Origin of the sequence: Rathayibacter sp. VKM Ac-2926 (assembly GCF_022815565.1) — a bacterium.
In the GTDB taxonomy this organism is placed as follows: domain Bacteria; phylum Actinomycetota; class Actinomycetes; order Actinomycetales; family Microbacteriaceae; genus Rathayibacter; species Rathayibacter festucae.
Genome location: NZ_JALGRS010000004.1, coordinates 1 through 56321, shown reverse-complemented (window position 1 = coordinate 56321; position 56321 = coordinate 1). Strand labels below are relative to the sequence as shown.

Genomic DNA, 56321 nt, shown 5'->3' with positions numbered 1-56321 from the left:
CCACCGCCCGAGGAGCAGCCGGTCAGGGCGAGGGCGACGGTGGCGACCGCGGCGGCCGCGGTCAGGATTCTTCTTCTCACGGGGGAGTCCTCTTCATCGGGGAGTCGCGGTGATGCCCGCGCGCGGGCGGGAGAACGATCTCTAGCTCGACGCTATCCCGCGCCTGGTCCCATACGCAACAACTGTCGATCTCGGTGAGAGTTCGATCTCCCGTCGACGGCGGGTCCGTGCATGCTGGTCGAGTAGCCCCGCAGGGGCGTATCGAGACCCCACGTCCTCTGCAGGGCGGTCTGCAGACTCGGCTTCCGACGCCGGTGGATCTCGATACGCCCGCTGCGCGGGCTACTCGATCAGCATGGCTCGGTCCGCTGCGCGGGCCGCCCGACCGGCACGACGACGAAGGCGGGCGGAGGGACGCGTGTGCGTCCGCTCCGCCCGCCTCCGGGTGGGGTGGTGCCGGTCAGCCCAGGTGGCGCAGGAAGAGCGCGCCGAGCGGGGGCAGGATCAGCTCGGCCGAGGCGGGGCGGCCCGCCCAGGGCTCGTCGCGGGCCTCGACCGCGCCGAAGTTGCCGACTCCGGAGCCGCCGTAGATCTCGGCGTCCGTGTTGAGCAGCTCCTCCCAGCGGCCGGCCTCGGGGAGGCCGACGCGGTAGCCGTGCACCGGCGAGCCGGAGAAGTTGACGATGACCGCGACCGCGCGGCCGGCCTTGTCCTTGCGGAGGAAGGAGATCACGTTCGGCGCCGCGGCACCGCCGTCGATCCACTCGAAGCCGGCCTGGTCGTTGTCGAGCTCGTTCAGCGACGGGACCTCGCGGTAGAGCCGGTTCAGCTCGCCGACGAGGCTCCACAGCCCGCGGTGGCTCGGCTGGTCGAGGATCCACCAGTCCAGCCCGCGCTCCTCGGACCACTCCGAGTACTGCCCGAACTCCTGGCCCATGAAGAGCAGCTGCTTGCCCGGGTGCGCCCACATGAACGCCAGGTAGGCGCGCACGTTCGCCAGCTGCTGCCAGTGGTCGCCCGGCATCTTCTGGATCAGCGAGCCCTTGCCGTGCACGACCTCGTCGTGGCTGATCGGCAGCACGAACTGCTCGCTGAACGCGTAGACGAAGGAGAAGGTGATCTCACCCAGGTGGTACTGGCGCCACAGCGGGTCGTTCGCCATGTAGCGCAGCGAGTCGTTCATCCAGCCCATGTTCCACTTGAGCCCGAAGCCGAGCCCGCCGGAGACGGTGGGCTGGGTGACGCCGGGCCAGCTGGTCGACTCCTCGGCGATCATCATGATGCCGGGGTAGAGCTTGTAGGCGGTGGCGTTCACCTCCTGCAGGAAGCTGATCGCCTCGAGGTTCTCGCGGCCGCCGAACTGGTTCGGCAGCCACTCGCCCTCCTTGCGGGAGTAGTCGAGGTAGAGCATCGACGCCACGGCGTCGACCCGCAGGCCGTCGACGTGGAACTCCTCGAGCCAGAACAGCGCGTTGGCCACGAGGAAGTTGCGGACCTGGGTGTGCCCGAAGTCGAAGACGTAGGTGCCCCAGTCCATCTGCTCGCCGCGGCGCCAGTCCGGGTGCTCGTAGAGCGGCTCGCCGTCGAAGCGGGCGAGCGCGAAGTCGTCCTTCGGGAAGTGCCCGGGCACCCAGTCGACGAGCACGCCGATGCCGGCCTGGTGCAGCCGGTCGATCAGGTACTTGAGGTCGTCGGCGGTGCCGAAGCGGCTCGACGCGGCGTAGTAGCCGGTGACCTGGTATCCCCAGGAGCCGCCGAAGGGGTGCTCGGCGAGCGGCATGAACTCGACGTGGGTGAAGCCCAGCGTGGTGACGTACTCGATCAGCGGATCGGCGAGGTCGCGGTAGCCGAGACCGGGCTTCCAGGAGCCGAGGTGCATCTCGTAGACGCTGATCGGCTGGGTGTGCGGGTCGACGCTCGCGCGCTGCTCCATCCAGCCGGAGTCGCTCCACTGGTGGTGCGAGACGGGGACGCGCGAGGCGGTCGCCGGCGGCACCTCCGTCGCGCGGGCCATCGGGTCGGCCTTGCGGACCCAGCGGCCGTCCCGCGAGAGCAGGTCGAACTTGTAGGAGGCGCCGGGCTCGATGCCGGGGACGAAGATCTCCCAGACGCCGTTGACGCCGAGGTTGCGCAGGGCGTGGCCCTCGCCGCTCCAGTCGTTGAAGTCGCCGACGACGCGGGCGGCCTGGGCGTGCGGCGCCCAGACGGCGAACGAGGTGCCCCAGACACCCTCGTGCTCGCGGTGCCGCGCGCCGAGCGCCTCCCAGAGCCGCTCGTGACGGCCCTCGCCGATCAGGTAGAGGTCGAAGTCGCCGACCGTCTTCGAGAAGCGGTACGGGTCCTCGGCGGTCCAGGAGGAGCCGTCGCCGTAGTGCGCCTCGACGGTGTACGCCTGCGGGTCCTCGTCGTGGACGCCCTGCCAGAGGCCGTCGTGCAGGTGCTCGAGCTCGACGCGGACGCCGCCGGCCAGGACGGCCGTGACGGCGTCGGCGAGCGGCCGGCGGACGCGGACGACCGCGCCGCCGCCGGGGAGCGGGTGCTGCCCGAGGACGTCGTGGGGAAGCGCGTTGCTGCCGGTCGCCAGCTGCTGGAGGACCCACTCGGGGAACTCGGGGAGCGCGTCGACCTCGGCGTCCGGCGCCGGGGCGGGGTCGGAGTCGCTCGTCTCCGCGATCGGTGCGCCGGCCGCGGCGGTCGGCTCAGGCGGCGTCAGCGGCTCGAGGGTCGCGGACGGAGCGGTCGGCTCCGGCGGCGTGAGCGGCGCGGGGGTCGCGGACGCCGTGGCCGGCTCGGGCGGCAGCAGCCGCTCGGGCGGCGCGACGGGCTCGGGCGGGGTGAGCCGCTCGGGCGCTGCGGACGGCTCCTCGGCCGCAGGCTCCGCGACGTGCGCGCCCGTGGTCGTCGCCGAGCTCGTGCCGGTCGTCACGACCGTCTCCACGCGCGGCTCGACGCCCGCCGCGTCGGCGGGGCTGCCGGCCTCGGCGGGGACGACGTTCTGCGCCGGCCCCGTCCCGCGCCTGCTCTCGTCCGTGCTCTCGTCCGTGCTCTCGGCCGGGCTCGTGCCCTTGTCCTCGGGAACCGTCATCGTCCGTCCGCCTTCACGCTCAGGATGTGCACGGGCTCGACGAAGGAGTCGAGCCGCACGTAGTTGTCGCTGCCCCAGGTCCACACGGCCCCGGTGATCAGGTCCTCGACCTCGTAGGTCGCGCTCCAGTCCAGGCCGAGGGCCGGCAGGTCGATGTGCACCGTCGTCTCGCGCGCCGAGTGCGGGTCGGTGTTGACGACGACCAGGAGGGTGTCGTCGCTCCCGGTGCCGGTGAACGCGCGGTCCAGGTGCTTGGAGTAGACGAGGATCGCGTCGTCGTCGCTGCCGTGCACCTGCAGGTTGCGGCGCTGGGCGAGCGCGGGGTGCGCCCGGCGGATCTCGTTGAGCCGGGTGATGTACGGGGCGATCGTGGTCCCGGCGGCATCGGCCGCGGCCCAGTCGCGCGTCTTGTACTCGAACTTCTCGTTGTCGATGTTCTCCTCGGCGCCCGGGCGCGCGACGTTCTCGATCAGCTCGTAGCCGGCGTAGACACCCCAGAGCGGCGAGGCCGTCGCGGCGAGCGCGGCGCGGACCTTGTAGGCCGAGCGGCCGCCGTACTGCAGGTACTCGGTGAGGATGTCGGGCGTGTTCACGAAGAGGTTCGGCCGCATGTAGTCGGCCGTCTCGTGCGAGATGCTCGTGAAGAACTCCTCGAGCTCCTCCTTGGTGTTGCGCCAGGTGAAGTACGAGTACGACTGCTGGAAGCCGACCTTGCCGAGCGCCCGCATGATCGCCGGGCGGGTGAACGCCTCCGCGAGGAAGACGACCTCGGGGTTCTCGGCGTTGACCTCGTGGATGATCCACTCCCAGAAGTCGAGCGGCTTCGTGTGCGGGTTGTCGACACGGAAGATCTTCACGCCGAGCGAGATCCAGTAGCGCAGGACGCGGAGCGCCTCCTGGCGGATGCCCTGGGGGTCGTTGTCGAAGTTGATCGGATAGATGTCCTGGTACTTCTTCGGCGGGTTCTCGGCGTAGGCGATCGAGCCGTCCGGCAGCGTCGTGAACCACTCCGGGTGGCTGGTCACCCAGGGGTGATCGGGCGAGGCCTGCAGCGCGAAATCGAGCGCGAGCTCGAGGCCCGCGGCGGTGACGGCGTCGTGGAAGGCGGTGAAGTCCTCGACCGTGCCGAGGTCCGGGTGGATCGCGTCGTGCCCGCCCTCGGGGGCGCCGATCGCCCACGGCGAGCCGGGGTCGCCCGGGCCGGCGTTCAGCGTGTTGTTCGGGCCCTTGCGGAAGTTGCGGCCGATCGGGTGGATCGGCGGCAGGTAGAGCACGTCGAAGCCCATCGCCGCGACGGCGGGGAGGCGGTCGATCGCGGTGCGGAAGGAGCCGGAGGTGACGGTGCCGTCCTCGTTCCGGACCGCGCCCTCGGAGCGGGGGAAGAACTCGTACCAGGCGCCGACGCCGGCGCGGGTGCGCTCGACGTGCACGGTGCGCGGCTCGGAGACGCTCGCGAGGCTCATCACGGGGCGCGCGGTGAAGGCGCCGTGGACGGCGGGATCCTCGGCCGCGGCGAGGCGCGCCTCGGGGGAGAGCGACTCGTCCGCCACGGTGGCGGCGGCATCGGAGAGCAGGGAGCGCTCGGCCTCGGAGCGGGAGTCGTCGCCCGCCGCGGTGCGGAGGAGGCTCTCGCCGATCGCGAAGGTGACGGCGATGTCCAGGCCGGCCGGGATCTTGACCTCGGCGGTGTGCAGCCAGGTCGCCCAATCGTCGGCGAAAGCGCGGATGCGGTACGTCCAGTCGCCCTCGTCGTCGAGGAGGACGAGGCGCCCGTAGCGGTCGGTCCCGGTGGCGATCAGCGCCATCCGGTGCTCCGACTCGGTGCCGGCGGGGGAGGTGAGCAGCAGGTCGACGCCGATCAGGTCGTGCCCCTCGCGGAACGCGGTCGCCGCGAACGGGACGACCTCGCCGACGAAGGCCTTCGCCGGCCAGCGGTCGTCCTCGAGCCGCGGCTGCGGGTCGATGATCGGGATGCGCTCGGCGCGCACCCGGTACCCGGAGCCGGTCGGAGGGGACTGCTCCGCGGTCTCCGCCGCAGCCTCGGGAGCCGGCGCCGTGTCGGCCGTCCCCGGTGCCACGGGCGCCTGCGCCTGCGCGGCCGGAGCCGGTGCCGTGCGATCCTGCGCATCCGGTGCCGCCGCCTCGGGCGACGGGGGTGTCTGCGCGGCGGGAGTCTCCTCCCGGGCCGCACCTCCCCGAGCCGCTCGTCGTGCGTCCTTGCCGTGCGAAGCCTTGCCGAAAGGTGTCTGAGCCACGTCACGACAGTAGCGACCGGCGATGCCTTTGGCACGCCGGTTGCGAACGCGCGCGCCGCTGTGCAAAAGGGCCTGCGCCACGGCCGACGGCGCCTGCGGGCTCTCCGCTACAGTGTGCGAGCGCGACCGCCCCGGCCGTCCGCAGGGGGTGCTCGCCGGGGTCCGCAGTCGCCGCGATCAGCCGGTCGTCGCACCGGCAGAGAGTCGAGGAGTGCCGTGAAGGCCATCCGCCGCTTCACCGTCCGGTCGGTCCTGCCGCCCGAGCTGTCCGCGCTCGGCGAGCTGGCGGGCAATCTGCGCTGGGCCTGGCACGAGCCGACCCGGCGCCTGTTCGAGCGGGCGGACGCCGAGCTGTGGCAGCGCAGCGGCGGCGACCCGACCGCGCTCCTCGGCGCGATCGCGCCCGAGCGCCTCGCCGAGCTGGCCCGCGACCAGGGCTTCGTCGACGACGCCTGGCGCCTCCGCGACGACCTCGAGCGCTACCGCACCGAGCCGCGCTGGTACCAGTCGCTGCCGGAGTCGGCGCCGCGCTCGATCGCCTACTTCTCGCCCGAGTTCGGCATCGCCGCGGCGCTCCCGCAGTACTCCGGCGGCCTGGGCATCCTCGCGGGCGACCATCTCAAGGCGTCCTCGGACCTCGGCGTGCCGCTGACGGGCGTCGGCCTCTTCTACCGCTCGGGCTACTTCTCCCAGGGCCTCTCCGCCGACGGCTGGCAGCTCGAGTCCTACCCCTCGCTCGACCCCGACGGCCTGCCGCTGCGGATCGTGCGGCTGGCCGACGGCTCGGCGGCGCGGATCGTGCTGGCCCTCCCGGACGGACGCGCGCTCTACGCCCGGGTCTGGCGGGCCGAGGTGGGCCGGGTGACGCTGCTGCTGCTCGACACCGACGTCCGCGAGAACGAGGACGCTCTGCGGACGGTCACCGACCGGCTCTACGGCGGCGGCGGCGAGCACCGCCTCCTGCAGGAGCTGCTGCTGGGCATCGGCGGCGTGCGCGCCCTCGAGCTGTGGGCCGAGGTCTCGGGCACGCCGCTCCCGGAGGTGTTCCACACCAACGAGGGGCACGCGGGCTTCCAGGGGCTCGAGCGCATCTCCGGCCTGATCGGCTCGGGTCTCGACTTCGACCAGGCGCTGCAGGTCGTCCGGGCGAGCACCGTCTTCACCACGCACACGCCGGTGCCCGCGGGCATCGACCGCTTCGACCGCGGGATGATCGAGCAGTACTTCACCACCGAGCTGCTGCCGGGCGTGCAGATCGAGGACGTGCTGGCGCTGGGCTCCGAGTCGACCACGGGCGGCGCGAGCGACGTCTTCAACATGGCGTTCATGGGGCTCCGCCTGGCGCAGCGCTCCAACGGCGTCTCGAAGCTGCACGGCGAGGTCAGCCGCTCGATGTTCTCCGGTCTCTGGCCGGGCTTCGACACGGCGGAGGTGCCGATCGGCTCGGTCACCAACGGCGTGCACGCGGCGACCTGGACCGATCCGATCCTCCGGGGTCTCGCCCGCGACCGGCTCGGCACCGACGACACCACCCGCGCCGACTGGGCGTCCGGCGCCCTGAGCGACGGCGAGCTCTGGCAGGCGCGGCGCTCGATGCGCGAGCAGCTGGTGCGCGACGCCCGGGCGCGCGCCGCCCGCTCCTGGCGCGAGCAGAACCCCGGCGGCCTCACTCCGGCCTGGCTCGACGAGCTGCTCGACCCGGACGTGCTCACCATCGGCTTCGCCCGGCGAGTGCCCACCTACAAGCGGCTGACGCTGATGCTGCACGACCCGGAGCGGCTGCGCGCGCTGCTGACGCACCCGGAGCACCCGATCCAGATCGTGATCGCCGGCAAGTCGCACCCCGCCGACGAGGAGGGCAAGCGGCTGATCCAGAAGCTGGTCCGCTTCGCGCAGGAGCCGGACGTGCGCCGGCGGATCGTCTTCCTGCCCGACTACGACATCGCGATGGCGCAGCTGCTCTACCCGGGCACCGACGTCTGGCTGAACAACCCGCTGCGTCCGCTCGAGGCGTGCGGCACCTCCGGGATGAAGGCGGCGCTGAACGGCTCGCTGAACCTGTCGATCCTCGACGGCTGGTGGAACGAGTACTTCGACGGCGAGAACGGCTGGGCTATCCCGTCCTCCGACCGCGACCTCGACCCGGAGTCGCGCGACACGCTCGAGGCGGATGCGCTCTACGAGCTGCTCGAGAGCGAGGTCGTGCCGCGCTACTACGAGCGCGACCACGACGGAGTGCCGCGCCGCTGGGTGCGCTCGATCCGCCACACGCTGGCGACGCTCTCGCCGGAGCTGTCGGCCGAGCGGATGGTGCGCCAGTACGTCGAGGCGCTCTACCAGCCCGCCGCGGAGGCCGGGCGCGAGATCGCGGCCGACCACTTCGAGCCGGCCAAGGAGCTGTCGGCGTGGAAGCAGCGGGTGCGCGCGGGCTGGCCGGGAGTGGCGGTCGCCTCCGTGGAGTCCGGCGGCATCGACGCGGTGCCCCAGCGCGGCGACCGGCTCGCCCTGCGCGCGGGGGTGCGCCTCGGCGAGCTCTCGCCGGAGGACGTCACCGTGCAGGTCGTCTCCGGCACGACCGCGGCGGACGGCTCGCTCGTCGACGTGCGCCTGCACGAGCTCGAGGTGGCGGAGGAGTCGGGCGCGGTCGTGCCCGCCGACGCGGTCGGCCGCGTGCCCTACGCCGGCGAGATCGTCCTCGACCGCAGCGGCTCCTTCGGCTACACCGTCCGCGTCGTGCCGCGGCACCCGCTGCTCGCCCGCTCGGCCGAGCTCGGCCTGGTCGCGGCGGCCGGCTGACGCGCCCCCCATGCCGGTCGGGTAGCCGCGCAGCGGCGTCTCGAGCGGGGAAGCCGCTTCGCGTCTCAGCGATGAGCGAAAGGACGCGGCTGCGCCGCGACATGCTGGTCGAGTAGCCCCGCAGGGGCGTATCGAGACCCGACGTCACCAGCAGGGCTGGTCTGCAGACTCAGGTTCTGACGGTGGTGGATCTCGATACGCCCGCTCCGCGGGCTGCTCGATCAGCAGGGAAGCCCGCTGCGCGGGCTGCTCGATCAGCATTGACGTGGCCTCAGTGCATGCCGGTGGAGCTGCCGCGAAGCGTCCTCTCAGATGCATGCTGGTCGAGTAGCCGCGCAGCGGCGTATCGAGACCCGCCCCGCTCAGCGCGCGATGTCCGCCAGGGTCGCGCCCGTCGCGTCGACGAGGTCCGCCGGCGCGAGCTCGATGTCGAAGCCGCGCCGCCCGCCGGAGACGAGCACGGTGTCGTACAGCTCCGCCGTCTCGTCGAGCACCGTGCGGTGCCGCGTCTTCTGCCCGATCGGCGAGATGCCGCCGAGCACGTAGCCGGTGCGCCGCTGCGCGAGCGCGGGGTCGGCCATCGTCGCCCGCTTGCCGCCGACCGCCGCCGCGAGCTCCTTGAGCCCCAGCTGCCCGGTCACCGGCACGATGCCGACGACCAGCTCGCCGTCGACATCGACCAGCAGGGTCTTGAACACCCGCTCCGGCTCCACCCCGAGCGCCTCGGCCGCCTCGCCGCCGTAGCTCGCCGCCCCGGGATCGTGCCGGTACTCACGCGGCACGAAGGCGATCCCCGCGGCGGTCAGCGCGAGCGTCGCCGGAGTCCCCGGTCCGCCCTTCATCAGCTCGCGGCGGCCGGACGCGGGCCGTGCGCGGCGAAGAGCTGCATCGAGGTGCCGGCGACGCGGACGACCTGCCCCGGCTCGAACGACTCGCCGTGCTCGAGCGGCACCGCCTCCTCGCTGCTCCACAGCCGGGTGTACCCGGTGACGCCCTCGCTCTCGGCGAGGACCACCGAGGTGTCCGACTCGACGCCGTGCACGATCAGCAGGACGCGGTCGAACTCCTCCGTCTCTGGAGTGGACGCGGCCAGGTACTGCAGCGTGCGGTTCTCCGCCGAGGTCCAGTCGTGCTCGGACATCGTCCGCCCGTGCGCGTCGAACCACTGCATGCTCGTCGCTCCCGGCGTCACCGCACCGCCGCGCCCGTAGCGCGAGGGCCGCAGCGCCGGGTGCTCGCGGCGCAGGCGGATCAGCGTCCGTGCGTGCTCCCGCAGCTCGAGCTGCCAGTCGCTGCGCCCGTCCCAGCGCAGCCAGGTGAGGTCGGAGTCCTGGCAGTAGGCGTTGTTGTTGCCGCGCTGACTGCGGCCGAACTCGTCGCCGGCCGTGATCATCGGGACGCCGGCCGAGAGCAGCAGCGTCCCGAGCAGGTTCCGCATCGCCTTCCGCCGGCCACGGTTGACGGCGTCGTCGGCGGTCGGGCCCTCGAAGCCGTGGTTGAAGGAGCGGTTGGTGTCGGCGCCGTCGCGGTTCGACTCGCCGTTGCCGATGTTGTGCTTGACGTTGTAGGAGACCAGATCGGCGAGCGTGAAGCCGTCGTGCGCCGTGACGAAGTTGACGGAGGCGAGCGGCCCGCGCTCGAGCGAGAACGTGTTCGACGAGCCGGAGAGCCGGGTCGCGAAGCCGCCGATGCCGACCGGCGCCGTTCCCGCTCGCCGGGCGTAGTCGATGTCCGAGAGCCAGAAGTTGCGGGCGCGGTCGCGGTAGCGGTCGTTCCACTCCGACCAGCCGTCCGGGAAGTTGCCGGTCTGCCAGCCGCCCATGCCGACGTCCCACGGCTCGGCGATCATCTTCACGTCGGCGAGCGTCGGGTCCTCGACGGCCGCGCGCAGCAGCGGGTGGTCGCGCTGGAAGTGCGCGATCTCGTCCCGCCCGAGGGTCGCGGCCAGATCGAGTCGGAAGCCGTCGACCCCGACCTCGTCGGACCAGTAGCGGAGCGAGTCGAGCACCAGGCGCTGCGCGACCGGCCGGCCGAAGTCGATCGTGTTGCCGCAGCCGGTGACGTCGATGTAGTGGCCCTCGCCGGTCTGGCGGTAGTACGCCTGGTCGTCGATCCCGCGCAGACTCGAGCGCGGACCCTGCGGCCCCTCCTCGGCGGTGTGGTTGTAGACCACGTCGAGGATCACCTCGAGCCCGGCCTCGTGCAGCAGCTTGACCATGCCCTTGAACTCGCGCAGCACCGCGGTCGGGCCGCCGCGCTGCGCGGCGGGGGAGGCGTAGGCGGCGTGCGGGCTGAAGAAGTTGAGGGTGTTGTAGCCCCAGTAGTTGGTGAGCCCCTGGCGCAGCAGGCGCTGCTCCGAGACGAAGGCGTGCACGGGGAGGAGCTCGACGGCGGTGACCCCGAGGTCGAGGAGCGACGAGACGGTGGACTCGTGCGCGAGGCCGGCGTAGCTGCCGCGCAGCTCGACGGGCAGCGCCGGGTTGAGCTTGGTCAGGCCCTTCACGTGCGCCTCGTAGATCACGGTGCGATCCAGCGGCGTGCGCGGCTTCTCGGAGGAGCCCCAGTCGAAGGAGTCGTCCACGACGACGGAGCGCCACTCGTTCTCGGCGACCCGGTGCAGCCCGCGGGAGTAGGGCTCGAGCAGGGGGACCCGCGGATCGAAGCGGCCGGGGACGCCCGAGGGCCCGTCCACCTTGATCGCATAGCGCCGGCCGACCGTGAGCTGCGCCGCCCGGGCGGACCAGACGGCGTCGTCGCCGCGCACCAGCGGGACGGTGCGGGTGACCCAGCTGGGGTCCTTCTCGTCGTAGAGCAGCAGATCGATGGCGGTCGCGTGCTCCGACCAGACCCGCAGCTCACCGCCGTCCGCGTCCACGGCGACTCCGAGGCGGGCCAGGGAGTCGCGTGTCTGCATGCGATCTACAGTAGTGAGGGGCCGGAGACCTGCTCCGCACCCCGGACGCGGGACGGAGGGCGCCATGATCTATCTCGATCACGCGGCGACCACCCCGCTCCGGGCGTCGGCGCTCGCCGCCTTCGCCGAGGCGTCCACTCAGCCCGGCAACCCCTCGTCGGTGCACGGCTCGGGCCAGGAGGCGCGCCGCCGGCTCGAGGACGCCCGCTCCGCCATCGCCGTCGCGCTCGGCTGCGAGCCGATCGAGGTGATCCTCACCGCGGGCGGCACCGAGGCGATCAACCTGGCGCTGAAAGGCCTCTACTGGCAGCGCGTCGCGGAGTCCCCGGCGCGCACGCGCATCCTCGTGCCCGGCGGCGAGCACCACGCCACGATCGACACGGTGGAGTGGCTCGCGGCCCACGAGGGAGCCCGGATCGAGTGGCTCGCGCTCGACGCGGAGGGGACGCTGCGGCCCGAGACGCTCGAGGCGGCGCTCGCCGCGGATCCCGGCTCCGTCGCGCTGGTCTCCGCGCTCTGGGTGAACAACGAGATCGGCACGATCGCGCCGGTCGCCGAGCTGGCCGCGGTCTGCGCCCGCGCCGGCGTGCCGCTGCACCTCGACGCCGTCGCGGCGCTCGGCCACGTCCCGCTCGAGATCGCGGCGGTGCGGCGCGCCTCCGGCTCCCGCGACGGCGCGGGTCTCGTCGCGGTCAGCGTCTCGGGGCACAAGGTCGGCGGGCCGATCGCGACCGGCGCCCTCGTTCTGGCGCGCGATGCCCGGGTCGTGCCGGTGCTGCACGGCGGTGGCCAGCAGCGCGGGGTCCGCTCGGGCACCCAGGACGTCCCCGGGGCGGCGGCGTTCGCGGCGGCCGTGACGGAGGCGGTCGCGGAGCTGCCCGGCGAGGCGCTGCGGCTGGCGGCCCTGCGCGACCGGCTCGTCGCCGGGATCCTCGCGGCCGTCCCCGGTGCGACGCTGACCGGGCCGGCCGTCGACTCCGGCCGGCGGGTCGCGAGCAACGCGCACGTCGCCTTCCCCGGCGCGCAGGGCGACTCGCTCCTCTTCCTCCTCGACATGGCGGGCGTCTCGGTGTCGACCGGGTCGGCCTGCACGGCCGGCATCCCCGAGCCCTCGCACGTGGTGCTGGCGCTCGGCCGCAGCGAGGACGAGGCGCGCGGCGTGCTCCGGATGACGCTGGGCTGGACCACGACGGACGCCGACGTCGACGCGCTGCTCGCGGCGCTGCCGGGCGCGTACGCGCGGGCGGCCCGCGCCGGGTTGTCCAGCCGCGCCGTGCTCCCCGCCTGACGCCGCCTCCGCGCGCCCGCCCGCCCGGTCCGTTCTGCAGGTGTCCGGCGCGAGTCGCCCGATCCTCCGTGCAGGTCTGCGCCGAACGCGCGCGATCGCCTGCAGATCGGACGCGACGGGGGACGGACCGCCGCGAATCGCGCACACCGCACGCCCGCCGCCCGCTCGTAGACTCGGACGATGAAGGTTCTTGCGGCGATGAGCGGTGGAGTGGACTCGGCGGTGGCCGCGGCCCGCGCGGTGGAGGCGGGGCACGAGGTGGTCGGCGTGCATCTCGCGCTGAGCAGGATGCCCGGCACGCTGCGCACCGGCAGCCGCGGCTGCTGCACGATCGAGGACTCGATGGACGCTCAGCGCGCTGCGAACGTCCTCGGCATCCCCTACTACGTGTGGGACTTCTCCGAGCGGTTCAAGCTCGACGTGGTCGACGACTTCGTGGCCGAGTACGCCGCCGGCCGCACGCCCAACCCCTGCATGCGCTGCAACGAGCGGATCAAGTTCGCGGCCCTGCTCGAGAAGGCGCTCGACCTCGGCTTCGACGCCGTCTGCACCGGCCACTACGCCTCCCTCGAGACGGCGGCCGACGGCAGCCCCGAGCTGCACCGCGCGAGCGACGAGGCGAAGGACCAGTCCTACGTCCTCGGCGTGCTCACCACCGCGCAGCTCGAGCACTCGATGTTCCCGCTCGGCTCGACGCCGTCGAAGGCGGTCGTCCGGGCGGAGGCGGCGCGTCGCGGCCTGAGCGTCGCGAACAAGCCGGACAGCTACGACATCTGCTTCATCCCCGACGGCGACACCCGCGGCTGGCTCTCGGAGCGCGTCGCCCCCGAGACCGGCGCGATCGTCGACCGCGACGGCGCGGTGGTCGGCGCCCACGAGGGAGCGCACGGCTACACCGTCGGCCAGCGCCGGGGCCTGCATCTCGGCGTGCCCGCGCCGGACGGCCGCCCGCGCTTCGTCCTCGAGGTGCGGCCGAAGACCAACGAGGTCGTCGTCGGTCCGCGGGAGGCGCTGCGCATCGGCGAGATCGCCGGCTCGCGCTTCACCTGGGCCGGCGCCGCGCCGGAGGACGCGTCGACGCCGTTCCGCTGCGACGTGCAGATCCGCGCGCACGCCGACCCGGTCCCGGCGACCGCCGTCGTGTCGGAGGTCGATGGAAAGGTGGAGCTCGTGATCACTCCCGACTCGCCGCTCGACGGCGTCGCCCCCGGCCAGACGGCCGTCGTCTACCTCGGCACCCGCGTGCTCGGCCAGTGCACGATCGACCGCACGGTCGCGGCCGATCTCGTCGGTGCCTCCGCGAGCGGGGCGGTGCTCTGATGGCCGCGACGTCCGAGGCGGGCGCGACGTCGGCGGCGGGCCTCGATCCGGCGCAGCGCGTCGATGAGCTGCGCGCGCGGATCCGCTCGGCGAGCGAGGACTACTACGCGGCCGACGCCTCGCCGCTCGCCGACGCCGAGTACGACGCGCTGGTCCGCGAGCTCGCCGAGCTCGAGACGGCGCACCCCGAGCTGGCCAGCGAGGACTCGCCGACGCAGACCGTCGGGGGAGTGGTCGCCGCCGGTCTCGACCCGATCGATCACGCCGAGCGGATGCTCTCGCTCGACAACGTCTTCTCGGCCGAGGAGCTGCGCGAGTGGTGCGACAAGACCGTCGCCTCCGCCGCCCGCCCGGTCGCCTGGCTGACCGAGCTCAAGATCGACGGCCTTGCGATCTCGCTGCACTACGAGAACGGCCGCCTCGTCACCGCGGCCACCCGCGGCGACGGGCGGACCGGCGAGGACGTCACCGTCAACGCTCTGCGCGTGGCCGGCATCCCGCAGCAGCTGGCAGGCGAGGGGCACCCTGCGCTGGTCGAGGTCCGCGGCGAGGTCTTCATCCCCGTGCGCGAGTTCGCGGCACTGAACGCCCTGCAGGAGACCCTGCGGGACGAGGCCGTCGAGGAGGCGCGCGAGCGCTGGTCGGCCCGGCCGAGCGCCACCCGCAAGCCCTTCGACGAGGAGCGGGTCCGCGACAGCGCCCTGCGCCGCTTCCCCACCTTCGCCAACCCGCGGAACGCCGCGAGCGGCGGGCTCCGCCAGCAGCTCGACAAGAAGTCCGGCCTCGACCTCCGCGCCGGCGAGGCGCGGGTCGGCTCGCTCGCGCTCTACGTGCACGGCATCGGCGCCTGGCCGGACCCGCCGGTGCAGAGCCAGTCCGAGGTCTACGGGCTGCTCGCCTCCTGGGGCCTGCCGGTGAGCGCGCACAACCGGGTGTCGGAGTCGGTGGACGAGGTCCTCGCCTTCGTCGAGCAGTACGGCCGCGAGCGCCACTCGGTCGAGCACGAGATCGACGGCGTCGTCGTCAAGGTCGACGAGCTGGAGCTGCACGACGAGCTCGGCGCCACCAGCCGCGCCCCGCGCTGGGCCATCGCCTACAAGTACCCGCCCGAGGAGGTGCACACCAAGCTCCTCGACATCGTCGTCAGCGTCGGCCGGACCGGCCGGGCCACCCCGTTCGCGCAGATGGAGAAGGTGAAGGTCGCCGGCTCCGAGGTGCGCCAGGCCACGCTGCACAACGCCGACGTCGTGAAGGCCAAGGGCGTGCTGATCGGCGACACCGTCGTCCTGCGCAAGGCCGGCGACGTCATCCCCGAGGTGCTCGGGCCGGTGATCGAGCTGCGCGACGGCAGCGAGCGCGAGTTCGTGATGCCGACGCAGTGCCCCGAGTGCGGCACGACGCTCGCTCCCGCCAAGGAGGGCGACGTCGATCTGCGCTGCCCGAACGCCCGCTCCTGCCCCGCGCAGGTGCGCGGCCGCGTCGAGCACATCGGCAGCCGCGGCGCGCTCGACATCGAGGTGCTCGGCGAGGTCACCGCCGCGGCGCTGACCCAGCCGTTCGTGCCCGCGGAGCCGCCCCTGGTCACCGAGGCCGGCCTGTTCGAGTTGCGGATCGAGGACGTCTTCCCGATCGAGGTCGTCGTCCGCGACAGCGAGACCGGGCTGCAGAAGCTCGACGACCGGGGCGAGGCGAAGGTCGTCGGCCCGTTCAAGCGCAAGCGGCAGAAGCGCGACGGCCCGTTCGACCCGGAGGCGGAGGTGTTCGGCGGCGACGCCGAGTACGTGCCGTCGACGACCGGTCTCGCGCTGATCGCCAACATCGAGAAGGCGAAGACCTCGCCGCTCTGGCGCTTCCTCGTCTCGCTCAGCATCCGGCACGTCGGCCCGGTCGCCGCGCGCGCCCTGGCCGGCCACTTCGGCTCGCTCGACGCGATCCGCGCGGCCAGCCGCGAGGAGCTCGCCGCGGTCGACGGCGTCGGCGGCATCATCGGCGACGCGGTGCTCGCCTGGTTCGAGGTCGACTGGCACGCCGAGATCGTCGACCGCTGGGCGAAGGCCGGCGTGCATTTCGCCACGCCCGGCCACCCCGGCCCCGGTGCGGCCGACGCCGCGGGCGGCGTCCTCGCCGGCCTGACCGTCGTCGCGACCGGCTCGCTCGAGGGCTACAGCCGCGAGGGCGCGCAGGAGGCGATCCTCGCCGCGGGCGGCAAGGCCGGCTCGAGCGTCTCGAAGAAGACGCACTACGTCGCTGCCGGCCCCGGCGCCGGCGGCAAGCTCGGCAAGGCCGAGGCGCTCGGCGTCCGGATCATCACCGCCGCGGAGTTCCACCTGCTCGTGACCGAGGGGCCTGACGCGATCGCGCTGCCCGAGGAGACGGCCTCGGAGGAAGCGGCCGGGGACGCGCCTGTGGCCGACGCACCCGCCGCCGACGGCACCGACCCGGTCGCCACCGAGGCGCCGGCCGACGAGACCGCCGATGCGCCGACCGCCGATGCGCCCGCCGCTGAGGAGACCCCCGACGCGGATGCCTGACCGGCCCGGCGAGGAGCGGCGGGCGTTCCTCCGCCGCTCCCTCGTCGAGGCCGCCTCGACCGCGCTGGACGCCGCAGCCCGCGCCGTGCCGCTCACGCCGCGCGAGCGCGAGGCCGCCGCCGCGCTGGCCCGGATCGACCACCTCGTCGTCCTCTCCTTCGCAGGCCGGCCGCGCCGCGAAGTCTTCGGGGCCCTCGACGGCGAGCCGGGCAGCGACTTCGCCGGCGGCACCGACGAGGTGCTGACCGCCCCCGGCCCCGGGACTCCGGGCGACCGCTTCACCTCCGCGATGCTCCCCGTGCACACGCTGCTCGCTCGCTTTTTCGCGCGCGCCGACCACTGGCGCGCGGACGGCCGCGACCCGCTCCGGTCGCTGCTCGACTCGGCCAGGCACGCCGGCACCCCCTGGTCCCTGGTCGTCGACGACCGGCAGGGTGTCTCGACCACACTGCTCGCCGACCCCGAGTGGCCGCACCACGACCCCGCGGCCGTCGCCGCCGCCGAGGGAGCCCTCCTCCCGCTCTCCGGTCTCGCGGAGGCGGCCGCCGCGGGCACCCTGCCGCCGGTCGTCCTGGTCGAGCCCCGCTCGCTCGTCGATCCGGCCGACTTCGCCGCCGCCGACGATCCGAGCGCCTCGCGGTCCGCGGACGCTCGGGTCGCCGAGCGGCTCCTGCACGAGACCGTCGACGCGGTCCGGGCGGCGGAGTCGGTCGGCCGCCGGGTGCTCCTGCTCGTCATCGCGCGCGGACAGGCCGGTCGCCCCAGCGACGTCCCGGCCCTCCTCATCGCCTCGAGCGCGCGGCCCGGTGATCGTCTGACGGCCCGGCTCGGCCCGGCGACTCCCGCCCTCCTGCACCGCGCCCGCTTCGCCGCAGACCGCCGGGCGCTGGCGGACGACGGCGTGCTCGCCGTCGCCGAGGCGCTCTCCGGACCCGCGCGGCCGCTGTCGCGCTACCCGCGCACGGCACCCGCCTTCGCGCCGAAGGACCGGGAGCGCTCGATCGGGCCGGCCCTGGCCGCAGCCCTCGCCGCGGCAGGCATCAGCGGCGCGCCCCTCGACGCCGATCACGCCCTCATGATGCTCCGAGCCGCCGCCCCGGGCGCATCGCTACACTCCCCGGAGGCACGGATCCGCGGCACGCGGGAAGGGCGGGACGCATGAGCGGCACCGACGGCGGCGGCGATCGCACCCCGCGCGACGACGCCCCTCGTTCGCGCTCCCGGCGGCGCTTCCTGGCCGGCAGCGCGGTCGCCGGCGGAGTCGCCGCCGCGGGCCTCACCGGCGGAGCGATCGGCGCGGCCGTCGCCTCCGGCCGGGACCGCGAGGCCGAATCGCCGCTGCCCGAGCGCAGCGAGCCGGGCTTCGACCACGTCGTCGTCGTGATGTTCGAGAACCGTTCCTTCGACAACATCCTCGGGCAGCTCTTTGCGGCCGGCGGCCCGCCCGCGGGCGAGACCTTCGAGGGCCTGCAGACCGGCGAGCACTCCAACACCACCGCCGCGGGCGACACCGTCACCGCGCACGTCTACCAGGGCGCGACCGACACCGTCATGCGCCAGCCCGATCCCGACCCGGGCGAGGAGTACCCGCACGTCAACACCCAGCTCTTCGGCACGATCGACCCGCCGTCGAACGCCGGGGCGTCCGTCGGCGCGATGACGGCCCCCTTCAACGCGCCCGCCGACGCCTCCTCGCCGACGATGAGCGGGTTCCTCGAGGACTACGTGCAGAACCTCCGCCACCTGAAGAAGGGCGAGGAGCCGACCCGCGAGGAGTACGGCACCATCATGGGCGGCTTCTCGCCCGACATGCTGCCCGTCTTCTCGACACTGGCCCGCGAGTTCGCCGTCTTCGACCACTGGTTCTGCGCCGTCCCCTCGCAGACCTTCTGCAACCGCTCCTTCTTCCACGCCTCGACCTCGCACGGCTTCGTCACCAACAAGCACGGCGCCGGCTACGAGAAGTGGCTCGCCGACGACCTCGCCGACGCGCCGACCGTCTTCAACCGCCTCGAGGAGGCCGGGAAGAGCTGGCGGGTGTACTTCGACGCGCTCCAGGTCGTCTCCTACACCGGCTTCCTGCACGCGCCGGTGCTCGAGAAGTACTGGAAGACCAACTTCGCCCCGATGGAGCAGTTCTACGCGGACGTCGCGAACGGCGGGCTGCCCGACTACGCCTTCGTCGAGCCGCGGCTCGTCTTCGACCACAACGACATGCACCCGCCGACGGGCGTCCTGCACGAGGACGAGGTCGACGGGCAGCCGCTCTACGACAGCGCGCTCTCCGACGTGCGCGCGGGGGAGCTGCTGCTGCACCAGATCTACTCGGCGATCCGCGAGAGCGCGTCGACGACGGGCTCGAACGCGATCAACACCCTGCTGCTGGCCACCTTCGACGAGCACGGCGGTCTCTACGACCACGTGCCGCCGCCCGCCGCGACCCCGCCCGGCGACGGCCGCGAGGGCGAGATGGGATTCGGCTTCGACCGCCTCGGCTGCCGCGTGCCGGCGATCGCGATCTCCGCCTACACCCGGGCGGGCACGATCCTGCACGACGAGATGCACCACGGCGCCCTGATCCGCACCCTCAGCCGCCTGCACGGGCTCGAGCCGCTCACGGCGCGCGACGCGGACGCGCCCGACCTCTTCGGCGTGGTCACCCTCGACACTCCGCGGCAGATCGACGACTGGCCGACCACCGTGCCGCAGTACCTGCCGCCGAATCCGGAGGCGACCCCGCCGCACCCGGCCAACGCGAACAGGGACAAGCCGCTCAGCCCGCCGGCCCTCGGGCTGATGGGCCTGCTGCTCGCCCGCTACGGCGAGCCGGGCGACGACCTGCCGACCACCTACCAGGGCGCCTACGAGGCGCTGCTGAAGCACGGCACGAGCCTCTTCGGCACCGGCACGGTCACCGCCTCCCCCACCGCGTCGCCCGGGGCCTGAGCGGAGGGAGCGTCGGTGCCCCTGGCTAGACTGGACGCCGATTCCCACGAACCACCCGACGGAGACGCATGTCCGAGATCACGGCCGACACGGTCGCCCATCTGGCCTCGCTGGCCAGGATCGACCTCACCACCGAGGAGATCGAGAACCTCACCCGGGAGCTCGGTCAGATCGTCGACTCGGTGACGGCGATCCAGGCCGTCGCCACCCCCGACGTCCCGGCCACCAGCCACCCCATCCCGCTCGAGAACGTGTTCCGCCCCGACGTCGTGGGCGAGACGCTGACCCTCGAGCAGGCGCTCTCCGGTGCTCCCGAGCACGACGGCAGCCGCTTCCAGGTCTCCGCGATCCTGGGGGAGGAGCAGTGAGCGCCCACGGCGACGAGCTCGTCCGCCTCAGCGCCTCCGCCCTCGCCTCGCGCCTCGCCGACGGCTCCGTCTCCTCGCGCGAGGCGACGCAGGCGCACCTCGACCGCATCGCCGCGGTCGACGGCGCGGTCCACGCCTTCCTGCACGTCGCGGGCGACGCCGCGACCGCGACGGCCGACGCGATCGACCGCCGCCGCGCCGAGGGCGAGTCGCTGCACCCGCTCGCCGGCGTCCCGCTCGCGGTCAAGGACGTCATCGTCACGAACGACATGCCGACCACCGCGGGATCGCGCATCCTCGAGGGCTGGCGCCCGCCCTACGACGCGACCGTCATGCAGAAGGTCCGTGCGGCCGGCCTCGTGCCGATCGGCAAGACCAACATGGACGAGTTCGCGATGGGCTCGACCACCGAGCGCTCCGCCTACGGCCCCACCCACAACCCGTGGGACCTCGACCGCATCCCCGGCGGCTCCGGCGGCGGCTCGGCCGCGGCCGTCGCGAGCTACGAGGCGCCGCTGGCACTCGGCTCCGACACCGGCGGCTCGATCCGCCAGCCCGCGCACGTCACCGGCACCGTCGGCGTCAAGCCGACCTACGGCGGGGTCTCCCGCTACGGCGCCGTCGCGCTGGCCTCGAGCCTCGACCAGATCGGCCCGGTCTCGCGCACGGTCCTGGACTCGGCGCTCCTGCACGACGTCATCGCCGGGCACGACCCGCGCGACTCGACCTCGCTCCGCGACGAGTGGCCCTCCTTCGCCGATGCGGTCCGCCGCGCCGACGTGAAGGGCCTGCGGATCGGCGTGCTCAAGGAGCTCGACGGGGGAGAGGGCTTCCAGCCCGGTGTCCTGGCCCGCTTCCACGAGGCCCTCGCGGTCCTGGAGAAGGCCGGCGCCGAGATCGTCGAGGTCAGCGCGCCGAGCATCGAGCACGCCGTCGCGGCGTACTACCTGATCCTCCCCGCGGAGGCGTCGAGCAACCTCGCGAAGTTCGACTCCGTCCGCTTCGGCCTGCGGGTCACCCCGCAGGGCGGCGGCACCGTCGAGCAGGTCATGGCCGCGACCCGCGAGCAGGGCTTCGGCCCCGAGGTGAAGCGGCGGATCATCCTCGGCACCTACGCGCTCTCGGCCGGCTACTACGACGCCTACTACGGCAGCGCGCAGAAGGTGCGGACCCTCGTCCAGCGCGACTTCGACGCCGCCTTCGCCTCGGTCGACGTCATCGCCTCGCCGACCGCGCCGACCACCGCCTACCGGCTCGGCGAGAAGCTCGACGACCCGCTGGCGATGTACCGCGGCGACATCGCGACCATCCCGGCGAACCTCGCCGGGATCCCCGGCATCTCGGTCCCCGCCGGTCTCGCCGACGAGGACGGCCTCCCGGTCGGCGTCCAGTTCCTGGCCCCCGCCCGCCAGGACGTCCGGCTCTACACCGTCGGCGGCGCGCTCGAGGCGCTCCTGGAGGAGCAGTGGGGCCACCCGCTGCTCTCGCAGGCGCCCGATCTCGCCGCCGCCCAGCTCTCCGCCCCCCAGGAAGGTGCCGTCTGATGGCCTCCGCGCACGCGTCCGCCCCCGAGCTGATGGACTACGACGAGGTCTTCGAGCGCTTCGAGCCGGTCCTCGGCTTCGAGGTGCACATCGAGCTCAACACGAAGACGAAGATGTTCTCGGACGCCCCGAACATCGCCGGCTCCGAGCCGAACACGAACACGACGCCCGTGTGCCTGGGCCTGCCCGGCTCGCTGCCGGTCGTCAACGAGCAGGCCGTCCGCTACTCGATCAGCCTCGGCCTCGCGCTCGGCTGCTCGATCGCGCCGTCCAGCCGCTTCGCCCGGAAGAACTACTTCTACCCGGACATGGCGAAGAACTACCAGATCTCGCAGTTCGACGAGCCGATCGCGTTCGAGGGCTCGGTGGAGGTCGAGCTCGCCGACGGCAGCGTCGTGCACATCCCGATCGAGCGCGCGCACATGGAGGAGGACGCGGGCAAGCTGACCCACGTCGGCGGCTCCACCGGCCGCATCCAGGGTGCGGAGTACTCGCTGGTCGACTACAACCGCGCCGGCGTCCCCCTGGTCGAGATCGTCACGAAGCCGATCCACGGCGCGGGCAAGAGCGCGCCGGAGTACGCGAAGGCGTACGTCGCCACCATCCGCGACATCGTCCTCGCGCTCGGCATCTCCGACGCGAAGATGGAGCGCGGCAACCTCCGCTGCGACGCGAACGTCTCGCTCAAGCCGATCGGCCAGGAGAAGCTCGGCACCCGCACCGAGACCAAGAACGTCAACTCGCTCCGCTCGGTCGAGCGCGCCGTGCGCTACGAGATCCAGCGCCAGGGCGCGATCCTCGCCGCCGGCGGCACGATCACGCAGGAGACGCGGCACTGGCACGAGGACACCGGCCGCACCTCGGCCGGGCGCCCGAAGAGCGACGCCGACGACTACCGCTACTTCCCCGAGCCCGACCTCCTGCCCGTGGTGCCGAGCCCCGAGCTGATCGAGGAGCTGCGCGCCGCGCTGCCCGAGAAGCCCGCCGCCCGCCGCCGCCGGCTGAAGGCCGACTGGGGCTTCACCGACCTCGAGTTCCAGGACGTCGCGAACAGCGGTCTCCTGGTCGAGATCAGCGAGACCGTCGCCGCCGGCGCCACGCCGCAGGCCGCTCGCAAGTGGTGGACCGGCGAGGTCGCCCGGCTCGCCAACGCGGCAGGGCAGGATCCGGCCGAGCTGGTGTCGCCCGAGCAGGTCGCCGAGCTCGCCGGGCTGATCGACGCGGGCACCCTCACCGACCGCCTCGCCCGTGAGGTGCTCCAGGGCGTCATCGCCGGCGAGGGCACCCCGCAGGAGGTCGTCGACGCCCGCGGGCTCGCGGTCGTCTCGGACGACGGCGCCCTGATCGAGGCGATCGACGCCGCCCTGGCCTCGCAGCCCGACGTGCTCGCGAAGATCCGGGACGGCAAGGTCCAGGCCGCCGGCGCGGTCATCGGCGCGGTGATGAAGGCGATGAAGGGCCAGGCCGACGCGGCCCGCGTCCGCGAGCTCGTCCTCGAGCGCGCGGCCGGCTGAGTCGATGCGCGGGGAACGGACGGCGGCGTGAGCACCCTGCCCGGCGACGCGTCCGTCCCCGCTCGGCTCGATCTGCCGGGCGGGGCGTTCCTCCGCCCGCTCGTGACGAGCGACGCGGATCTGCTGCACCCGGTGATCGGGCAGCGCCGCGGCTGGCTCGCCGCGCTGCTGCCGGAGGGCGACCCGAGCGGCCTGCCCTCCGCTTCCCCGGGTGACGACCTGCGCGCGCTCCGGCTGCTCGAGACCGCCGCGCGCGATCGGCGCCTCTTCGCCTACCTCCTGGTCGGCGCGGACTGGACCGAGGTCCTCGGTGCCCTGAGCGTCCGGCCCGTCGGCGACGACCACGCCGAAGCGTCCTGGTGGGTGGTGCCGAGCCTCGTCGGGTCCCGCCTCGAGGAGGAGCTCGACGCCTACGCGCGACGCTGGCTGCTGCTGCGCTGGCCGTTCGAGCGCGTCGAGACCCCCGACAACCACCCCGAGGAGCCGGCCGCCCTCGCCGGGGCCAACCTGCTCCCGCTGCTCCCCGACACTCCGGCGCGCACCCCGCTGCCCGAGCCGGACCCCGCGGCGGCGGAAGCGCTCTGGGCCGCCTACCGGGTGCATGAGCCGGGCGTGCCCGAGGAACTGCCCCTCGTCGAGTCCTTCGGCGACTCGGTCGAGCTCGCCGACGAGCTGCTCGCCCTGGTGCGGCGCGGCGTCAAGACCGCGACGGCCTCGCTCGTCGGCGACGAGCCCGTGCCCCGCGTCGGCGACCACTGGATCGTCTGCGACGGCGCCGGTGTCGCCCGCGTCGTGCTGCGGACCGTCGAGATCCGTCTCGGTCCGCTCGACAGCGTGGACGACGCCTTCGCCTGGGACGAGGGCGAGAACGACCGCTCGCGGGAGTCCTGGCTCGCCGGGCACCGCCGCTACTTCGAGCGCGAGTCGCCGGGCGGAATCGGCACCGTCGTCTTCGAGCGCTTCCGTCTGGTCTGGCCGGAGGAGGATGCGACGGTCGCCGCGGGCTTCTCGCGGCGGATCGCCTCCGAGCGGCCGGACGGCGCACCCTAGGCCGGTTCGGGGGGTTCCCCTGATGCTCCACTCAGCGGCCCTGCGCCAGAGTGGAGTCATGGCTACTCTCGTGCGCCCCCGTCGGGGCAAGATCATCGCCGGCGTCTGCGCCGGCCTCGCTAACCGCTTCGGCTGGAGCCCCTTCCTGGTCCGGCTGCTCTTCGTGCTCTCCTGCCTGCTCCCCGGGCCGCAGATCATCGCGTACCTCGTGATGTGGGTGGTCGTCCCGAAGCAGAAGTGACCCCGGCGCTCCTCCGCCCGTCCGCCTCCCTCGGGAGCGGTGGCGGGGGAGCGTCTCTCTTCGCGTGGTGAACGTTCACGGCGACGTTCCGCGCCACGCTTGACCCGGCCCCTCGTGCCGCTCTAGCGTGGTGCGTGAACGTTCACGTCGACGACGCCGCGAAAGGGCCACGCATGACCGACTCCACCCCCACCACCACCACCGCACCGGGCTGGGCGGTGCTCGGCCCCGGCAGCATCGCGCGCCGGTTCCTCTCCCAGCTCCCGGCGAGCAGCCGCGGGGCTCGGCTCGTCGCGGCGGGCAGCTCCGATCAGGGGCGCGCCGCCGCCTTCGCCGCCGAGGCCGTCGAGCACGGCTTCCCGGACGCGACCGCCGGCGACTACGCCGCGGTCCTCGCCGATCCGCAGGTCAGTGCCGTCTACATCTCCACGGTGCACACCGGCCACGCGGCGCTCGTCCTCCAGGCGCTCGAGGCCGGCAAGGCCGTGCTCTGCGAGAAGCCGCTCGCCGTCAACCACGGCACCGCGATGGCCCTGATCGACGCCGCCCGCAGCGCCGGGCTCCCGCTCGTCGAGGCGTACATGTACCGCTTCCACCCGCAGACCGCCGCGCTGCTCGACCTCGTCCGCGACGGCGTGATCGGCGACGTCGTGCACATCGACGCCTCCTTCTCCTTCCGCACCGGGTCCCGCGAGGGCCGCCTCTACGACCTCGCGACGGCCGGCGGCGGCATCCTCGACGTCGGCGGCTACACCGTCACCGCCGCGGCGGCCGTGGTCCAGGCCGCGACCGGCGTCGCGGTCGCCGAGCCCGTCGAGTTCGACGCGCAGGGCACGCTCGGCCCGACCGGCGTCGACGAGTGGAGCGTCGCCCGCGCGACCTACCGCGGCGGCATCACCGCGACCCTCCGCACCGGAGTGGCGCTGGACGACGTGAACGCCCTGACCGTCCACGGCACTCGCGGCCGTCTGCACGTGGCCGACCCGTGGTTCGGCGCCGCGGAGACGGGCATCGAGATCAGCGTCGTCGGCGAGGAGCCCCGCATCGTCGCCTTCGAGGGGGAGAGTCCCTACGCGCTCGAGGCGGACGCGACGACCGACGCCCTGGCCGCCGGCGCTGTCGAGGTGCCGCAGATGACCCTCGACGAGACGCTCGCGACCGCCCGCACGCTCGACCGCTGGCGCTCCGCGGTCGGCCTGCGCTTCCCGTTCGAGGCCGAGACCGCGGACATCCCCACCGTCTCCGGCCGGCCGCTGCGCGTCGCTGTGGACGCGCCGATGCTCTCCGGCGAGATCCCCGGCGTCGGCAAGCGGATGTCGCGGCTCGTGATGGGCGTCGACAACCAGCCCGACCTCGCGCACGCCTCGGCGATCTTCGACGCCTTCGTCGAGCAGGGCGGCACCGCCTTCGACACCGGCTACATCTACGGCGGCGGCGTGCTCGAGGGCCGTCTCGGGCAGTGGATCCGGAACCGCGGCATCCGCGAGGACGTCGTCGTGATCACCAAGGGCGCGCACACCCCGTACTGCGACCCGGAGTCGCTCACTCGCCAGCTGCTCGAGAGCCTCGAGCGCCAGGGCACCGACTACGCCGACATCTACCTGATGCACCGCGACAACCTCGAGGTGCCGGTGGGCGAGTTCGTCGACGTGATGGACGAGCACCAGCGCGCCGGGCGGATCCGCGCCTACGGCGTCTCGAACTGGACGCCCGCGCGCTTCGACGAGGCGCAGGAGTACGCCCGGGCCAACGGCCGGGCCGGCTTCCAGGCGCTGAGCAACCACTTCGGCCTGGCCGAGGCGTACGACGTGCCGTGGGACGGCTGCGTGCACGTCACCGACCGGGCCTCGAAGGAGTGGCTGGTCGAGCGGCAGATCCCGCTGCTGCCGTGGTCCTCGCAGGCCCGCGGCTTCTTCACCGGCCGAGCCCGCCCGGACGACACCAGCGACGCCGAGCTGGTGCGCTGCTACTACGGGCCCGACAACTTCGAGCGGCTCCGCCGGGCCGAGCAGCTGGCGGCCGAGCACGGCGTCGGAGCGACGGCCATCGCCCTGGCCTACGTGCTCGCGCAGCCGTTCCCGACCTTCCCGCTCTTCGGACCGCGCACGATCACCGAGCTGCGCTCGTCGATGCGCGGCCTGTCGATCGAGCTGACTCCGGAGCAGACGGCGTGGCTCGACCTCCGCGCCTGAGCGGTGCCGAGGCCGGCGGCCGCGCGACGATCCACGACGTCGCGGCGGCCGCCGGGGTCTCCCGCCAGACCGTCACCCGGGCGATGAACGGCATGCCGGGCATCAGCGAGGAGACGAAGCAGCGGGTCCTCGACGCGGCGGAGCAGCTGTCGTACCGGCCGTCGCGCTTCGGCCGCGGCCTGGTGACGGGTGGCGAGCACCAGCTCGGGCTCGTCGTCGACGACCTGCGGAACCCGTGGTCGCCGGAGCTCGCCTCCGCCGTCGTCCGGGTCGCCGCGGCGCGGGGCTGGAACGTGTCGCTCGCGGACGTCGGCCTCGCCGCCGACTCCGATCGGATGATCCAGGCGCTCGGCGCGCAGACGGATGCGGTGATCGGCACCTTCGGCGATCGGGCCGCGGAGTGGATCGAGCGGCTCGGCTCCGTGCCCGTGGTGGAGCTCGATCCCACCGGTGATCCGCTGCGGGCCGCGGTCGTGCTCGACCACTCCGACGCGGTCGAGGCGCTGGCCGAGCACCTCGCCGGAGCGGGCGTGCGGCGTCCGGTGATCGTCGACGTCTCGGGGGACGCGCGGACGAGCAGGCGGGCCCAGCTGCTGCTGGGCGCCTTCGCCGCGCACGGCCTCGAGCCCTCGGTCGTCCGCGCCGACGGCCCGACTGCCCAAGCCGCGGCGGAGGCGACCGAGCGGATCGTCGCCCGGCCGCGGGTCGCCGACGCGATCGTCGCGTTCAACGACCTCTGCGCGCTCGGCGTGCTCTCCGCCTGCCGCCGGGCGGGCGTGGACGTGCCCGGCGACGTCCGGGTGGTCGGCATCGACGGCCTCTCGATCGGACGGCTGCTCGCGCCGACGCTGACCACCCTCGCCGTCGACCTCGACGAGCTCGCCCGGCACGCACTCGACCTCGCCGTCGCCATGATCGCCGGCGACCTCCCGAAGGGCGGCCCGTCGGTGCACCGCACGGTCCGCCACCAGCTGGTTCTCCGCGAGTCCGCCTGACCCGACGTGGAGGTCTCGCGTGCCGCGAGCCGTTCTCCCCGTGGAGGACTCGCGTTCCGCATGCCGCGCTCTCATGTTGGTCGAGTAGCCCCAGAGGGGCGTATCGAGACCCAGCGTCGCCCGGTGTGGGGTCTGCAGACCTCGCCTGCTGACGGGGGTGGATCTCGATACGCCCGCTGTGCGGGCTACTCGATCAGCATGGAACGGAGGCATCCGTCTGAGGGGGGCGCCGGCATGTCCCTCGCGCCTCATGCTGGTCGAGCAGCCCCGGAGGGGCGTATCGAGACCCGCCGTCCTCAGCAGGGCGGGTGTGCAGACTCTTCTGACGCGGGTGGATCTACTTGGAAGAGACGCCCGCAGACATGCTGGTCGAGTAGCCCCGCAGGGGCGTATCGAGACCCACCACCGCATGAACGTCAGTCTCTTCCCCGCCCTGCGCTGGCGCCGAAGGCGCCCCCTCCGCTCGATGCGCCCGCTCCGCGGCCTACTCGATCAGCAGGGAGACGGAGTGGCGCTTCGCGCCACCTCTCCTGTCTTCGTCGACGGCTGATGACCGACGCTGGGCTCGCTCTGAGTGAACCCTCAGCGATCCCTGCGGAGGGAGGCCTAGCGTTGCGCTGTGCGTGCGCATCCTGCCGCGCCGAGGAGGAGATCATGGGATTCCTGGACCGACTGCTGGGCCGCGAAGAGCGACCCGAGGAGCGCCGCCCCGCCGCCGGCTACCCGGCCCCTGCGGCCGCGGAGCGCCGTGCCGACGCCCCGTCCTACGGCACCCCGCCCGCGCAGTCCGCGCGCAGCAAGGACGAGATCGCGATCGAGCGCTACCGCTACCTCCTGCGCACCGCGCCGCCCGAGGCGATCGAGCAGGTCCACCGCGAGGCGTTCGAGCAGCTGACGCCCGAGCAGCGCCAGCAGGTCTTCCGCGAGCTCAGCGAGGGTGCGCCCGCGGGCGACGCCCCGCGCGCCGACGACGCGCAGTCGCTCGCGCAGTCCGCGACCCGCAGTGAGCTGCGCCAGCCCGGCTTCATGGAGCGGCGCTTCTCCGGCGGCGGCGCCGGCGGCATGGGCTTCGGCGGCGTGCTCGCCTCGTCGATGCTCGGCACCATCGCCGGATTCGTGATCGGCTCCGCCATCGCCGACGCGTTCATCCCCGACGGTGTCGGCGAGTCGGTCCAGGCCGAGGGTGCCGACGGTGCAGACGGCGGAGACGCGGGAGCGGACGGCGGCGACGCCGGTGCCGGCGACGCGGGGGGCGACTACGGCGGAGGCGACTTCGGCGGCGGAGGCGACATCGGCGGAGGCGGCGACTTCGGGGGCGGCGACTTCGGCGGAGGCTTCGACTTCTGACCCCCGCGAGTCCTGAGGCCGGCGAAGGATCGCCCGGCCTCAGGACTCGTCGAGCAGCAGCGCTTTCACCTCGCGGCGCAGCACCTTCCCGATCATGCTCCGCGGCAGCTCGTCGACGACGACGATCCGCTTGGGCACCTTGTAGGGCGTGAGCGCCTCGCGCACGGTGCGGCGCGCCTCCTCCTGATCGAGGTGAGCACCCGGCTCGAGGACGACCGCGGCAGCGACCTGCTCGCCGCTGCGGGCGTCCGGCAGGCCGACGACGGCCACGTCGCGGACGGCGGGCAGCCGGCGGAGCACCTCCTCGACCTCCGACGGCGAGACGTTGAAGCCGCCGGTGATGATCAGCTCCTTGATCCGGTCGACGATGGTGACGAAGCCGTCCTCGTCGATCGTCGCGATGTCGCCGGTGCGGAACCAGCCCTCGGCGGTGAACACGGCCGCGGACTCGTCGGGCTTGCGGTGGTAGCCGCGGAACACCTGCGGGCCGCGGACGACGAGCTCGCCCTGGCCGCCGGCCTCAACCTCGGTCTCCGGGTCCTCCGGATCGACGATCCGCACGTCCGTCCCCGGCAGCGGCAGCCCGACGGTCCCGGCCCGGCGCGCGGTGCTGACCGGGTTCGCCATCAGCACCGGAGAGGTCTCCGACAGCCCGTAGCCCTCGACGAGCGTGCCGCCGGTCAGCGCCTCGAACGACTCGACCAGATCCGGGTCGAGCGGCATCGCGCCTGAGATCGCGATCCCGATGCCCTGCAGCGAGACGCCCTTCTCCTTCGCACGGAGGGCGAGCCGCTCGGCAATCGGCGGGACCGCGGGCAGGAACGTCGCCGGGTGCTTCCGGACGACCTTGAGGACCAGGTCCGGATCGAACTTGGGGAACAGCACGAGCCGTGCGCCCATGCTCATCGCGAAGGTGAGGCAGAGGGTCAGCCCGTAGGCGTGGAACATCGGCAGGACCGCGTAGACGACGCAGTCGCCGCGACGGACCGTCGGCACCCAGGCGCGGGACTGCGCGGCGTTGGCCGTGAGATTGAGGTGCGTCAGCTCCGCGCCCTTCGGGGCGCCGGTCGTCCCGCTGGTGTACTGGATGACCGCGAGGTCCTCCGCCGTCGGCCGCGGGTGCGTCGGATCGAGTCGGCGGCGCAGCAGCGAGTCCCACTCGATCGCGCCGCGGACCTTCCCGGTCAGGGCGGCGCGCGACTCGCGGGCCTTGCGGATCGGCAGCCGGAGCGCCGCGCGCATCGGCGCGGGCATCGCCCGGGTCAGGTCGACGGAGACGATCGTCTCGACGCCGAGGTCCTCGGGGAGGTCCTGGACGAGCGGCACCACGCGGTCCCAGGCGATCGCGACCCGCGCGCCGTGGTCCTCGAACTGGTGCCGCAGCTCGCGCGGCGTGTAGAGCGGGTTGTGCTCGACGACGACCGCGCCGAGACGCAGGACCGCGTAGAAGGCGACCACGTGCTGCGGGCAGTTCGGCAGGATCAGCGCGACCGAGTCACCGGACCGCACGCCCAGCCGGCGCAGGCCCTCCGCGGCCTTCTCCACGTCGTCCGCGAGCTGGGCGTAGCTGGTCGAGCGGCCGAAGAACTCGAGCGCGACCTGGTGCGGATAGAGCCGCGCGGACTCGGTGACGATGTCGACGAGCGAGCCGGCCGGGAGCTCCAGCTCCTCCGGCACTCCCTCGGCGTAGCTGCGGATCCAGGGGCGGGGCGGGTGAGTGCTCACCCGCCCCACTCTAGGTGCAGGGCTCCCGGCGCCCGACGGGCCGGTGAGCGCTCAGGCGCCCTTCGCGACCGCGTCCTCGATGGCGACGTCGCCCGAGACGATCTCCCAGGTCCTTCCGATCGAGGAGGGATCGGCGAGCACCGCGATCACGGTGGCGGCGACGTCCTCGCGCGGGATGCTGCCCCGCTCGACGCTCTCGCCGAGCTCGATCCGGCCGGTGCCCTCGTCGTTGGTCAGACCGCCCGGGCGGAGGATCGTCCAGTCGAGGTCGGTGCCGCGCAGCGCCGTGTCGGCGTCGCGCTTGGCCTCGACGTAGGCGCGCCAGCCCTCCTCGGTGTCGTCGTCGAGCGGGGCGTCCACGCCGATCGCGCTGATCTGCACGAAGCGGCGGATGCCGGCGATCGCGGCCGCCTCCTGGCTGAGGACGGAGGCGCCGAGGTCGACGGTGCGCTTGCGCTCGGGACCCGAGTCGGGTCCGGCGCCGGCGGTGAAGACGAGGGCGTCCACACCCTCCAGTCGCCCGGCGAAGTCCTCGGCGGTGGAGTGCTCGAGGTCGTGGACGAGCGGCTCGCCGCCGAGGCGGACGATGTCCTCCGAGTGGTCGGGGTTGCGGACGACTCCGACCGCTTCGTGTCCGGCGTCGTAGAGCAGATGGAGGATCTGCTGGCCGACCTTGCCGTGTGCTCCGATGACGGCGACGCGTGTCATGGGTGTCCCTTCCTCGTCGGGGCGCTGGGCCCCTGGTGCCGTCCGCGCGGTGGGCGCGGACCTCCCCATCCTGCCGTCGGCAGCCTGGGGTCGTTCTCAGGTGGTGCGGCTCGTGCAGCGCCGCTCAGGTGCCGCGGCTCACGCGGCGAGGCGGTCGTCGCGGCCGGTGACCGCCAGCAGCCGGCTCTGCAGCGGCGCGGTGGCGTCGATCGGCACGGGCGCCGCGAACAGCCCGCTCGCGCGCAGCGTCTCCTCCTGCGGCGCGAAGAGCTCCCACACGGCGGCGACGAGGCCCTCCTCCATCGCCTCCTCGCTGCCGGTGGCCCGCGCGAGATCCCAGGTGTGCACGGTGATGTCGGCGACCTGCTCCTGCAGCAGCTCCAGGGCGGTGACGGTGTCGCGGCCGAGGCGGAGCTCCGCGGCGGGGTCGACCTCGCGGGACACCGCGCGCAGCAGGGTCGTGACCCGGGTCCACTCGCTCCGCAGATCGGCGGCGACGGGCTCGAGGCGGATCGGCGACTCGTCGCCGCCGGAGAGGAGCGTGTGCGCCCGCTGCTGCTCGCGGACGACGTGCAGAACGAGCGCGCGCGTGTCCCACTCGGTGTCGGGGGTCGGCGCCGTCCAGTCGACCACCGCGTCGAGGCGGATCTCGAACGCGGCGTGCGCGCGGGCCTGCAGATCGAGCCAGAGGCTCAGGTCGGAGTCGGGGGAGGCGGGCTCGTGCTCGTGCGTCATGTCTTCTCCGATGGAGTGATCGTGGGTGCTCGGGTCAACCGCCTGAGCGGCGCCGCCATTCCCACCGGGGCGGGTCCGCGCGAGGGCGGCCCGGTGTCGGTGGTGCGTGCGACCATGATCCTCGGAAGCACCGCCGTCATGGGGAGCGGTGCGCCACTCGAGCAGGGCGGAACGTGAGCAAGCAGGACGGCAGCGGGCGGCAGGTCACCACCGAGCCCTTCGACGACCCGCGCGCGAGCATCCTGCACGTCGACATGGACGCGTTCTTCGCCTCCGTCGAGCTGCTCGAGCACCCGGAGCTGCGCGGCAAGCCGGTCGTCGTCGGCCACATCGGCTCGCGCTCGGTGGTCACCGCCGCCACCTACGAGGCGCGCAAGTACGGCATCAACTCGGCCATGCCGATGGCCGTCGCCCTCCGCCGCTGCCCGCACGCGATCATCCTCGAGCCGCACATGGACCGGTACCGCGAGGCCTCGCGACGGGTGATGGCGATCTTCGACTCCTTCACCCCGCTCGTCGAGCGGCTCAGCATCGACGAGGCGTTCCTCGACGTCGCCGGCGCGCGGCGCATCTCGGGCTCGCCCTGGGCCATCGGCACCGAGATCCGCCGGAGGGTGCACGACGAGCTCGGTCTCACCTGCTCGGTCGGCATCGCCAGCACCAAGTTCGTCGCCAAGCTCGCCTCCGGCCGCTCCAAGCCCGACGGCCTGCTCGTCGTGCCGTCCGACGGGGTGCAGGCCTTCCTCGACCCGCTGCCGGTGAGCGCGCTCTGGGGCGTCGGCGCCAGCACGGAAGAGGCGCTGGTGCGCCGGGGCCTGCGGACCGTCGCCGACGTGGCGACCACGCCGCTCGCCTCCCTCGTCTCGGCGCTCGGCGAGGCCACCGGCCGCCGCCTGCACGCGCTGTCCAACGGCGTCGATCCCCGCCCGGTCGACACCCGGCAGATCGAGAAGAGCGCCGGCCACGAGATCACCTTCGCGGACGACGTCGCCGACCCCGAGCTGGTCCGCCGCGAGCTGCTGCGCCTCTGCGACAAGGTCGCCGTGCGGATGCGCCGCTCCGGAGTGCGCTGCCGCACCGTCGCCGTCAAGGTCCGATTCGGCGACTTCAGCACCCTGACCCGCTCGCGCACGCTGCCCGAGGCGACGGACGTGGCGCGCGTGCTCTACGACGCGTCGTCCGCGCTCCTCGAGGCGGCCAATCCGCTGCGCCGGCCCGTGCGCCTGATCGGCGTCCGCGGCGAGCAGCTCGTCGAGGGCGACGACGTCGCCTTCTCGCTCTGGAGCGACTCCGACGACTGGCGCGACGCCGAGCTGGCGGTCGACGGCGTCTCGGCGCGCTTCGGCACCGGGGCCGTCCGGCCTGCGTCGCTGCTCTCGCGCTCCGCTCCCGAGTCGGCCAAGGGCATCGACATCAGCGACACCCTCGCTACGCGGAACCGATCGTCAGACTGATCGGCCGGTGGTCCGAGCCGTTCGGCGGCAGGACCTCGAGGGTCGCGGCGGGCACCCCGTCCGCCAGAGCGTGATCGAGGGAGACCAGCGGCAGCAGAGCCGGCCAGGTCGCCGGGAAGCCGATGCCGGAGGTGCGGACCAGCGCCGCCTGGTCGAGGACCGGCGCGAGCAGGTGGTCGTCGGTCGCGGTGTTGAAGTCGCCGACCACGAGCGTGCGGTCCGACGCGTCGTCCGCGAGCGCCGAGGCGAGGCCGCCCAGCATCGTGTCGCGCTCGGCGTGATCGCCGAGGCGGAACGAGGCGAGGTGCACCACGAAGAGCCGCGTCGCCCCGAGCGGGGTGTCGACGTCGACCGCGAGGGCGCGGTTCCAGTCCAGCCCGAGATCGAGCGGCTCGCCGTTCGAGAGCTCGGTGCGGCTCCACAGCCCGACCGTGCCGACCACGTACGAGTGCGGGTACGCGTCCGAGAGCTCCGCGTCGACCGCCTCGCGATCCTCGCCGGCCAGCTCCTGGAAGGCGAGCACGTCCGGCTCCCTCGCCGCCAGCTCCGCCGCCAGCGCTCCGGCGTCGTCGCCGGTGCCGAGGTTCTGGCTGATCACGGTGAACGATCCGGAGCGGACCGCCGGTGCGGGGAGCGCCACCGGGAGCACGAGCACGCCGTAGACCGTCACGAGCACGGTCACCGCTGCTCCGGCGCCGCGCGAGCGCAGAGCGACCGCGGCGGCCACGAGGAGGAGCACCGCGAGTCCGGACCACGGGATCGCGGTCTCGACCACCGACAGCCAGCCGGCCGCGTCCCCCAGCACGCGGTGGAAGGCGAGGAACGCCGCCAGCAGCAGGCTCGCGACCGCGACGGTCGCGGCGCGACCTGGTCGGCGGCGGCGCGGGCGGGACGGCATCCGACGATCATCGCAGCAGACCTCGGGGAGGAGGTGGGGGAGTCCTGTGCGCGCCGGTGCGCCGCTTGTCGCCCGTTCGACCCGCGGAGTAGCGTCGGGCCATGCCCAACATCGCTGTCTCCCTGGCCGACAAAGTGACCTCCGCGGGTGCCGCGACGAGCTACGGAGACCCGATCGAGGTCGACGGCGTCTCGCTCGTCCCCGTCTCGCTCCGCTGGTTCGGCTTCGGCGGCGGCAGCGGCTCCGAGGACGGCCAGGAGGGCGGCGGCGGTGGCGGCGGCGGTGCCGTGGTGCCGATCGGCGCCTACATCAAGGACGACCTGGGACTGCGCTTCCAGCCGAACATCGTCTCGGTCCTCGCCGTCGGCGTCCCGCTGGTCTGGGTCTCCGGCAAGGCGCTCGCGCGGATCATCCGCGCGCTCAAGAAGTAGCAGCCCGGGCGCGGTCTCAGCGCTGGGGCCGCGCCGTGAACCAGGTCTTCTTCGTCCGGCCGAAGCCGACGATCAGCCGCTCGGCGTCGTTCGGCCGCCGCGGGTCGTAGATGACGGCGACGGGCTCACCCGCCATCCAGGCGTCGCCCCGCCGCTGCGGGGTCTTCACCAGGTGCCGCTCCTCGCCGTCGACGAGGCGGTAGGCGACGAGCAGACGCCCGAGATCGCGCCCCGCCGAGGCGTCTCCGCGGGACGGATCCTGCGCGACCACCCGACCGGACACCCGCGTGCCGTAGCTGAGCAGCTCGCGGCGGATCCGGAAGCGGCGCCGCCAGAGCAGCACCTGCAGGAGCACCACGAGGACCGCGGCGAGGACGAGCACCACCGACCACGACATGCTGTCTATGATTGCTGACGAACACGGGAGTCCGGTGCACCGGGCTGAGAGGAAGGCAGCAGCCTTCGACCGTCGAACCTGATCTGGGTCATGCCAGCGAAGGAACGTTTCGATCTCCTCTTCTTCGACCCGTGCCCCGTTTCGCTTCCACGAAAGGGCACGTCAGTGCAGAACACACCAGCGCAGAACACACCAGCGCAGAACACCGCCGCGCAGAACACCGCCGCGCAGAAGTCCACGCCCTCCTCCGCCGGCCGTCCCCGGGACCTCCGCTGGCGTGTCGTCGACATCGTCGTGGCCAGCGTCGTGGCCGTCGCCGCCGGCATCGTCTTCTGGGCGTGGGGCATCGCGACCAATGTCCTCGGCGTCGCGTTCGAGTTCCTCCCCGGGCTCGGCGGCCTCCTCGGCGGCGGCTGGCTCTTCGCCGGCGTGCTCGGCGGCCTCATCATCCGCAAGCCCGGCGCGGCGCTCTACACGGAGCTGCTCGCGGCGGTCGTCTCGGCGCTGATCGGCACGCAGTGGGGCTTCGCCGTCCTGCTCTCCGGCCTTGTCCAGGGCCTCGGCGCCGAGATCGTGCTCGCCCTCTTCCTCTACCGCAGCGGACGCTCGCTCGTCGCGATGCTCGCCGGAGCGGGCGCGGGCCTCGCCCTCGCCGTCAACGACCTGCTGGTCTACTACCCCGCCGTCGACGACCTGTTCCGCACGGTCTACGTCGTCTCGTCGCTCGTGTCCGGCGCCGTCCTCGCCGGCCTCCTGCCCTGGTTCGCGGTGCGCGGCCTCGCCGCCTCCGGGGCGCTGGACCGCTTCGTCTCCGGCCGGGAGGGCCGCGTGGTCGAGGGGGCGGGCGCGGGCGCTCGATGAGCGGCGCGTCGATCCGGGCCCGCGGCTGGAGCTGGCGCCACGCGGGCCGGTCGACCGCGGCCGTGACAGGGCTCGACCTCGAGGTGCGGCCGGGCGAGCGCGTCCTGCTCCTCGGCCCGTCCGGCGCGGGCAAGAGCACCCTCCTGCACGCGCTGGCCGGGGTGCTCGGCGGCGAGGAGGACGGCGCCGACGAGGGCGAGCTGAGCATCGACGGCGCCTCGCCTGCGGAGCGCCGCGGAGTGGCCGGACTCGTCCTCCAGGACCCGGACACCCAGGCCGTGCTGGCCCGCGTCGGCGACGACGTCGGCTTCGCCTGCGAGAACCTCGGGGTGCCGCGCGCGGAGATCCCGGCGCGGGTGCGGCGCGCGCTCGACGACGTCGGTCTCGACGTCGCCCTCGACCGCTCGACGTCCGCGCTCTCGGGCGGGCAGAAGCAGCGGCTCGCCCTCGCCGGCGTCCTCGCGATGCAGCCCCGCCTGCTGCTGCTCGACGAGCCGACCGCGAACCTCGATCCGCGCGGCGTCGAGGAGGTGCGCTCCGCGGTCGAGCGGACCACGGCGCGCACCGGCGCCACCCTGATCGTCGTCGAGCACCGCGTCGACGTCTGGATCGACCTCGTCGACCGGATCGTCGTGCTCGGCGCCGACGGCACGGTCGTCGCGGACGGCGAGCCGCGTCCCGTGATCGAGCGCGCCCGCGGTGTCCTCGTGGCAGCGGGTGTCTGGCTCCCCGGCGAGCACCCGGAGCGGCGCGTCGAGTCGCCGGCACCCGCATCGACCGCCCTCACCGCCGCCGCGCTCGATCTCGCCCGCCCCGTGTTCGGCCGCCGCACGCCGCCCCTCATCGCGACGGGCCTCGACCTGACGATCGACGCCGGCCGGGTGACCGCAGTGCTGGGCCCGAACGGCGCGGGCAAGTCCACGCTCGCCCTGACGCTCGCCGGTCTCCTCCCGCCGGCCGGGGGCGAGGTCGCGGCCTCCCCGTCGGTGCGCGACGGAGCGTCGCCGCACCCGCACCGCTGGAGCTCGCGACAGCTCGCCGATCGGGTCGCGATGGTCTTCCAGGAGCCGGAGCACCAGTTCCTCACGGCGCGGGTGCGCCAGGAGCTGCACCTCGGCGCTCGCGACGAGGCGGAGCGGCGCCGCGCCGACGAGCTGCTCGAGCGCCTGGGCCTCGCGCACCTCGCCGAGGCGAACCCCTTCACCCTGTCCGGCGGTGAGAAGCGGCGGCTCACCGTCGCGTCGGCGCTGGTCCGGCGTCCTGCCGTCGTCGTGCTCGACGAGCCGACCTTCGGCCAGGACCGGCGCACCTGGGACGTGGTCGTCGACCTGCTGGCCGAGCTGCGCGCGGACGGCCGCGCCGTGCTCGCCGTCACCCACGACGAGCACCTGGTGTCGGCCCTCGCCGACGCGGTGGTCCGCCTCGGCGAGCCGACGGTGGTGACCGGATGACGCTCCTGGACGCGATCCCGGCCCGCGGCCGCATCGCCCGCGCCAACCCCGTCGCGAAGCTCGTCGCGAGCCTCGTCATCGCCGTCGTCCTCATCCTGACGGTCGACGTCGTGTCCGCGGCGACCGCGCTCGCGCTCGAGCTGCTCGCGCTGCCCTTCGTCGGGCTCAGGTTCGGCGACCTGGTGCGCCGCACTGCTCCGGTCTGGATCGCGGCGCCGCTCGCGGGCATCACGACGGTGCTCTACGGCCGCGACAGCGGCGCGGTGCTGGGGCAGTTCCTCTTCGTCTCCGTCACCGAGGGCTCCGTCGCCCTCGGCGCCGCGATCGCCCTGCGCGTGCTCGCCATCGGCCTGCCGAGCGTCGTGCTGATCGCGACGACCGATCCGACGGATCTCGCGGACGGGCTCGCGCAGATCCTCCGGCTGCCGGCGCGCTTCGTCCTCGGCGGCCTCGCCGGGATGCGCCTCGTCGGCCTGCTCACCGACGACTGGCGCACCCTCGCGATGGCGCGCCGGGCGCGTGGCGTGGCCGACGGACGCGGACCGATCGCGGCGCTGAGGAGTCTCGGTGCCCGCAGCTTCTCGCTGCTGGTGCTGGCGATCCGGCGCGGCAGCCGCCTGGCCACGGCGATGGAGGCGAAGGGCTTCGGCTCGGACACGCCGCGGACCTGGGCGCGGGAGTCGCGTCTGGGCGCGTTCGACGGGCTGCTGATGCTGGGCGGCGCGGCGATCGCGGCGGTCGCGGTCACCGCGGCCGTGCTGACCGGCGCCTGGAGCTTCGTGCTGAATGGCTGACCCGAAGCACCTCACCGGGGCGACCGCGCGGATGCTCGCCGCCGGCCTCGTCGCCCGCCGGGCGCGCACGGTGCTGCTCGACGGCCCGAGCGGCTCGGGGAAGTCGACGTTCGCGCGGGCGCTGCTGGCGGAGCTGTCGCGGTCCGCCCGCGCTCCTGCGGCGACGCTCGTGCGGATGGACGACGTCTACCCCGGCTGGTCGGGGCTGGACCGCTCGGTCGCGATCGCGGCGGACCGGATCGTCCGGCCGCATGCGCTCGGGCTCGGCGCGCGCTGGCAGGCCTGGAACTGGGCGGCCGCCACGGCCGCTGGCCCGCGCACCGCCGAGGCACCGCTCCTCCTGCTCGAGGGCTGCGGCGCCGCGGGGGAGCGGAGCCGGCGCTTCGCCGATCTCACCGTCTGGATCGAGGCGGACGAGGCGCAGCGGAAGCAGCGCGCGCTCGCCCGCGACGGCGCGCTCTTCGAACCGCACTGGGACTCCTGGGACGAGCAGTTCCGGCGCTACTGCGCGCGGGAGCGTCCCCGCGAGGGCGCCGACCTGGTGCTGGACTCGAGCGACCCGGAGGCCATCGCTCCAGGCTGAGGGGTCAGGCCCAGCCGAGCTCGTGCAGCCGGTCGTCGTCGATGCCGTAGAAGTGCGCGATCTCGTGCACGAGGGTGACGTGGATCTCGTCGCGCAGCTCGTCGAGGGTCTCGCAGGCGGCGAGGTGCGGCTCGCGGTAGAGGATGATCCGGTCGGGCATCTCGCCGAAGCCGTAGCGCTCGCGCTCGGTCAGCGCGACGCCGTCGTAGAGCCCGAGCAGATCGAGCGAGCCGTCCTCGGGACGGTCCTCGACCACGAAGACCACGTTCTCGAGCCCGTCGACCATGTCGTCCGGGAGGGCGTCGAGCTCGGCGACGACCAGCGTCTCGAACTCGGCCTCGTCGAGGGTGAGCATCGCCTGGCCTCTCGTCGTCGATCGGGTAGGGGAGCGGTCGGATCTCCGGCGGTGGAAAGACGGAAGGCCCGGAGCCATCGACTCCGGGCCTTCCGAGCTGGTTCTTCTACAACTGGGGTGAGTAACGGGGCTCGAACCCGCGACCTCCTAGACCACAACCAGGCGCTCTGCCAACTGAGCTATACCCACCAGGACGGTGTTCCGCGGGGCGAACCCGCGAAGCAACTGTACGAGAGTACTACATCCGCGAGGCGAACTCGTCCACGACGGCGGCCGAGACGGCCTGCACCTCGGCGGAGGTGGGGCCCGGCTCGGGGACGAAGACGGCCCGGCGGTAGAAGCGGAGCTCGCGGATGCTCTCGAGGATGTCGGCGAGGGCGCGGTGGCCGCCGTGCTTGGCCGGGGCGTTGAAGTAGATGCGCGGGAACCAGCGGCGGGCCAGTTCCTTCACGGTCGAGACGTCGACGTTGCGGTAGTGCAGGTGCGCGTCGAGACGCGGCATGAACTTGACCAGGAACGCCCGGTCGGTGCCGATGGAGTTGCCGGCGAGCGGCGCCTGCTGCTCGGCGGGGACGTGCTTGAGCACGTACTCGAGCACCTCGTACTCGGCCTCGGCGACGCTCACGCCGTCCGGGATCTCCTTCAGGAGGCCCGACGTCTCGTGCATGTTCCGGACGAAGTCGCCCATGTTCTCCAGCGCCGACGCGTCGGGGCGGATGACGATAGACAGCCCCTCGTCGAGGGGTTCGAGATCGAAGTCGGTGACGATCACGGCGATCTCGACGAGCTCGTCGACGGCGAGGTCGAGTCCCGTCATCTCGCAGTCGATCCAGACAAGACGGTCGGGGGCGCTACTCATGCGCCGAAGTCTATCCGCGGCCACCGACACGGCCGGGGCGGCGGGGGAGCGCCTCCTAGAATCGTTCTCCGTGATGATCCTCGTCTGCGTGCTGCTGATCGCCAACGCCGTCTGGAACGCCGTCGTCTGGCCGCCGTTCCTCCGCCGGGTGCGCAAGGACCCGCGGGCCCGCGACGCGTCCGGCCGCGCCACGACGTTCCTCCGCGTCCACACGATCCTGATCGGCGTCTCGCTGCTGCTTGCGGCGGTGTCCCTGGTCGTCGGCGTGCTCGGTCTCGTGCGGGGCGCCTGACCCGGTCCCGCTGCCGGCGCCGTGGCGACGCCGCCTCGTGGAGGCGCCGTAGTAGCCTGGCGAGACGCCCCCGTAGCTCAGCGGATAGAGCAGCAGCCTTCTAATCTGACGGTCGCAGGTTCGAGTCCTGCCGGGGGCACGAAAACGCTGGGACCCGGCCGGTCGCGGGGTCGCGTGAGACGTCCAGCCATCGCTTACTCATCGGAAACGTAGTGCAGCGCCCGCCCGCGACTGCTGATATCGGATGCGTCGCAGACGTACTCTGGCCGTGGCCGCTCGCGAACGCCAGGACGTCGAGGTCGATCATCCGCTCCCTCCGCGGCGGTCTGTCTCGGCGCCGTGACGGAAGTGGCCCGTCTCCGGCCCGGCCGCTTCCTCGTCGGCGTCGCGGTAGTCCTAAACGGACGAGTCGACGAAGACACGGGGGAGTTGGGGGTAGTTCGGATCGTAGGCGACTCCTATCTGACGTTCGTGCATCCGACCACCGACATCAGCGCTCCGCGCCGCGCCACGCGAGGAACGCCCCCGCGACGTCGTGCAGGGTGTCGCCGCCGCCAATGACCCAGCTGTCGCGGCTGATTATGCGTGCGTATGTCGTGAAGCCTTGATAGTCGCCAAGGCAGATCCAGCCGAAGCGTTCGCGCTTGTCGCAAGTAGACCACTCATCGGGAGTACCAATCGCCGGGTAAGGTTCGCGACAACAGGGTCGTGCAATTGCGCAGGTACGTCGATACCTTGCTCGCTGACGCCGATACCGGAATCACTTGCGTGTTAACTCTACCGATAGCCTCGGGGATGCTGCTCAGTTCGGTCGTCGCGTGATCAGCTCCGCGATGCTGGTGAGTAGTTGAGTTGCTCCGGTCTCATCGACTGATTTCCCCAAATCAGGTGGTGAGCCGAGGACTCTCCTTGCGAACGCTTCGTAGACGCGCGATTGAGCCTCGTGGTCGTTCATAGGATCGACAAAGGCCAGGAAGGATCTGAGTTGGACTGCGATTCCCTCGGCCCAAACGGCAGTCTGACGATGATGTGTTGATTGTCTAGCAAGATATGCGGCCAAAGCGGATAGAGCAGAAAGGAATGCCAGGTGGTAAAGGCTCTGACGCCAATCAAACACTCCGCTGGTACTACCGGGTGCAAGATACTCAACTGCAATGAGAGCGCTTGCGGCCGCCACGACCACTCCCAGGATGGTCATCGTCGAAACTCGAAAGCGTTTTGAGGTTTTATTCTCGTCCTCGGCGTAACGGCTGAAGGCAGATTCTAAGTCCGTAGCGCCGCGCTCACCCGCAGACCTCGCCGCGTTTTCGGCTGCGGTCTCCGCCCGCTGCGCCGCATCCGCAGCAATGCCTACTTGCGTGTCAACCCGCGCACTGAGCTCCTTCAGCGCACTCGTTGCCGAGGCCTCACTAGCGAGAACCGCGAATCGCACTCGAGAAGACGAGAAGATGCGAATCAATCGAAGCGACTCGTGTGGTAGGCCTGCTGAATTTGTCAACGTGATCATCTGCTCTTCGATTAAGATAATCAAAGACTCAAGCGAAGTACTGGCTTCGGCGAAGTGGTCAAGCACTTCACTGTCAGACGAAGCAATGGAAAGCCGTTCTATCTCCCTGATTGCACTATCCGCTATTTCGGTCATCGAGTCTCGCCGAAGTTGAACTATAGCCCAGGTGTGTTCGCCCGAGAGTGACTCAAGTAGATCACTGAAGATCTGTGCGATTTGCGCGGCAGTGCTGCCGTAGGGCTTGGCTCGTATCACGCCCTTCCGTTTGTCCGCAAAATAGGTGGCGTACTGAGCAATTTCTTCTGAGGATAGGATCGGGCTCTCGTCAACTTCCATGAAGCGACTCTAGCGTCGCATTCAGCAGAGAGGCGACGCGGATGTCCCATCGTTGTTCTCGAAGAATTGGCGATCGGGCATTTGTGCTTCGGTGAGGTCCGTCAGGTCGCACTGGTGGGGCCGCCGCAGCCCGAGGAGGCGAACACGAGGGCGAGGTACGACTGCGGTGGTCGACGTCCGCGCCTCGAAGCTCTTCGTCGAGAAAGGTCACACCGGCTCCGTCGCCACCACCTGGGCCGTCGTGCCCGGAGGCACCCCGATCTCCTGACGCTCCATCAGTAGAAAGACACAACTCAGGTGCTCACCCAGACCGCCACCCGGCCCGTCCCGGTCGACAACGACGACGAGTCTTACCGCGAGCCACTCCACTTCGCGGCGCTGGCCGCGGAGTACGCCCTCCTCGCCGCGGTGGCCGCGGAAATAAAGGAGCGGCAGGAGTCAATCGCGAAGCAGCGGCGCGACGGCCACGGCTTCGGGACGCACGAGACGGGGAACCTTATGGTCGCGATCCAGTACAACCGCCGGCCGAACATGGCGGCGATCGAGAAGGACTACCCAACGGACTAGTGCGCCGCGATCTACGTCTCGAAATTCGACATGGCCGCGTTCGGGAAGTGAGTCGCCCCGATCATCTTCTAGAACTATCCGCTCTAGGAACCCTAGAAGGTCCTGATGAAGTGATGGGAACCGAATCAGCCCTCAGCGCAACCGCCATCGATCGTGCGGTCGAACGTGCTGCTCGCCGTCCCCCCATCGATCGTCTCGGTAGCTGCCTCGAGGTGCTCGATCCGCTCCAAGAGGTGACCGACCATCGCGGTGAGGTAGGAAATCGTCGTCGTTTCTTGGTACTCCCTGTCGGCTTCTGTGCCGACAGTGATGGACATTCGCGGCGCACGCATCTGCTGCACGCGGTTCACGTCGGCGTAGTAGTCGGCGGAGGTCTTGCGCTCAAATTCGTCAGGCATGGCGGGACTCTACAGGCGGTGGCCCCTCGCTGACTATCACCGTTCTCTTTTGTGACGCGGGCGGTTCTTCGTCCGGCGCGACGTCGGCCTCGGGCTCGTCGTCCGCATGGCAGCGAACCACTGAACTCTCGCGACCGAAACCCACAACACCAGCTACCCGGAAACCGACCACGAGTGTGCCAGCTTCTTCGTCGACCGGATCAACTTCATGGCCGGCGCCGGCACCCGCATGGGCGAGGTCTTCGCCCTCCGTTGGACCGACGTCGACGTGTACGCCGCGACCGCGACGATCAACGGGACCACCCTCTGGACCGAGGGCGCCGGCATGAGCGTCCAGACGCACCCGAAGTCGTCGACGTCGCGGCGCCGCCTCCTGCTCCCCGACTTCGTCGCCGAGATGCTCGCCGCCCGCGACCGCGACGGCGAGCTCGTGTTCCCGTCCCTGTTCCTCGACCGGTCGACGTCCGCGACCCGAACAAATTCCGGAAGCAGCTGCGCCGCTTTACTGCGGGCACCGAGTGGGACTGGGTGACGCCGCACACCTTCCGCAAGTCCGTCATTACGCTCGTCGAGGACCTCGGCGAGGTGTCCCGGCAGCTCGGCCACGAGGGCGTCAAGATCACCGAGCGGCGCTACCGGGTGAAGACGCACGAAGGCCCCGACCTCCGCGCACGCCTGCAGCTCACGGCCACCGGGTGACGGGGGTCGGGGCGCTCATCGTTTAGTCGACGGAAACAGGGCCAGGAGCCGCGATCGGCGACCAGGCACCGCGAGATAGCGGGACCGATTCGGCCTGATCAGCGGCAGTAATGAGGAGGGTCGGCCACGGGGTCGGCAAGACATCGACCGGTAATCTGACTGTCGCAGGTTCGAGTCCTGCCGGGGGCACTTCCGCGTCACGACGACCGCGGCGATCGCTCCGCCCGCCCGTCGGATCCTCTCCGTCGAGCCCCGTCCGCTCGTGCCACCCGGACGCGGGTCGGCAGGTCCCCCGGACGCGGGCTCGCGGTCCGCGCGGCGCTAGCACAGTGCAGATATCTGAGCAACACCGGCGTGTTTCGCCGCATCAGCCGTTTCGCCCCTCCACCCGCCCCTAGGCTGATCGAGCACCGGAATTACAACGACGTAAGAAACGGAGGTACGACCATGTTGCTCCTCGCCATCCTCGGCGGAATCGCCGTCGCGTGGACGATCATCGCGGCGCCCCTCGCTGTGCTGGTCGGTCGAGTCGCTCGTGCTCGAGATGCGCACGTCTGAGGCGTACGAACTGCACCACGGAGAAGGCCCCGATCGCACTCGCGATCGGGGCCTTCTCTTCTTCCCGGGGACGGCTACTCGGCCGGGCGGGTGGTCGCGGCGCTCTGATCGCGTTCGGCTGAGCGCTCGTCCGGCTCCTCCGCGGAGTCCGCCTCCGTGCTCGTGACGCGCTGCTCGACGGGCGGCAGCTCCTCGACGGGCCGCTCGCGCGACGGGACGTCGAGTCGGTCGACGTCGGCCATGAGTCGGCGCGTTTCGTCGTTGTGCGGTCCGTCGGAGACGGGCGGCAGGACGATGGTCGGCGTCGACGGCCGCTCGAAGGCGGTGGTCGGCTCGGTCGAACTGGCGCCGACGACCACCGGGGTGGCCGCCGCCGTGGAGGGAGTCGGACGGACGGGCTCCGGGGCGCGGTCGGCCGAGCCCTCCGTCGAGCCCGACGTCGACCCGGTGGTCTTCGCGGCCTCGGGGCGCGAGGTCTCCGAGAAGCGCCAGCGCTCGAGGTCGGCGAGGAACGCCTTCCGGGCGCGGTTCGGCTTGTCGCGCCAGAGCACGAGGCGGTCGCGGAACTCGCCGACGCTCGCCTGCGTCTGGTACCCGCCGGTCGACGAGGTGTGCTTGAGGTCGGCGAGCTCGTGCGCGGCCCAGTTGGCGGCGACTCCCGAGCCCTTGACGGGGAGCAGGCGGAGGTGCGTCTCGGCCTGCGCGGCGGCTCGATCGCTCAGGATGCGCTCGGACTGGCTGAGCACGTTCCAGGCGGAGGCGTCGACCGCGGCATCGATCAGCGTCGCAATGACCGCGTTCTTGCGCTCGTGCTCCTGCTGCCGGATGAGGCGCGCGATCGCCGAGCGGAGGACGAGCGCAGCCAGGATCACCCCAATGATCACGGCGAGGAGGACGAGTGCGCCGACGAACACCGACTGGCGCCCTTCAGCCGTCTGGACCCAGGTCACGAATTCGTTCCACCACTGCATGAGCCGAACGTTAGCCCGGGGCCCGGCGGCACACCGGTCAGGCGCGCCGCCCCCCGGGGGATCGGCGCGCCGAGCCGGGGCTCAGGCGACCCGGAAGACCTCGACGGCGTCCTCGACGCTCCAGAACTCGCCGATCTCGGCGCCGGCCGGCATGCCCGCGCGCAGCAGCCGGGCGCGGTACTTCTCGCCCTGCGGGCCCTCGACGAGCTCGACGTGCCCGACTATCGAGCCGGCTCCGGTGCTCACGCGCCAGAGGCGGGCGTTCACACGGGTGAGGGTGGGCGGGACGCGGGTGGCGTGAAGGGTGGTGAGGGACACTGCTTCCTCCTGCTGGTCGTCGAATGCGGGAGCACCCACCGGCCGAGTGCTCTCGCAGACTACGAGCGACCACCGACATCGCCGCCGGACCGCGGCGGCCGGTTCGGAGACGTCAGCCGGGAGCGTCAGTTCAGCGACGTCCCGTGCACCGCGAACTCCTCGATCGCGGCGGTCTCCGACTCGGTCAGCGGTCCGGCCTCGAGGGCCGCGACGTTCTGCTCCAGCTGGGCGACGCTCGAGGCGCCGATGATGGCGCTGGTGACCGTCGGCACGCGCAGGACCCAGCTCAGGGCGAGCTGCGCGAGGGTCTGGCCGCGGCCCTCGGCGATCGCGTTCAGACCGCGGGCCCGCTCGAGGTACTTCTCGTCGATCCGATCGGAGGAGAGGAAGCGCGAGGTCGCCGCGCGGGAGCCCGCGGGCACCGTGCCGTCGAGGTAGCGGTCGGTCAGCAGGCCCTGGGCGAGCGGCGAGAAGACGATGCAGCCCGTGCCGATCTCGTCCAGGACCGGGAAGAGGCCGTCCTCGATGTGGCGGTCGAAGAGGGAGTAGCGCGGCTGGTGCAGCAGCAGGTGCACGCTGCTGCCGGCCAGGGCGGCCTCGGCGGCGCGGGTCTGCTCCGGGCTGTAGTTCGAGATGCCGACGTAGAGCGCCTTGCCCTGCTCGACGGCCGAGACCAGCGCGCCCATCGTCTCCTCGATCGGCGTCTCGGCGTCGGGGCGGTGCGAGTAGAAGACGTCGACGTAGTCGAGTCCGAGCCGGGTCAGGCTCTGATCGAGCGAGGAGAGCAGGTACTTCCGCGAGCCGCCGTCGCCGTAGGGACCCGGCCACATGTCGTAGCCGGCCTTGGACGAGATGATCATCTCGTCGCGGTAGGGGCGGAAGTCCTCGGCGAACAGGCGGCCGAACGCCGTCTCGGCGGCGCCGTAGGGCGGGCCGTAGTTGTTCGCGAGGTCGAAGTGGGTGATCCCCAGGTCGAACGCGCGGCGCAGGATCGCGCGCTGGGTGTCGAGGGGACGATCGGATCCGAAGTTGTGCCAGAGGCCGAGCGAGAGGGCGGGCAGCTTCAGCCCGCTCCGTCCAGCGCGTCGGTAGTCCATGGCGTCGTAGCGGGCGGGGGCGGCGTCGTAGCTCACGCGCCGACTCTATTCCAGCGCCCGAGCCGTGCGGAATGCGCACAGCCCCGGAGGTGTTGGATCGAGAGACGTGCCCGGCACCCCGGCCGCGTCGATGCGACAGGAAGTGAGTCACACGCAATGCGCACATTCGTACTCGCCGGAGGATGCTTCTGGTGTCTGGACGCCGTCTACCGCGTCCTCGACGGCGTGACCGACGTCGTCTCCGGCTACACCGGCGGAGCGACCCCGAACCCCGACTACGAGTCCGTCTGCACGGGCCGCACCGGGCACGCGGAGGCCGTCGCCGTCACCTTCGACCCCGAGGTCATCCCGGAGCAGGTGATCCTCGACGTGTTCTTCACGCTGCACGACCCGCGGCAGCTCAACCGCCAGGGCAACGACGTCGGGACGCAGTACCGCTCGGCCATGTACTACTCCTCCGACGAGGAGAAGGAGCTGTTCGAGACCGCCCGCGACCGCGCCTCCGAGTGGTGGGACGGCCCGATCGTCACCGAGATCGCGCCGCTGAGCGTCTATCACGAGGCCGAGGACTACCACCAGGACTTCTTCGCCAAGAACCCCGGCCAGGGCTACTGCCTCGCGGTGGCGCTGCCGAAGGTGAACAAGATCCGCAGGTCGTACTCCAAGTACATCCTCGCCTCCTAGCTCTCCTCCCCAGGCGACGATGTCGCCGGCTCTCCACCGAAGGGCCCGCCTCCACCACGGAGGCGGGCCCTTCGTCGCGACACTGTCCCTGCGTCGCCCGGGTGGTTCCGGCCCCCTCCGCCCGGGCGGCGTCCCCGTCGCAGTCGCGTCGGGAGCAGAGGAGCGCCGCCCGTGGGCGGCGACCGAGGAGAGGACAGCAGCATGACCGACACCCTGACCGTCATCGGAGTCATCGGGACCGAGCCGCGCAGCGTCGACACGGCGAGCGGCACCGCGATGACGACCTTCCGCCTGGCGTCCGCCCAGCGGCGCTACGACCGCTCCACTCAGCGCTGGGTGGACGGCTCGACCAACTGGTACACCGTGAACGCCTTCAACGGGCTGGCGGGCAACGCCCTGGCCTCGCTCGCGCGCGGCGACCGCGTCCTCGTCACCGGGCGCCTCTCCGTCCGCTCCTGGGAGTCCGGCGGCAAGACGGGGACGGACGTGAGCGTGATCGCCGAGGGCCTCGGCCACGACCTGGCCTGGGGCACGACCCGCTGCACCCGGACGGTCGGGCGGGCGAAGGCGGCAGCCCCCGAGGCGGCAGCGCCGGAGGCGGCCACGACCGGCGCGAGCGGCTGGAGCCCGGAGGCGCCGGCCGCCGTCGAGGGCGCGACCTCCGCGTCCTCCGGCGGCGACTGGGGCGCAGCGCGCGCCTCCGCGTCGGAGCCGTCCGAGGCCTCGTTAGACTCGGCCGACGCCCCGTTCTGACGCGGCGTTCGGCGTGCGTCCGGCCGCCGCGGGAGGGATTCGAGTGAGCACACGGACCGTCGTCCGCGCCGGCCTGCGAGCGGGAGCGGTGCTCGCGCTGCTGACCGGGATCGCCGGCTGCACGGCCCCCGCCGCGCCGCCCGCCGCGGAGAGCCCGTCGGCGTCGGCCGCCCCGTCCACCGAGGAGCCGGCCACCCCGGTCGCGCTCGTGCCCGGCGGCACCGCCGAGGAGAACCTCCCCTTCTTCCGGGAGATCGTCACCGCCGCCGCCGGCTCCGACCCGGAGACGCCCGGCCGGAGCGTCGTCGACGCTCTCGTGGCCGCCGGCTTCGCGAAGGAGTCGATGCAGCTCACCGCCGACGAGACCTCGGTCGGCCTCGAGGCGGACTCCGTGCAGGTCTCGGTGAAGGCGAGCGACGCCTGCCTCATCGGGCAGTACGGGCCGAAGGTGGACGGCGTCCGCGCGGTCGTCGCAGCGCCGATCGCGACCGGCGCCTGCCTCATCGGCAGCACCGTCCCGCTCGACGGCTGAGCCGACGGCCGGAGCCGGAGCAGCGAGCCGAACGCTCCGCGCGTCCAGCCGGTATCCTCGGTACCGGCCCGGCCTCCGACCTTCCCGCCCGCGCTCCCGCGTGCGGTGGTCGATCACCGGCGACATTCCGGCCGAGGGGCACCCGACGAACGGGACGCCCGCGGCGGAGAGCGGGGCTCCGAGAACGTACGAGCGGTTGAGGGACTGAAGTGGCTGAATACATTTACTCGATGGTGCGCGCCCGCAAGGCGGTCGGCGACAAGCTGATCCTGGACGACGTCACGATGTCGTTCCTGCCCGGGGCGAAGATCGGCGTGGTCGGCCCGAACGGCGCAGGCAAGTCGACGATCCTGAAGATCATGGCGGGGCTCGACACCCCCAGCAACGGCGAGGCGCGGCTGAGCCCGGGCTACACCGTCGGCATCCTGATGCAGGAGCCGGAGCTCGACGAGACCAAGACGGTGCTCGAGAACGTCCAGGAGGGCGTCGGCGAGATCAAGGGCAAGATCGACCGCTTCAACGAGATCTCGCTGGCGATGGCCGACCCGGACGCCGACTTCGATACGCTCCTCGCCGAGATGGGCACCCTGCAGGAGGCCATCGACGCCGCCGACGCCTGGGACCTCGACTCCCAGCTCGAGCAGGCGATGGACGCGCTGCGCACCCCGCCGGGCGACTCGCCCGTCACCAGCCTCTCCGGCGGTGAGAAGCGCCGCGTGGCGCTGACCAAGCTCCTGCTGCAGAAGCCCGACCTGCTGCTGCTCGACGAGCCCACCAACCACCTGGACGCCGAGAGCGTGCTCTGGCTCGAGCAGTTCCTCTCCAAGTACCCCGGTGCCGTCCTCGCCGTGACCCACGACCGGTACTTCCTCGACAACGTCGCGGAGTGGATCGCCGAGGTCGACCGCGGCCACCTCTACCCCTACGAGGGCAACTACTCGACCTACCTCGAGAAGAAGAGCGCCCGCCTCGAGGTGCAGGGCAAGAAGGACGCGAAGCTCGCCAAGCGCCTGACCACCGAGCTCGAGTGGGTCCGCAGCAACGCGAAGGGCCGCCAGACCAAGTCGAAGTCGCGCCTCGCGCGCTACGAGGAGATGGCGGCGGAGGCCGAGAAGACGCGCGTCCTCGACTTCGAGGAGATCGTCATCCCGGTCGGCCCGCGCCTGGGCTCGCAGGTCATCGACGCGAAGAAGCTGCACAAGTCCTTCGGCGACCGCGTCCTGATCGACGACCTCAGCTTCACCCTCCCGCGCAACGGCATCGTCGGCGTCATCGGCCCGAACGGCGTCGGCAAGACCACGCTCTTCAAGACGATCGTCGGCTTCGAGCCGCTCGACTCGGGCGACCTCAAGATCGGCGATACGGTCGACATCTCCTACGTCGACCAGACCCGCGGCGGCATCGACCCGAACAAGAACCTCTGGGAGGTCGTCTCCGACGGGCACGACTACATCCAGGTCGGCAAGACCGAGATCCCCTCGCGGGCCTACGTCTCGCAGTTCGGCTTCAAGGGCCCGGACCAGCAGAAGCGTGCCGGCATCCTCTCCGGTGGTGAGCGCAACCGCCTCAACCTGGCGCTGACGCTCAAGCAGGGCGGCAACCTGCTCCTGCTCGACGAGCCCACCAACGACCTGGACATCGAGACGCTCGGCAGCCTCGAGAACGCACTGCTCGAGTTCCCCGGCTGCGCCGTGGTGATCACCCACGATCGCTGGTTCCTCGACCGGATCGCGACGCACATCCTCTCCTACGAGGGCACCGAGGAGGACCCGGCGAACTGGTACTGGTTCGAGGGCAACTTCGAGTCGTACGAGCAGAACAAGATCGAGCGCCTCGGTCCGGACGCGGCGAAGCCGCACCGCTCCGCGTACCGCAAGCTCACCCGCGACTGATGCGCCTGCACGTCGCCATCCCGCTGCGCTGGTCGGACTTCGACGCCTACGCGCACGTCAACAACGCCGAGATGCTCCGCCTGCTCGAGGAGGCGCGCATCCAGGCGTTCTGGCGCCCCGACTCCCCGGAGCCGGGCGGAAGGGCGACGGCGGTGCTCGACGCCCGGCCCGGCGCGCGCACGATCAGCCTGATCGCGCGGCAGGAGATCGAGTACCTCGCGCCGATCCCGTACATGCGCGCCCCGCTCGACATCGAGCTGTGGATCGGGCGGATCGGCGGCGCGAGCCTCGAGGTCTGCTACGAGCTGTACTCGCCGACCGGCGTGGAGCCGCGCGTGCTCTACACCAAGGCCGCAACGACGCTCGTCATGGTGACCGCTGCGACGGGTCGCCCGGAGCGCATCCCGGAGGAGCTCCGCGAGGTCTGGGCGCCGTACGTCGAGGAGCCCGTCGCCTTCTCCAAGCGGAGCTGATCGCGCGTCCCGCCCGGCGGGCGCTCCCGGCGTGAGCCGGACTGCTCAGCCGAGCGGGACGCGGACCATGCCCTCCTGGGCGACGCTCGCCACCAGGCGGCCGTCCCGGGAGTAGATCCGGCCGAGCGAGAGCCCGCGGCCGCCGGAGGCGCTCGGCGACTCCTGCACATAGAGCAGCCACTCGTCGACGCGCGCGGGGCGGTGCCACCACATCGCGTGGTCGAGGCTCGCGATGCGCAGTCCCGGGGTGATCCAGGCCGCACCGTGCCGCCGCAGCGTCGACTCGAGGATCGTGTAGTCGCTCGCGTAGGCGAGGGCGGCGCGGTGCAGCAGCGCGTCGTCCGGCAGCGGGCCGAGCGCGCGCATCCAGACGCACTGGTGCGCCGTGCGGCTCGGATCGGCGCGGAGGTACACCGGCTGCTCGACGTGGCGGACGTCGAACGGCCGCTGCGTCGCCCAGAAGCTGCCGACCGGGTGGTCGACGCCCTTCAGCACCTCGGCGGTGCTCGGCAGCGACTCCGGATCGGGCACGCCCTCCGGCATCGGCGTCTGGTGGTCCAGGCCCTCGTCCTCGGTCTGGAACGACGCGATCATCGAGAGGATCGGCGCCCCGTTCTGATAGGCCTGCGTCCGCCGGGTGGCGAACGAGCGGCCGTCGTGGATGCGGTCGACCGAGAAGGTGATCGGCTGCGAGACGTCGCCCGGGCGGAGGAAGTAGCCGTGCATCGAGTGCACGCTGCGCTCGTCCACGGTGCGGCCGGCGGCGATCAGCGACTGCGCCAGCACCTGGCCGCCGAAGACGCGGCCCTCCGGCATCCACTGCGAGGGGCCGGTGGAGATGTCCTCGCTGGTGCGCGCGCCCGTGTCGACCAGATCGAGGGCGGTGAGGAACGAGGAGAGCGGATCGGACACGGGACCTCCGGGGTGTCTGCCGATCAGGAGAGCGGCCTCGGGTAAGTTTATCGACGCGATGATGTCGTCCTTCTCCCTGGCGGATCCGCCCAGCCTCTCCGATCTGCGCGTGTTCCTCGGCCGGTCCGCGCGTGTCGAGGACGGCGCCGTGCGCCTCCTCGCGCAGGATCGCATCCTGGCCGCGTACACCGCGATCCTCCAGCCGCGCGGCCTGCTCGACCGGTCCTCCACCGTGCTCGGCCTGCGCGTCTTCGCGCTCGACGAGCCGACCGCCTTCGACCGGGTGGTGCCGATCCGCGCGCTCTCCGACCGGCTCGCCCGCCTGCAGTGGGAGCCCGGGGGAGCGGACGGCAAGCCGGTCGTGCTGCCTGACGGCGACGACGCCACGGCGGGCGCCTGGGCCGGCATCTCGCCGCCGCGCGGCGGCTGGCAGCGGCGCGAGCCGGTCGACCCGGCGTTCCTCGAGAAGGTCGCCCGCGACGGCATCGACGAGATCGCCGCGGCGGTCGGCTCCGAGACCGGCGAGCAGATCGTCGGCCGCGTGCGCTCCACCGTCTGGGGCCGTCCGCTCGACGGTCTCGAGGACGTGCCCGCCGGCGCCGCCTTCGCGCTGTTCGCGCTCGGCTTCCTCGGCGCCGACGACCCCGTCGCGCTGCTCGAGAGCGGCCAGTGGCGGCGGCTCACCTCGCGGCGCGGGCACGTGCTCGTCCGCACCCCCGCCTGACCCGACGCCGGCGGGAAGCGCCGAGCGCTACTCCTCGAAGGTGTTGACCATCGCGTGCGCCGCGCGCTCCAGGTAGTCCCAGAGCATCGCGTCGTCGGCCGGAGCCAGCTCCAGCTCGTCGACCGCGACCCGCATGTGCGCGAGCCAGTGGTCGCGCGCCTCCGGGTTCACCTTGAAGGGCTGGTGCCGCATCCGCAGGCGCGGGTGCCCGCGCTCCTGGCTGTAGGTGCCGGGGCCGCCCCAGTACTGCTCGAGGAAGCCGGTGAGCCGCTGGATCGCGCCCTCGAGGTCGTGCTCGGGGTACATCGGCCAGAGGACCTCGTCCTCGCGGACGCCCTCGTAGAAGCGGCGGACGAGACGCTCGAAGGTCGGTCGCCCGCCGAGGTGCTCCCAGAAGGAGCGCATCGGGGGAGTGCCGCCGATCTGCAGGCCGCTCACGAGCGCGGTCCCGTCTGCGGCGGCACGGAGCCGCCGTCCTGCGGACGCTCGGTGGACTCGGTCGCCTTCGGCCGCCGCAGAGCACGCGGCAGGCGCACCGGCTTCCCGTGCTCGGTCGTGACCGTGGCGGTCGGCGTCGTGCGCGGTCCCTTCACGCCGCCGACGCTCGTCGCGCCCTCGAAGCCGCTGAGCACCACCGCGCTGAGCGAGGGCAGCTTGACGTCGAGCGTGTCGAGGGCGCGCTTGAGACGGATGCGGAGCTCGCGCGCGACGTCGTCCTTCGCGGTGGTGCGGGTCTTCAGCACCACGCGGATGACCAGCGCGTCGTCGGCGATCGACTCGAGGCCCCACAGCTCGGGCTTGTCGATGATCCGGGCCCGCCAGCGGCTGCTCGAGGCGAGCTCGTTCGCGGTGCTGAGGATCGTGCTCTGCACCGACTCCAGGTCGGTCTCGTAGGGCACGGCGAGGTCGATGATCACTCGCGACCAGCCCTGCGACATGTTGCCGACCCGGACGATCTCGCCGTTGCGGACGAACCAGAGCGTGCCGTTGACGTCCCGGATCTGGGTGATCCGGACGCCGACGTTCTCGACCACTCCCGTGGCCTGGCCGGTGTCGACGACGTCGCCGACGCCGAGCTGGTCCTCCGCGACCATGAACAGGCCGTTGAGGACGTCCTTGACGATGTTCTGCGCGCCGAAGCCGAGGCCGGCGCCGAGCGCGGCGGTCAGCAGCGCGAAGGAGCCGATCAGAGTGTTGTCGATGGTGTTCACGATCATCACGACGGCGATGACCACGATGAGGATCGAGCTGATGTTGTTGAGGATCGAGCCGAGGGTCCTCGTGCGCTGCACGACCCGGACGGCCGCGAGCGGGGAGGCGGCGATCGCCTGCGTGTCCTCGACCCGCTGGCGCTTCTTCACCCCCGAGACGATCTGGTCGACGACCCGCCCGACGACGAAGTGCGCGATGACGCGGGCGAGCAGGGCGCCGAGCACGATCGCGAGGACGGCGACGCTCTTCCAGAAGAGCTCGGAGTCGAAGAAGGAGATGGTCGCGGCGACGGGGTCTGGGGTGGAGGTCTCGAGTAGCAGCATCCCGTCCAGGTTAAGGGACGCGCGCTGGCCGGCTCCGGTGACGCCGGAACGACGCCGAGCGGCGTCCGAGGGATAGATTCGACGAGGGCCTGCCGGGCCCCCGAACTCCGCACCCGAACTCCGCCCCAGGGGAAGGACGCCCGATGCTCCACTCCACCCGGACTCCCGCCGAGAAGCGCCGCCTCTTCCGCGAGCGGCTCGCGACCGGCGAGCTGCTGCAGCTGCCGGGGGCGTTCACCCCGCTGTCGGCGCGGCTGATCGAGGAGAAGGGCTTCGACGGCGTCTACGTCTCGGGCGCGGTGCTGTCGGCCGAGCTCGGCCTGCCGGACATCGGCCTGACCACGCTGAGCGAGGTCGCGGGCCGCGGCCAGCAGATCGCGCGGATGACCGATCTGCCCGTCCTGATCGACGCCGACACCGGCTTCGGCGAGCCCCTCAACGTCGCGCGCACCGTGCAGATGCTCGAGGACGCCGGAGTGACGGCCCTGCACATCGAGGACCAGGTCAATCCCAAGCGCTGCGGACACCTCGACGGGAAGGCCGTCGTCGACGAGAGCACCTCCGTGCGGCGCATCGCCGCCGCGGTCGACGCCCGCCGCGATCCGGGTCTCGTGATCATGGCCCGCACCGACATCCGTGCCCTCGACGGGCTGCAGGCCGCGATCGACCGGGCGAAGCGCCTCGTCGACGCCGGTGCCGACGCGATCTTCCCCGAGGCGATGCGCGACCTCAGCGAGTTCGAGGCCGTCCGCGCCGCGATCGACGTCCCGGTCCTGGCGAACATGACCGAGTTCGGCAAGAGCGAGCTCTTCACGACGCAGCAGCTCGCCGACGTCGGGGTGAACATCGTGATCTACCCGGTGTCGCTGCTCCGCATCGCGATGGGCGCGGCGATGCGCGCGCTCGACGCGCTGAAGGCCGAGGGCTCGCTGCAGTCCGAGGTCGCCGGGATGCAGACCCGGGCCGAGCTCTACGAGCTGCTCGACTACTCGTCCTACAGCCGCTTCGACGAGGGCGTCTTCGACTTCAGCCTCGCCGGCCACCACGGCGCCTGAGCCACGACCCACCCCGGCGGCCCCGGCCGCCGATCCGATCGCGAAGGAGCGAGCGATGAGCACCACCGAGCAGGACATCCGCAAGGGACTCGTGGGGGTCGTCGTCGACACCACGGCGATCTCGAAGGTCGACCCGGAGTCGAACTCGCTGCTGTACCGCGGCTATCCGGTGCAGGAGCTGTCGGCGTCCTGCTCCTTCGAGGAGGTGTCCTGGCTGCTGTGGAAGGGCGAGCTGCCGACTCCGGCCGAGACCGAGGAGCTCCGCGCCTTCGAGCGCGCGCACCGGGAGCCGGCGCCGGAGGTGCGCGCGGTGGTCGAGCTGCTGCCGGTGACGGCGCATCCGATGGACGTCGTTCGCACTGCGGTGAGCGTGCTGGGCGCGCTCGAGACGGACCCCGAGGACGAGTCGCCGGAGGCGGTCCTGCAGCGCTCGATGCGGCTCTGGGCGGTGCTGCCCGCCGTCGTCGCCGCGATCCAGCGCCGCCGGCACGGGCAGGAGCCGATCGCCGCGCGCGACGATCTCGACTACTCGGAGAACTTCCTCTGGATGACCTTCGGCGAGCTGCCCGACCCGGTGGTCGTCGATGCCTTCCGGGTGTCGCTCGTGCTGTACGCCGAGCACTCGTTCAACGCCTCGACCTTCACGGCGCGCGTCGTCACCTCGACGCTCTCGGACGTCCACTCGGCGGTGACGGCGGCGGTCGGCGCGCTGAAGGGGCCGCTGCACGGCGGCGCGAACGAGGCCGTCCTGCACGTCTTCGACGAGATCGGCCTCGGGCCGGAGGCGGGTCCCCGCGCGCGGGCCTGGCTGGCGGTGGCGCTCGGGGCGAAGCGCAAGGTGATGGGCTTCGGCCACCGCGTCTACAAGTCGGGCGACTCGCGCGTGCCGACGATGGAGGCGGCGCTCCGCCGGGTCGCGGACCAGGCCGGGGCGGACGACATGCTCGAGCTCTACGACGCGCTGGCCGCGGAGATGGCCGAGCGCACGGGCATCCTGCCGAACCTCGACTACCCGTCCGGTCCGGCCTACCGCCTGATGGGCTTCGACACGGAGCTCTTCACCCCGCTCTTCGTCGCGGCCCGCGTCGTCGGCTGGACCGCGCACGTCCTGGAGCAGCGCGCCTCGAACGCGCTCATCCGCCCGCTGTCCGCGTACGACGGCCCGGCCCGCCGCACGGTCCCGGAGCGCTGACCCCCCGCATCTCGCCGTCCTGCGGAGCCGGCGCGGTCGGCGCGGTTCCCAGTGCGCGCTGCGCGCGCCTCCCATGCTGGTCGAGTAGCCGCGCAGCGGCGTATCGAGACCCGGCGGTTTCATACGGTTGTTGCAACGGAGGGGTGGTTGCATGCCGGGTCGTCGGTTGGATGCGGGTGAGCGGGGTCA

The 56321-nt window shown here is 72.3% G+C and carries 52 protein-coding genes, 2 tRNA genes and 1 riboswitch (1 of these 55 running past the window's edge); of the genes, 33 read left to right on the top strand and 21 right to left on the bottom strand.

Features of this window, described 5'->3' with window-relative positions; all coding sequences use genetic code 11:
* The 3 genes from MT351_RS06465 to MT351_RS06455 all read right to left on the bottom strand — a co-directional run.
* Positions 1–80 carry the 5' end (the start) of an ABC transporter substrate-binding protein gene (locus MT351_RS06465; protein ID WP_132437842.1) on the bottom strand. Its footprint begins 1195 nt before the window's first position, so 80 of the gene's 1275 nt are visible here — the first part of the coding sequence; the start codon lies at positions 78–80; its stop codon lies off the left edge, out of view.
* Positions 81–460: 380 nt separating this feature from the next.
* A complete protein-coding gene (glgB, locus tag MT351_RS06460) occupies positions 461–3085 on the bottom strand; it encodes a 1,4-alpha-glucan branching protein GlgB (protein ID WP_132437843.1) in 2625 nt (874 codons plus the stop codon).
* A complete protein-coding gene (locus tag MT351_RS06455; RefSeq protein WP_308197717.1) occupies positions 3082–5163 on the bottom strand; it encodes an alpha-1,4-glucan--maltose-1-phosphate maltosyltransferase in 2082 nt (693 codons plus the stop codon). Before MT351_RS06455 ends, glgB begins: the two co-directional genes overlap by 4 nt.
* 393 nt (positions 5164–5556) lie before the next feature.
* Between MT351_RS06455 and glgP the strand changes: the two genes are divergently transcribed.
* Entirely contained in the window at positions 5557–8136 is a 2580-nt protein-coding gene (glgP, locus tag MT351_RS06450) for an alpha-glucan family phosphorylase (RefSeq protein WP_132437845.1), read from the top strand.
* Positions 8137–8498: 362 nt separating this feature from the next.
* On the opposite strand, the gene ybaK is transcribed toward glgP, so the two are convergent.
* Both ybaK and glgX read right to left on the bottom strand, forming a co-directional pair.
* Complete coding sequence (gene ybaK, locus MT351_RS06445) at positions 8499–8978, bottom strand: Cys-tRNA(Pro) deacylase (protein WP_132437846.1); 480 nt, start codon at positions 8976–8978, stop codon at positions 8499–8501.
* Positions 8978–11050: a glycogen debranching protein GlgX gene (gene glgX, locus MT351_RS06440; protein WP_132437847.1), complete on the bottom strand. Its 2073-nt coding sequence runs from the start codon at positions 11048–11050 to the stop codon at positions 8978–8980. Before glgX ends, ybaK begins: the two co-directional genes overlap by 1 nt.
* Positions 11051–11114: 64 nt before the next feature.
* Between glgX and MT351_RS06435 the strand changes: the two genes are divergently transcribed.
* From MT351_RS06435 to MT351_RS06375, 13 genes are all read left to right on the top strand, one after another.
* Positions 11115–12338, top strand: a complete 1224-nt coding sequence (locus MT351_RS06435; RefSeq protein ID WP_132437848.1) for a cysteine desulfurase family protein — start codon at positions 11115–11117, stop codon at positions 12336–12338.
* Positions 12339–12518: 180 nt separating this feature from the next.
* On the top strand, positions 12519–13658 hold the full coding sequence (gene mnmA, locus MT351_RS06430; RefSeq protein ID WP_132437849.1) for a tRNA 2-thiouridine(34) synthase MnmA: 1140 nt from the start codon (positions 12519–12521) through the stop codon (positions 13656–13658).
* Positions 13658–16189, top strand: a complete 2532-nt coding sequence (ligA, locus tag MT351_RS06425) for an NAD-dependent DNA ligase LigA (RefSeq protein WP_243581617.1) — start codon at positions 13658–13660, stop codon at positions 16187–16189. The genes mnmA and ligA overlap by 1 nt, the downstream gene beginning before the upstream one ends.
* Positions 16182–17351: a hypothetical protein gene (locus tag MT351_RS06420; protein ID WP_132437851.1), complete on the top strand. Its 1170-nt coding sequence runs from the start codon at positions 16182–16184 to the stop codon at positions 17349–17351. Before ligA ends, MT351_RS06420 begins: the two co-directional genes overlap by 8 nt.
* The gene (locus MT351_RS06415; RefSeq protein WP_132437852.1) at positions 17348–19135 is read left to right on the top strand and encodes an alkaline phosphatase family protein; all 1788 of its coding nucleotides are present in this window, start codon (positions 17348–17350) and stop codon (positions 19133–19135) included. Before MT351_RS06420 ends, MT351_RS06415 begins: the two co-directional genes overlap by 4 nt.
* Before the next feature lie 68 nt (positions 19136–19203).
* Entirely contained in the window at positions 19204–19503 is a 300-nt protein-coding gene (gatC, locus tag MT351_RS06410) for an Asp-tRNA(Asn)/Glu-tRNA(Gln) amidotransferase subunit GatC (protein WP_123445757.1), read from the top strand.
* A complete protein-coding gene (gene gatA, locus MT351_RS06405) occupies positions 19500–21047 on the top strand; it encodes an Asp-tRNA(Asn)/Glu-tRNA(Gln) amidotransferase subunit GatA (RefSeq protein ID WP_132437853.1) in 1548 nt (515 codons plus the stop codon). Before gatC ends, gatA begins: the two co-directional genes overlap by 4 nt.
* Positions 21047–22561, top strand: a complete 1515-nt coding sequence (gene gatB, locus MT351_RS06400) for an Asp-tRNA(Asn)/Glu-tRNA(Gln) amidotransferase subunit GatB (RefSeq protein ID WP_132437854.1) — start codon at positions 21047–21049, stop codon at positions 22559–22561. The genes gatA and gatB overlap by 1 nt, the downstream gene beginning before the upstream one ends.
* Positions 22562–22588: 27 nt before the next feature.
* Complete coding sequence (locus MT351_RS06395) at positions 22589–23611, top strand: ASCH domain-containing protein (protein WP_243581616.1); 1023 nt, start codon at positions 22589–22591, stop codon at positions 23609–23611.
* A gap of 58 nt (positions 23612–23669) precedes the next feature.
* Positions 23670–23852: a PspC domain-containing protein gene (locus MT351_RS06390; protein ID WP_123445760.1), complete on the top strand. Its 183-nt coding sequence runs from the start codon at positions 23670–23672 to the stop codon at positions 23850–23852.
* A 173-nt stretch (positions 23853–24025) separates the two neighbouring features.
* Positions 24026–26044 carry an aldo/keto reductase gene (locus MT351_RS06385; RefSeq protein ID WP_243581614.1) on the top strand — a complete coding sequence of 673 codons (2019 nt, stop codon included), beginning with the start codon at positions 24026–24028 and terminating at the stop codon, positions 26042–26044.
* The gene (locus MT351_RS06380; protein WP_132437856.1) at positions 26023–27039 is read left to right on the top strand and encodes a LacI family DNA-binding transcriptional regulator; all 1017 of its coding nucleotides are present in this window, start codon (positions 26023–26025) and stop codon (positions 27037–27039) included. The genes MT351_RS06385 and MT351_RS06380 overlap by 22 nt, the downstream gene beginning before the upstream one ends.
* A gap of 654 nt (positions 27040–27693) precedes the next feature.
* On the top strand, positions 27694–28386 hold the full coding sequence (locus tag MT351_RS06375) for a hypothetical protein (protein ID WP_243581613.1): 693 nt from the start codon (positions 27694–27696) through the stop codon (positions 28384–28386).
* A 39-nt stretch (positions 28387–28425) separates the two neighbouring features.
* On the opposite strand, the gene MT351_RS06370 is transcribed toward MT351_RS06375, so the two are convergent.
* The 3 genes from MT351_RS06370 to MT351_RS06360 all read right to left on the bottom strand — a co-directional run bounded on the left by MT351_RS06370 (position 28426) and on the right by MT351_RS06360 (position 31554).
* Positions 28426–30111, bottom strand: a complete 1686-nt coding sequence (locus tag MT351_RS06370; RefSeq protein ID WP_132437858.1) for a long-chain-fatty-acid--CoA ligase — start codon at positions 30109–30111, stop codon at positions 28426–28428.
* 51 nt (positions 30112–30162) lie between these two features.
* Positions 30163–30819, bottom strand: coding sequence for an SDR family oxidoreductase (locus tag MT351_RS06365; RefSeq protein WP_123736885.1), 657 nt, complete (start codon positions 30817–30819; stop codon positions 30163–30165).
* Between the two features lie 138 nt (positions 30820–30957).
* On the bottom strand, positions 30958–31554 hold the full coding sequence (locus MT351_RS06360) for a TIGR03086 family metal-binding protein (protein WP_132437859.1): 597 nt from the start codon (positions 31552–31554) through the stop codon (positions 30958–30960).
* Between the two features lie 173 nt (positions 31555–31727).
* On the opposite strand from MT351_RS06360, the gene dinB reads away from it, so the two are divergent.
* Entirely contained in the window at positions 31728–33008 is a 1281-nt protein-coding gene (dinB, locus tag MT351_RS06355; RefSeq protein ID WP_123736887.1) for a DNA polymerase IV, read from the top strand.
* On the opposite strand, the gene MT351_RS06350 is transcribed toward dinB, so the two are convergent.
* Positions 32983–33906 (bottom strand): endonuclease/exonuclease/phosphatase family protein, encoded by a 924-nt coding sequence (locus MT351_RS06350; RefSeq protein WP_243581611.1) that lies wholly within the window; start codon positions 33904–33906, stop codon positions 32983–32985. The genes dinB and MT351_RS06350 overlap by 26 nt on opposite strands.
* Before the next feature lie 101 nt (positions 33907–34007).
* On the opposite strand from MT351_RS06350, the gene MT351_RS06345 reads away from it, so the two are divergent.
* Positions 34008–34337, top strand: coding sequence for a hypothetical protein (locus MT351_RS06345; RefSeq protein WP_123445768.1), 330 nt, complete (start codon positions 34008–34010; stop codon positions 34335–34337).
* Positions 34338–34353: 16 nt separating this feature from the next.
* On the opposite strand, the gene MT351_RS06340 is transcribed toward MT351_RS06345, so the two are convergent.
* Positions 34354–34734 (bottom strand): DUF3592 domain-containing protein, encoded by a 381-nt coding sequence (locus MT351_RS06340; protein ID WP_243581610.1) that lies wholly within the window; start codon positions 34732–34734, stop codon positions 34354–34356.
* A gap of 14 nt (positions 34735–34748) precedes the next feature.
* A riboswitch (TPP riboswitch) is annotated at positions 34749–34856 on the top strand.
* A gap of 43 nt (positions 34857–34899) precedes the next feature.
* Between MT351_RS06340 and MT351_RS06335 the strand changes: the two genes are divergently transcribed.
* Genes MT351_RS06335 through MT351_RS06320 form a run of 4 tightly spaced genes read left to right on the top strand, consistent with a single transcriptional unit; the run spans position 34900 to position 38423 of the window.
* Positions 34900–35595, top strand: coding sequence for an ECF transporter S component (locus MT351_RS06335; protein WP_132437861.1), 696 nt, complete (start codon positions 34900–34902; stop codon positions 35593–35595).
* Positions 35592–37046, top strand: a complete 1455-nt coding sequence (locus MT351_RS06330; RefSeq protein ID WP_165909164.1) for an ABC transporter ATP-binding protein — start codon at positions 35592–35594, stop codon at positions 37044–37046. Before MT351_RS06335 ends, MT351_RS06330 begins: the two co-directional genes overlap by 4 nt.
* Positions 37043–37840, top strand: coding sequence for an energy-coupling factor transporter transmembrane protein EcfT (locus MT351_RS06325; RefSeq protein ID WP_132437863.1), 798 nt, complete (start codon positions 37043–37045; stop codon positions 37838–37840). Before MT351_RS06330 ends, MT351_RS06325 begins: the two co-directional genes overlap by 4 nt.
* Complete coding sequence (locus MT351_RS06320) at positions 37833–38423, top strand: AAA family ATPase (RefSeq protein WP_207901825.1); 591 nt, start codon at positions 37833–37835, stop codon at positions 38421–38423. Before MT351_RS06325 ends, MT351_RS06320 begins: the two co-directional genes overlap by 8 nt.
* Positions 38424–38427: 4 nt before the next feature.
* On the opposite strand, the gene MT351_RS06315 is transcribed toward MT351_RS06320, so the two are convergent.
* The 3 genes from MT351_RS06315 to orn form a co-directional block, all read right to left on the bottom strand.
* A complete protein-coding gene (locus MT351_RS06315) occupies positions 38428–38778 on the bottom strand; it encodes a metallopeptidase family protein (protein ID WP_123445773.1) in 351 nt (116 codons plus the stop codon).
* 113 nt (positions 38779–38891) lie between these two features.
* Positions 38892–38967: transfer RNA gene (locus MT351_RS06310), tRNA-His, on the bottom strand.
* Positions 38968–39016: 49 nt separating this feature from the next.
* Positions 39017–39637, bottom strand: a complete 621-nt coding sequence (gene orn / locus MT351_RS06305) for an oligoribonuclease (protein WP_123445774.1) — start codon at positions 39635–39637, stop codon at positions 39017–39019.
* Between the two features lie 73 nt (positions 39638–39710).
* Between orn and MT351_RS06300 the strand changes: the two genes are divergently transcribed.
* Positions 39711–39929: an SCO4848 family membrane protein gene (locus MT351_RS06300; protein ID WP_207901830.1), complete on the top strand. Its 219-nt coding sequence runs from the start codon at positions 39711–39713 to the stop codon at positions 39927–39929.
* Positions 39930–39995: 66 nt separating this feature from the next.
* A tRNA-Arg gene (locus MT351_RS06295) sits at positions 39996–40068 on the top strand.
* 663 nt (positions 40069–40731) lie between these two features.
* Here the strand turns inward: MT351_RS06295 and MT351_RS06290 are convergent.
* Positions 40732–41772 (bottom strand): hypothetical protein, encoded by a 1041-nt coding sequence (locus MT351_RS06290; protein WP_132437865.1) that lies wholly within the window; start codon positions 41770–41772, stop codon positions 40732–40734.
* A gap of 297 nt (positions 41773–42069) precedes the next feature.
* Here MT351_RS06290 and MT351_RS06285 point away from each other — a divergent pair, with 297 nt between their 5' ends.
* Complete coding sequence (locus MT351_RS06285) at positions 42070–42339, top strand: hypothetical protein (protein ID WP_132437866.1); 270 nt, start codon at positions 42070–42072, stop codon at positions 42337–42339.
* A 125-nt stretch (positions 42340–42464) separates the two neighbouring features.
* Here MT351_RS06285 and MT351_RS06280 read toward each other — a convergent pair whose 3' ends face one another.
* The gene (locus tag MT351_RS06280) at positions 42465–42737 is read right to left on the bottom strand and encodes a hypothetical protein (RefSeq protein ID WP_243581609.1); all 273 of its coding nucleotides are present in this window, start codon (positions 42735–42737) and stop codon (positions 42465–42467) included.
* 208 nt (positions 42738–42945) lie between these two features.
* Between MT351_RS06280 and MT351_RS06275 the strand changes: the two genes are divergently transcribed.
* Both MT351_RS06275 and MT351_RS06270 read left to right on the top strand, forming a co-directional pair.
* Positions 42946–43269, top strand: coding sequence for a hypothetical protein (locus tag MT351_RS06275; RefSeq protein ID WP_132437868.1), 324 nt, complete (start codon positions 42946–42948; stop codon positions 43267–43269).
* On the top strand, positions 43266–43436 hold the full coding sequence (locus MT351_RS06270) for a hypothetical protein (RefSeq protein WP_165909165.1): 171 nt from the start codon (positions 43266–43268) through the stop codon (positions 43434–43436). The genes MT351_RS06275 and MT351_RS06270 overlap by 4 nt, the downstream gene beginning before the upstream one ends.
* A 632-nt stretch (positions 43437–44068) precedes the next feature.
* Here MT351_RS06270 and MT351_RS06265 read toward each other — a convergent pair.
* The 3 genes from MT351_RS06265 to MT351_RS06255 all read right to left on the bottom strand — a co-directional run bounded on the left by MT351_RS06265 (position 44069) and on the right by MT351_RS06255 (position 46416).
* Positions 44069–44965, bottom strand: coding sequence for a hypothetical protein (locus tag MT351_RS06265; RefSeq protein WP_132437869.1), 897 nt, complete (start codon positions 44963–44965; stop codon positions 44069–44071).
* An 81-nt stretch (positions 44966–45046) separates the two neighbouring features.
* Complete coding sequence (locus tag MT351_RS06260) at positions 45047–45283, bottom strand: hypothetical protein (RefSeq protein WP_123445777.1); 237 nt, start codon at positions 45281–45283, stop codon at positions 45047–45049.
* Positions 45284–45408: 125 nt separating this feature from the next.
* Positions 45409–46416 carry an aldo/keto reductase gene (locus tag MT351_RS06255; protein ID WP_132437870.1) on the bottom strand — a complete coding sequence of 336 codons (1008 nt, stop codon included), beginning with the start codon at positions 46414–46416 and terminating at the stop codon, positions 45409–45411.
* A 120-nt stretch (positions 46417–46536) separates the two neighbouring features.
* Between MT351_RS06255 and msrA the strand changes: the two genes are divergently transcribed.
* The 5 genes from msrA (at position 46537) to MT351_RS06230 (ending at position 50714) form a co-directional block, all read left to right on the top strand.
* A complete protein-coding gene (gene msrA, locus MT351_RS06250; RefSeq protein ID WP_132437871.1) occupies positions 46537–47064 on the top strand; it encodes a peptide-methionine (S)-S-oxide reductase MsrA in 528 nt (175 codons plus the stop codon).
* A 201-nt stretch (positions 47065–47265) separates the two neighbouring features.
* Positions 47266–47817 (top strand): single-stranded DNA-binding protein, encoded by a 552-nt coding sequence (locus MT351_RS06245; protein ID WP_132437872.1) that lies wholly within the window; start codon positions 47266–47268, stop codon positions 47815–47817.
* 43 nt (positions 47818–47860) lie between these two features.
* A complete protein-coding gene (locus MT351_RS06240) occupies positions 47861–48349 on the top strand; it encodes a hypothetical protein (RefSeq protein WP_132437873.1) in 489 nt (162 codons plus the stop codon).
* Positions 48350–48558: 209 nt separating this feature from the next.
* Positions 48559–50241: an energy-dependent translational throttle protein EttA gene (gene ettA, locus MT351_RS06235; RefSeq protein WP_123445782.1), complete on the top strand. Its 1683-nt coding sequence runs from the start codon at positions 48559–48561 to the stop codon at positions 50239–50241.
* On the top strand, positions 50241–50714 hold the full coding sequence (locus MT351_RS06230; RefSeq protein WP_123703462.1) for a thioesterase family protein: 474 nt from the start codon (positions 50241–50243) through the stop codon (positions 50712–50714). Before ettA ends, MT351_RS06230 begins: the two co-directional genes overlap by 1 nt.
* Before the next feature lie 45 nt (positions 50715–50759).
* Here MT351_RS06230 and MT351_RS06225 read toward each other — a convergent pair whose 3' ends face one another.
* Positions 50760–51626: an acyl-CoA thioesterase II gene (locus tag MT351_RS06225; RefSeq protein ID WP_185020212.1), complete on the bottom strand. Its 867-nt coding sequence runs from the start codon at positions 51624–51626 to the stop codon at positions 50760–50762.
* A gap of 61 nt (positions 51627–51687) precedes the next feature.
* Here MT351_RS06225 and MT351_RS06220 point away from each other — a divergent pair, with 61 nt between their 5' ends.
* A complete protein-coding gene (locus MT351_RS06220) occupies positions 51688–52350 on the top strand; it encodes a hypothetical protein (RefSeq protein ID WP_308197316.1) in 663 nt (220 codons plus the stop codon).
* A 27-nt stretch (positions 52351–52377) separates the two neighbouring features.
* On the opposite strand, the gene MT351_RS06215 is transcribed toward MT351_RS06220, so the two are convergent.
* Positions 52378–52755 carry a globin gene (locus MT351_RS06215; RefSeq protein WP_123446018.1) on the bottom strand — a complete coding sequence of 126 codons (378 nt, stop codon included), beginning with the start codon at positions 52753–52755 and terminating at the stop codon, positions 52378–52380.
* Positions 52756–52784: 29 nt separating this feature from the next.
* A complete protein-coding gene (locus tag MT351_RS06210; protein WP_132437874.1) occupies positions 52785–53885 on the bottom strand; it encodes a mechanosensitive ion channel family protein in 1101 nt (366 codons plus the stop codon).
* Between the two features lie 143 nt (positions 53886–54028).
* Here MT351_RS06210 and prpB point away from each other — a divergent pair, with 143 nt between their 5' ends.
* The gene (gene prpB, locus MT351_RS06205; protein WP_123445786.1) at positions 54029–54940 is read left to right on the top strand and encodes a methylisocitrate lyase; all 912 of its coding nucleotides are present in this window, start codon (positions 54029–54031) and stop codon (positions 54938–54940) included.
* Between the two features lie 55 nt (positions 54941–54995).
* On the top strand, positions 54996–56132 hold the full coding sequence (locus MT351_RS06200; protein ID WP_132437875.1) for a bifunctional 2-methylcitrate synthase/citrate synthase: 1137 nt from the start codon (positions 54996–54998) through the stop codon (positions 56130–56132).
* The last annotated feature ends 189 nt before the right edge of the window (positions 56133–56321 follow it).

What these genes read in the sequence shown, in the direction of transcription:
- MT351_RS06415 (WP_132437852.1), top strand. Translation starts at nt 17,348, where the DNA reads ATGAGCGGCACCGACGGCGGCGGCGATCGCACCCCGCGCGACGACGCC.
- MT351_RS06385 (WP_243581614.1), top strand. Translation starts at nt 24,026, where the DNA reads ATGACCGACTCCACCCCCACCACCACCACCGCACCGGGCTGGGCGGTG.
- MT351_RS06340 (WP_243581610.1), bottom strand. Translation starts at nt 34,734, where the DNA reads ATGTCGTGGTCGGTGGTGCTCGTCCTCGCCGCGGTCCTCGTGGTGCTC.
- MT351_RS06265 (WP_132437869.1), bottom strand. Translation starts at nt 44,965, where the DNA reads ATGCAGTGGTGGAACGAATTCGTGACCTGGGTCCAGACGGCTGAAGGG.
- MT351_RS06435 (WP_132437848.1), top strand. Translation starts at nt 11,115, where the DNA reads ATGATCTATCTCGATCACGCGGCGACCACCCCGCTCCGGGCGTCGGCG.
- MT351_RS06330 (WP_165909164.1), top strand. Translation starts at nt 35,592, where the DNA reads ATGAGCGGCGCGTCGATCCGGGCCCGCGGCTGGAGCTGGCGCCACGCG.
- MT351_RS06345 (WP_123445768.1), top strand. Translation starts at nt 34,008, where the DNA reads ATGCCCAACATCGCTGTCTCCCTGGCCGACAAAGTGACCTCCGCGGGT.
- MT351_RS06230 (WP_123703462.1), top strand. Translation starts at nt 50,241, where the DNA reads ATGCGCCTGCACGTCGCCATCCCGCTGCGCTGGTCGGACTTCGACGCC.
- MT351_RS06215 (WP_123446018.1), bottom strand. Translation starts at nt 52,755, where the DNA reads ATGCGCTCCTTCTGGGAGCACCTCGGCGGGCGACCGACCTTCGAGCGT.
- gatC (WP_123445757.1), top strand. Translation starts at nt 19,204, where the DNA reads ATGTCCGAGATCACGGCCGACACGGTCGCCCATCTGGCCTCGCTGGCC.
- ligA (WP_243581617.1), top strand. Translation starts at nt 13,658, where the DNA reads ATGGCCGCGACGTCCGAGGCGGGCGCGACGTCGGCGGCGGGCCTCGAT.
- MT351_RS06220 (WP_308197316.1), top strand. Translation starts at nt 51,688, where the DNA reads ATGTCGTCCTTCTCCCTGGCGGATCCGCCCAGCCTCTCCGATCTGCGC.
- MT351_RS06300 (WP_207901830.1), top strand. Translation starts at nt 39,711, where the DNA reads ATGATCCTCGTCTGCGTGCTGCTGATCGCCAACGCCGTCTGGAACGCC.
- MT351_RS06420 (WP_132437851.1), top strand. Translation starts at nt 16,182, where the DNA reads ATGCCTGACCGGCCCGGCGAGGAGCGGCGGGCGTTCCTCCGCCGCTCC.
- gatB (WP_132437854.1), top strand. Translation starts at nt 21,047, where the DNA reads ATGGCCTCCGCGCACGCGTCCGCCCCCGAGCTGATGGACTACGACGAG.
- MT351_RS06200 (WP_132437875.1), top strand. Translation starts at nt 54,996, where the DNA reads ATGAGCACCACCGAGCAGGACATCCGCAAGGGACTCGTGGGGGTCGTC.
- MT351_RS06245 (WP_132437872.1), top strand. Translation starts at nt 47,266, where the DNA reads ATGACCGACACCCTGACCGTCATCGGAGTCATCGGGACCGAGCCGCGC.
- MT351_RS06315 (WP_123445773.1), bottom strand. Translation starts at nt 38,778, where the DNA reads ATGCTCACCCTCGACGAGGCCGAGTTCGAGACGCTGGTCGTCGCCGAG.
- orn (WP_123445774.1), bottom strand. Translation starts at nt 39,637, where the DNA reads ATGAGTAGCGCCCCCGACCGTCTTGTCTGGATCGACTGCGAGATGACG.
- MT351_RS06350 (WP_243581611.1), bottom strand. Translation starts at nt 33,906, where the DNA reads ATGCCGTCCCGCCCGCGCCGCCGCCGACCAGGTCGCGCCGCGACCGTC.
- MT351_RS06390 (WP_123445760.1), top strand. Translation starts at nt 23,670, where the DNA reads ATGGCTACTCTCGTGCGCCCCCGTCGGGGCAAGATCATCGCCGGCGTC.
- MT351_RS06280 (WP_243581609.1), bottom strand. Translation starts at nt 42,737, where the DNA reads ATGCCTGACGAATTTGAGCGCAAGACCTCCGCCGACTACTACGCCGAC.
- glgB (WP_132437843.1), bottom strand. Translation starts at nt 3,085, where the DNA reads ATGACGGTTCCCGAGGACAAGGGCACGAGCCCGGCCGAGAGCACGGAC.
- prpB (WP_123445786.1), top strand. Translation starts at nt 54,029, where the DNA reads ATGCTCCACTCCACCCGGACTCCCGCCGAGAAGCGCCGCCTCTTCCGC.
- MT351_RS06290 (WP_132437865.1), bottom strand. Translation starts at nt 41,772, where the DNA reads ATGGAAGTTGACGAGAGCCCGATCCTATCCTCAGAAGAAATTGCTCAG.
- MT351_RS06325 (WP_132437863.1), top strand. Translation starts at nt 37,043, where the DNA reads ATGACGCTCCTGGACGCGATCCCGGCCCGCGGCCGCATCGCCCGCGCC.
- MT351_RS06375 (WP_243581613.1), top strand. Translation starts at nt 27,694, where the DNA reads ATGGGATTCCTGGACCGACTGCTGGGCCGCGAAGAGCGACCCGAGGAG.
- MT351_RS06210 (WP_132437874.1), bottom strand. Translation starts at nt 53,885, where the DNA reads ATGCTGCTACTCGAGACCTCCACCCCAGACCCCGTCGCCGCGACCATC.
- MT351_RS06320 (WP_207901825.1), top strand. Translation starts at nt 37,833, where the DNA reads ATGGCTGACCCGAAGCACCTCACCGGGGCGACCGCGCGGATGCTCGCC.
- msrA (WP_132437871.1), top strand. Translation starts at nt 46,537, where the DNA reads ATGCGCACATTCGTACTCGCCGGAGGATGCTTCTGGTGTCTGGACGCC.
- MT351_RS06275 (WP_132437868.1), top strand. Translation starts at nt 42,946, where the DNA reads ATGGCCGGCGCCGGCACCCGCATGGGCGAGGTCTTCGCCCTCCGTTGG.
- MT351_RS06365 (WP_123736885.1), bottom strand. Translation starts at nt 30,819, where the DNA reads ATGACACGCGTCGCCGTCATCGGAGCACACGGCAAGGTCGGCCAGCAG.
- mnmA (WP_132437849.1), top strand. Translation starts at nt 12,519, where the DNA reads ATGAAGGTTCTTGCGGCGATGAGCGGTGGAGTGGACTCGGCGGTGGCC.
- ybaK (WP_132437846.1), bottom strand. Translation starts at nt 8,978, where the DNA reads ATGAAGGGCGGACCGGGGACTCCGGCGACGCTCGCGCTGACCGCCGCG.
- MT351_RS06360 (WP_132437859.1), bottom strand. Translation starts at nt 31,554, where the DNA reads ATGACGCACGAGCACGAGCCCGCCTCCCCCGACTCCGACCTGAGCCTC.
- glgX (WP_132437847.1), bottom strand. Translation starts at nt 11,050, where the DNA reads ATGCAGACACGCGACTCCCTGGCCCGCCTCGGAGTCGCCGTGGACGCG.